Below are 43,640 nucleotides of genomic sequence, written 5' to 3'. Positions count from 1 at the left end.
GGCTTCGTCCATGTCGACGTCAAGTACCTGCCCCAGATGCCCGATGAAGACCGCCGAAAATACCTCTTCGCGGCGATCGACCGTGTCACCCGCTGGGTCTATGTCGAGATCCTTGATGACAAGTCGGCGGCCTCGGCCAGTGGCTTTCTCGAGCGCCTGATCGCCAAGGCGCCATTCACCCTCACCAAGATCCTCACCGACAACGGCAAGGAGTTCACCGACCGTTTCTGCGCCACGGGCGAGCGCTCGCCAACGGGACAGCATCGCTTCGATCAGGTCTGCGCCCAGCACTTCATCGAGCATCGCCTGACCAAACCCAGAACCCCACAGACCAATGGCATGGTCGAGCGTTTCAATGGGCGCATCGCCGAGGTGCTGGCCACGACACGCTTCGATTCGTCCCAGAGTCTGGAGCAGACCATCACCCGCTACGTCCAGGTCTACAACCAGCACATTCCGCAAAAAGCACTCGGGCACATCGCCCCGATTCAAGCCCTCAAGGATTGGGCTGAGAAGCGCCCCGAACTATTCAAAAAGCGCGTATATAATCTTAGGGGACTTGACATGTAATGATCAATAATTCTTTGAGAATGCTGGCAGAGGCTTTATCAAGAGACGGCATTGCAACATTGAGGTATGACAAAAGAGGAATCGGGAGAAGTCAGGAAGCCGGTAAAAAGGAAGAGGAATTACGATTCGAGCATTGCATTTCAGATGCGAAAGCTTGGGTTGAATTACTTAATAATGATGGCAGGTTTGATGAGGTGATAATAATCGGGCACAGCGAAGGGTCATTGATTGGGATGGTTGCAGCTCAAGAGGGTGGCATTGATAAATTCATTTCAATTGCAGGTCCTGGGCGTTCGGTAGATAAAGTCTTGATGGAGCAGCTCAAGTCCCAGCCACCTGAGATATTGGATATCGCATTGCCAATTATTGATAAGCTCAGGCAAGGGGAAGTCGTTGATGATGTTGATCCGCTATTGTTTTCTTTGTTCAGGCCCAGTGTTCAGCCATACTTGATCTCTTGGTTTAAATATGACCCAGCCAAAGAGGTGGCCAAGATAAGAGTTCCTGTATTAATTATCCAAGGGACTACTGATCTTCAGGTAAGCGAAGAAGATGCCAAGATACTTTCTGAAGCTAATCCGAAAGCGGAAATCAAGATTATCAGGGGAATGAACCATATCTTCAAAGAAGCTGGTTTGAATCGGATAAATAATTTCGAAACTTATAATCAACCAGGGTTGCAGATAAAGCAGGAGCTGGTCGAAGTAATCACTGGTTTTGTCAAGAAAGAGAAAGTCAATTATAATAAATAAATTTGACTCTGATGCAAATTTCGCTGCGCTCCATTTTGCCGGTTGTTTGCAGTGTTATGTAGTAATTGGCTTTTCAGTCTTAAGCCTCTTGCGTGTCATTTGATAACAGCTCGATCTAAGGAGTGCTCGTGAATCGCAGTGCTGAACTTGATATAGATATTGGGAATGAACATATAGTGATTCAGCGTCGCTATGAGGCTTTAGGTGCATTTAATGATTTTTTGATAGCTGTCTGGTTTTTGATTGGTAGTTTTTTCTTTTTGAGCAATTCGCTTGTTGAGAGTGGTACTTGGCTTTTTATAGCGGGAAGTGCGCAGTTAATCATTAGGCCGGTAATCAAATTGACGAGCCTGATTCATGTTGGAAGGGTGCTCGAAAAACAACATAAAAAACGCATCAATTAGTCGGGCGACTCTTCGCCGTAGCCGAGAAAGGCTATGGTGAACTCGCCGTCCGGATAGTCTTTCTGGCGCAGGAGATTTATGCCGAGCACCTGGGTGTAGACATCGATCGAATGCTGCAGGTTGCCGACGCGCAGCATGGTGCGTAGGCGTCTCATGTGAAATCACTGCCTGTGGTGGTTGGAAGACGGGTCGGTGGGTAGAGCCGTCTGTCTGCTGCTCCACGACCGAGGGCATGGCCGTGCGGATGGCTGGCTGGAGGTCAGGAACGAGGAGCCTTATCGCCTCACGATGCCTTCGGCGAGGATGAAAGGCTGGACTCTAGAGTGCCGACGCCGAGAGTGAAATCCAGTCAGCTTGACGAACCAAGCTGACCCTATTTCTCCGGGTCCGAATTCGGGGGGGGCGCCGCTTCGAGCGGTCGTGTTGGTCGTAGCGGAGAAGGGACGTCGATGAGATTGGATAGAGGGCTTCGAGCGGCCTTTTGTCGAGCTCAGGACTGGAGGCTTCGTTTCAATTCAATGGGACTTCAGCCGCATGTCGCGGATTCGACCGCGGCCGATGCGGCTGAAGTTGCGCCTAGACAAGCGCGTGCTCGAACTGGGCGCGGTAGCTCAGGTCGCGGGCGCAGTTGTCGAGGCAGGCGCGTTGCAGTCTCTGCTTGCTGCCGGCGTCCAGACAATGCAGATCGGCCGCGCCGATGCGTCCTTCTTCGATCAGTTGCTGGACCAGATCGAGCGTGATCTCGACACGCAAGGACTCTGGGCTGGATGCTTGGGCAGTGCCTTGTGGGCCGATCGGGGCAGGCCAGTCGCTGGGGTCTATGTACATTGTTCGATCCTCTCCGGGGCATTCTGAAATTCCTGACTAAAATGGTAGTATTTTTCTCGCCGATTGCAAGACTCTTTTCAAACCAGGGTTTTCGCATGCACCATTCGTTCGGCAACCTGTTCACCGGCCTGGATTTTCCTGCGGAAGGCGAGGTTTTCGAGGATCTACTGCGCCATGGCCGGCTGCAGATCGAGCGCATCCTCAGCAGCGAGGATCCCGGCGGCGAGCTCTACGATCAGCCGCAGGACGAGTGGGTCTGTCTGCTGCAGGGTGAGGCGCGTCTCTGGATCGACGGCGAGACGGTGAGGCTCCAGGCCGGCGATTATCGCTTCATTCCGGCCCATACGCCGCACCGGGTGCTCGAAACCTCGGGTGAGCCGCCCTGTCTCTGGCTGGCGGTGCATCTGCATCCGGATGGGGGCGCGGCACCGGTCGATACACCTGGGGCCTGATCGTCCGTGAGTTGCGCATTCATTCGCACTGCAAGCTGCGCGTGTCTGAGATGCGAATGAATTCGCACCTACACCGGGTCGCGCTGCCAGATCAGGGTGAGGTTGTTGGCCGGCATGGGGTGCTCGGCGACGAGGCTCAATCCCGCGTTCCGTGCCATGGTCTGGAGATCCGCCAGGTCGCGTACGCCCATTCGCGGGTTCTGGGTCTTCAGCCAGCCATCGAAGCGGCGGTTGCTGTCGCTGGTGAAGGTGCCGTTGCGATTGAATGGACCGTAGAGCGCGAATGGGCCGCCGGGCGTCAGTACGCGGCCTACGCCTTGAAACATGGCCTCGACCGCCTCGATCGGCATGATGTGCGAGGTGTTGGCGCTGAAGACGGCATCGAAGGGGCCGTCCGGCCAGTTCCGGGTGACGTCGAGCGCGATGGGTGCGATCAGATTGGGCAGATTCGCCTCGTCGAGCCAGGCATGAATGCCGGGCAGGTTCTCGGTGACCTCGCTGGTCTGCCAGGTCAGATGCGGCATGGCTGCGGCGAAGCAAACCGCGTGCTGGCCGGTGCCGCTGCCGATTTCGAGCAGATGGCGTGCCGTCTCGAACAGGGGGCGGATGACGTCGAGGATGGGCGCCTTGTTTTCGTCGCAGGAAGGGGCGTAGGGCTTTTCTCGTGCTTGCATGTCGGGATCCTGGGGGCGGGCGGATGGTCTGATGGGCGATTTCGACACACCCGGACCGCTGGAGTTCGGTTGCGTTCGACCTCGCGGGCCGGTCTGTCGCTTTCTGGGTTGCACTGTGTTTCACCCAGGCTACGGATCTCCGGTCCTGGTGTGTGCTGTTTCACTCTCGAAGGGTAGTCATCGATGGGTAAGGATCAAAATCGCTCGAAATCCGGTTCTGTGCGAGGGCGTCGTCTGCGCGGTTGGGCCATCAACATTCTGATTCTGGTGGTGGTCTTTTCGGCCGTTCAATGGTGGAAGTCCAGGCCGTTGGCGACTGGCGAGGCGCCGCAACTGGTGGGGCTCGCGCTCGATGGCAGCCGCTTCGATCTGCGCGATCTGCGCGGCGAGCCAGTGCTGGTGCATTTCTGGGGGACCTGGTGTCCGGTGTGTCGGGCGATGGACGGGGCCATCGATGCTGTCGCCAAAGATCATCGGGTCATTAGCGTTGCACTCCAGTCGGGCGATTGGATGGAGGTGCAGCAGTACATGAACAAGGCCGATATCGCCTTTCCGACCATCACCGATCCCGAGGGCGAGATCGGTGTCCGCTGGGGTGTCTCTGGCGTACCGGCGACCTTCATCGTCAATGCCGATGGCAAAATCGCCGACACGACCATGGGGCTGAGCAGCTCCTGGGGGCTGCGTTTGCGGCTCTGGCTGTTCGGTCGCAGCAGCTGATGTGCGATGCGGACACCGAGGCGTCCGCATCGTCTCCGTCAGTGCTGTCTTGGGCCGGAGGTCGTAGCTGGGGTGCCTTCGCCGAGCTGATGACCGTCGAGCGCGCTCGGCGTGCCGTAGAGGTCGTAGTGCCCGCCGTGATAGCGCTGCGCGGTTTCGGCCAGATCGCCGGTGAAGCGCGGATCCTGCGGACGTTCATGGCTGTTGATGAAGGCTGAGAGATCCCAGGCATCCTGATCGGTTAGCTTGATGCTTCCGCCCAGCGGCATGTTGTGGCGGATGAAGGCGGCCGCCGTGTCGAGGGCGTGCATCCCGGCGCCCCAGTTGTAGGATTTGGGTCCCCAGAGCGGCGGGAAGACCGAGACGTCATCCTTTTTTGCGCCAGCGCCCTGTTCTCCATGACAGATGGCGCAGTTCTGCCGATAGAGCGCTTCACCGCGTTTGGCGTCATAGCCGTCGGCGGGTTCTTGGATATCCGCGAAGCCGCGTCCCGGAATGCTTCGATCGCCGGTCGGTGCGCCGGTCGCGAGCCAGTAGACGTAGCTGAGCAGGGCGACGATCGTTTTGGAGTCGGCGTCTGGCGGTGTGCCGCTGACCGAATCCTGGGCGTTCATCGAATAGCTGAAGCAGCCCTGGAGGCGGCTGGTGAGCGTATCGACGCGGTTGCTCTTGGCACGATAGGCGGGGTAGGAGACCCAGGCCGCCCACATGGGAGCGGAACTGGCCAGGCGTCCGGTGTCCAGGTGGCAGTTGCGGCAGGTTAGCCCATTGCCGACGTGCGGCGCGGATTGCGGGTGTGTGTCGGTCTGGGTGAAGATCGCCTCGCCGAGCGCGACCATCTCACCGAACGGACCTTCGGGTCGATCGTGACGCGACGGCGGTTTGAAATAGCCCTGGGTGTCGGGTGTGCGGCCGGCCGGAATGTCGTCCTGATTCGGGATACGCTCGGACTGGAGGCCGGCTGAGGTTGGGCTCGGGGCGGGCAATGATTCGTGCGTTGCGCCGGGCGATGCTCCGTCAGGCACGTCCAAGGCGATTCCCTCTGGGGTGGATGCCACAGGTTGCGCGGCGAAATAGGCCGCGACGGAGCGCATCTCATCCTCGCTCAACCGAGAGGCAACGTGCTTCATCATGCCGAGCGGGTCGCCCGAGCGTGTGCCCTGTGTCCAGGCCGTCAACTGATTGAGCAGATAGCTGTATGGCTGACCGGCCAGTGCGGGAAAGGTTGCTCCAACACCCTGTCCACCCGGGCCGTGGCACTGGACGCAGCCAGGCAGCATACGGTTGGGCCAGTCGCCGAACAGGGCGAGGTCGGCTCCGATGGCGGGATTGGGGACGGGGTGGGGTGTCGTCTGGCCGACGGGCGAGAGCGCGGCGTAGTAGTCGCTTACCGCGACCCGTTCGGTCGGGGTGAGCTGTTTCGCCCAGGGGCCCATCAGGGGGTTGTCGCGTCGCCCGTCGCGAAAGTTCTCGATCTGGCGTTGCAGATAGAGGGTGCTCTGACCCGCGAGCCGGGCCGCGCCGATGGCCTCGTTGCCGTTACCCTTCGGTCCGTGGCACGAAGCGCATGCCGGGATGCCGCGGTTCGGATCGCCTTGCGTGGCAAGCCGTTGTCCAAGCGGGAGTTCGGCCTGTGCCGGTATGGAGCAACAGACAACGACGGGCAGCATGAGACGTTTCAGTTGATTCATTGGGGCATTGTATCCGGTGATCGATGGAACTATATGGGGTCGGTGATTCCATCCATGGATCTTCGATCCCCGACGTCGAGGGGCGTGGTGTTGGGATGCGAGAGCGGTAGCGTTCTCCAGGGTCGATGATGGATCATCCGCATCTCAGATGCCTCCGCCGTCGCTGGCGATCCAGAATCCTCAGCGTGCGTGTCAGACGGCATCGGTTGTAGCGTTGAATCAGGATGAAGGGGATGTTGACGATCGCTCCGTAGATGATCATCACCACCCCGATCGGCCAGGGGTTCCAGGCGAAAAAGGTCAGAGACAGGCCCCAGGTCAGCCAGTGCGAGCATTCGGCGCGGGACGTCTCCAGGGCGAATTGCTCCAGATAGGCCGCATCGCGGCCCTGCAATCGTCGTTTCGAGAAGCCCTCGGGATAGAAGGCACCCGCCTCCGGCAGCTTGTCCTTCCAGGATCGTACACCGATCCATTCGTAGGTCTTTCCATCATGCTCCCAGGCGTAGCTGTCGTTGACCAACGGCAATGCGGTGAGCGTGCGCTGTGGGAGACGATGGGCCAGATAACCGGATCCGAAATGGAAGCCGATCCAGATGGCCGCATAGAGTGCGGCGTACTCCAACACGATGTGGGGTTGCTCCGGCTGATCGGTGAAGTGGGCGAATGCTATTGCATCGACCGGGATCCCGCAGCATCAGGTGTCGATGAAGCGGCGAGACTTCTGTCACGGATCCGATCGGCGGCGTGGAGTCGGCGTCGTTGCTGTGTCACCGTTTCGCCGCTGGTTCGGTTGCGTTGGTTTTCAAAGGACGATTTTTTGACAAGGACTCAAAGGGAGTTCGTGTGTCCGGTCTATCAGGCAATGAGGCGTCTGATTGGATCTGAGTCGTGATGTGTTACAACGAGGAATGTCGTATGAAGTTCTTGAGGACGCTTTCGATCAATCTACGCCTGTGGATCCTATTGGGTCTGGTCGTTTCCGGGCTGCTGATCATATTGACGCTCGCGCTCTTTCAGATTCGCTCCACGCTCATGCTGGAAAAGGTCACGCAGGTTCGGACCTTGATCGAAACGGCCCAGGGGGTCGAGGAACACTTTAAGAAACTGGTCGATCAGGGGAAACTTCCCCTCGCCGAGGCGCAGAAGAGCGCCCTGGCCGTGTTGAGCGATCTGCGCTTCGACGGCGATAACTATTTCTGGGTGGTGGGGCTCGACGACAGCCGCATGTTGATGCATCCGGTCAAGCCTGCGCTCATCGGCACCGATGCCAGGCAAATGAAGGACTTTACTGGCAACCTGTTTGTTGCCGATATGCTGAAGCGCGCGGGTTCCGAGGGCGAAGGGTTCGAGCACTACCTCTGGCCCAAGCCGGGGGCCAAGGATCCTGTGCCCAAGATTACCTATTTTCACCTGTTTCCGGATTGGAATTGGGTCATCGTCACCGGCATCTATGTCGACGACGTGGACGCCGAGTTTTGGGGAGGCGCGGCTCGCTTTGGCGGACTCGCGGGCGTCTTGCTGTTCGTTGTCGTGTTTGGGGTTGTCCTGACCGGGCGCTCCGTCGTGACGCCGATTCGGATGGCCGCGCGTGCCATGCACAATATCGCTGAGGGCGATGGGGATCTGACCCAGCGTCTCGAGACCAGCGGGCACGATGAGATCACAGACATGGCAGTCGGCTTCAATGCCTTCGTCGGCAAGACCGAGAGCACGATCGTCTGCGTCGGTCAGGCCACGCGCCAGATCGCCGCTGCGGCCGAGCAACTCTCTGCGATCACGAGCTCCAGCGACGAGGGGATGGAGCGCCAGCGTGGCGAGATCCAGCAGGTCGCGACCGCCGTCACCGAGATGACCGCGACCATTCAGGATATCGCCAAGAGCGCGGAAGAGGCCGCCGCTGGGGCAGCGGACGCCGACAAGAATGCGCGTGCAGGAGGCGAGACCGTCAGTGGTGTGGTTTCCGCGAATCAGCGCCTGGCCCAGGAGGTCGAGCACATTGCCGACACCATCCGTCGTTTCTCGAACGAGAGCGAGGCGATCGGGACCGTGCTGGACGTGATCCGCAGCATCGCCGAGCAGACCAACCTGTTGGCGCTCAACGCCGCGATCGAGGCGGCCAGGGCGGGAGAGCAGGGTCGCGGATTCGCCGTGGTCGCCGACGAGGTTCGCTCGCTCGCCGGTCGCACCCAGCAGTCCACCACCGAGATCCAGAGCATGATCGAGAAACTGCGCGCCGGGGCCCAGGAAGCGGTGGACGCGATCCTTGTCGGCGAGAGTACGACCCAGGAGACGCTTGAACAGGCCGGCAAGGCTGGCGAGGCACTGACTCAGATCGTGCAGTCGATCACTCGCATCCGCGACATGAACACCATGGTCGCCAGCGCTGCGGAGGAGCAGGCCATGGTCGCGGGCGAGATCGATCGCAGTGTGGTGCGCATCTCGGATCTGGCCGATGAGTCGGCCGGCAATTCGCACCAGACGGCTCAGGCCAGCCAGGAGCTCTCCAGCCTCGGCGAGGAGCTGCACCAGCTCGTCGGTCAGTTCAAGGTCGACAGCGCCAAGCCTTGCAAATAGGGCGTCGGGGATCGGGAGCATGTTTCCCGATCTCCCTAACGCTGGGTTAATGGTGGATCGCCTTGACTGAGGACAACGGCGCTGGATCAGACGTCCAGATAATCGTTGATCGCGTCCCGGGCCTCTTCAGGAAGCCCTAGGAAGTTGAGCCCAACGCTGAAGCCATCGCTGTAGCCATCTTCGCTGCCGATCAGGATGCTGAAGGCGACTCGGACCTTGAGTTCCACAGGGAGACTTCCCGATGGTTTCAGTGGAAGGCGAACGCTCAGGATGAAGTTGGTGCCTGTCCGTGGATTGATCGGTGCGATGACTCGGATGCCACTCGGGCTGATATCGGCGATGTTAACGGAGAAGGAGCGCGAGTCCATGGTCGTGAGTCGTGCGTTGCCATGCATGACCCTGCGTTCATGGGATCTGCGGTCGGTGATGAAATCGGATTGCGACATCGGAATGGTTGTTGGGTGTGACCTGGAATGTCGTCCGCTGGGGGCGACGCGTGTCGGGAGCGCAAGGATAACTGCTTGCTGGCGTTAGGCCATTGAGATCTCGTCATCCGGCGGGTTGGGCTGTTTCCGCGATCCGGTCGACGCGCCTGTGGAATCCTTTGAGCGTTGCGTCCGGATCGGGTTTCGTGGCTGGGGTCTTAAGGTGATTTACGTCAATGTTCATGCCACCTGACGTGTTTCGTAACTCGCCTTTGGTCTTTCCGGCAGTCGTCTAATCCTCTTCGGGCAGATCGGGCAACTCGAATGTGGTGGAGCACAGGCTGGCGTGCATGAACATGAGTCCGCCATGCGGTCGGTTGATCTCGGCGACCTCGTAGATGTGCGCGAAGAGGGTATCCGCCTCATCGGCGGGGACGGCGACCGTGAGGATCTCGCGCTCGGACGTCTCGCCGATGCCTCGATGGCGCAGCGGGGTAATGCGCCCGACGCCGCGCGCGTAGTGGACGTCGACGGTGGTCAGGCCGTGCTCGCATGCCAGGTGCTTGGCTAGGGGGCTGGCACGGCCCTTGGGGAGGATACAGGTGATGACCTTTTGGCGTTGGCTGTTGCGCACGCTGTTTGACTCCTCGATCAGGTTCGCCGTTTCGGGCTCGGGGGCGCGAGCCGCTCGACGATCTCGGGCGGGACGAACGTGGCCGCCTTCTCCAGCGGCGTGACCCACATGAAGCCCATGCCGGGGGTGTCCATCTTGCCGGCGACGTACATCGTTTCGAAGATGCGGTCGACCTGATCGCTGGAGACGACGATGTTGATCACCTCCTTCTCGGCCTCGATCGCGAGTCCCCAGATCCCGAGTCGTTCGCGCACGCCGCGCCCGTGGGCGTAATGGATGCTGGCGCCCTGGGCGCCGGCCTCCTGTGCCGCCTTGACGATCTCGTCGGCCATGCCGCGTTGGACGCTGGCGGTGATGAGTGTGACGTCGGTCAATACGACGATTTCTTGCTTGCTCATGTGGAGGCCTCCTGGGCATCGGTCGTATTCATGGATTCGTCGTAGCGACGATGCTTGCGGCGCACCTTCCACTGGATCCAGAGTCCGGTGACGAGCACCGAGAGGATCGGGCAGATCGAGGCCATGGAGAGGATGCCGAAGCCCTCGATCGCCTGCATGGCATCCCCGAATCCGAGACCCATCGCCAGCACCAGTGGGACGGTGACGGGGCCGGTGGTGACGCCGGCGCTGTCCCAGGCGATGTTGACGAATTCCTCGGTCGAGAAAAAGGTCAGGACGACCGCAAGCAGATAGCCCGGAATCAGCAGCCAGGCGATGGAAAAGCCGAAGACGATCTTGGCAACGCCGAGTGCGAGACCGAAGGCGACCCCGAGCGAGACCGCGTACATGAGCAGCTGTTTGCGGAAGGCACCGTTGGTGAGGTTCTCGACGGTCAATCCCAGCGCATTGAGGGCCGGCTCGGCCAGTGTCGCACCGAATCCGAGCAGCCAGGCGAAGAGGAAGGCGACGGCCAGCCCGACGCCGAAGCTGTAGAGCGGATCGCCCGTGACACTAGCGATGTCGGTGAAGGAAGCCGGGACCAGTCCGCCCGATTGTGCGCCGAGCTTCGAGAGTCCATAGGTCAGGCCCAGATTGAAGATGATCATGCCGAGCACGGCCAGGGTGATGCCGTAGGCAATGTTCCCTGGATGCGGAATGCGCTCGCGCAGTACCAGGCGCATCACCAGAAACAGGAAAAGAACCAGCGGCAGGATGGCGCGCAGCCCGCCGAAGATCTCCAGCCACGGGGTTCGGGCGGTCCAGTCCGGCTGCGCCGCCAGCGCGCTGGCCTCGGCCGCAGCGGTGATGATCTGTTCGGGGCTGGTGACGAGCGAGACATAGATCGCCAGCAACTCCACGCCCAGGATGGGAAAGAGCGAGGCGAGGGTGACGATGCCGAAGCCCGAGAGCGATGTCTGGCCCTTGCCCGCCGAGGCGGCGATGCCGATCCCGAGCGAGAGCACCAGCGGCACCGTGACCGGTCCGGTGGTTACCGCGCCGCAGTCCCAGGCCAGTCCGAGCGTCTTGGCGAGTTCGGGGTCGGTCAGGATATAGAGCGTCAATCCCAGCGTGGGAACGAGTGTGAGATAGATGAGTGGCTTGAGGCTCCAGCCATAGAGGAAGCGCAGGGTGCCGAGCACGGCGGCGATGCCGACCCCGAGCCCGACCCCGAGGACCAGGATATCGGACCAGTCGTTGAGCAGGGCGTAGAGATAGGGGGCCGACTCGACATGGACGATCTGCCCGGCCGCCTTGAGCGCGCCGATCGCCGGTTCGGCGAAGGTGACGCCGATGCCGAGTAGAAAGGCGATGAGCAGCACCAGATGGAGATGCGCCTTGGCCGGCAAGGTGCTGCCGAGGGTCTCGCCGAACGGCATGAGCCCGACCTTGAGTCCTTCCATGAAGCACATGAGCCCGAGGATGACGGCGACCAGTCCGCCTGCGATGATCCCCGCATCGAGGATGTCCTGGTGCAGGATGAAGAGCTGAAAGAGCACCAGATAGAGCGCCAGCGGCACCACGGCCCGGATCTGCTCGATGAAGCGGGTGCTGACGTAGGGCCGGATCAGGCGGTAGGCATCGATCGGTCGCAGTCGAATCCGTGGTGCATGATAGGGGCTCTCGCTGCCCTCGGCATCGAGCTTTGGTGTGAGGTTGTTATAGGAGATGCGGTTCTGCTGGACCGTGATCTCGCGGACGAAGGCGCCGAAGCGGATCTCGGTCGGCGGCTGTCTCGGTTCTGGCCGATCTCCGCTATCGGTTTCCGTTCTTGGCAAGGGTGTCTCCTTGTGTATCGCGCTCTCGAGCGCCAGTGCCCGAGGGCTGGTGCGTCTTGGGTCTCGGCGGGTGACGATCTCGGCGTCTGTTTCGGTCTGGTTGCGACCGGCATGATGCGCCGATACTGAATGTGGGGTGCGATCTTAAGTTCTCTGGCGCCTCGACTCCAGGATCGCGGGGTTTCGGTGCCGTGACCGAGGTCTTCGGTCGTTCGAGTCAGAGGGGGCTGTCCGGCGAGCTGCGGCCAGGGCGGTGAGTCGGATCACGCTTTATTCCATGTCGTTTTCATGGTTGTATCTTTACGGTTAGGCTGCACTGCAGTTCTGTGGTCGCGGTCGGAATTAGGCGGACCCTTTCGCTAGGGTCTCTGTCGATGGGGCGTGCTGGAAACGCATCTGTGCGAGCGAGGTCGAACACCGGGAACCGCGAGTGCGCGGTTCGTCCACCGAACGAGTCAGGAGGCAGTGTATGCAGATTGCAATGGTCGGTTTGGGGCGCATGGGTGGAAATATGGCCCGGCGTTTGATGCACGACGGACACGAATGCGTGGTCTTCGACCGTGATTCAGCGGCTGTGGATTCGTTGGTCGCCGAGGGGGCGATCGGGGTCGAGAGCTTGGCCGCCTTGGCTGAGCGACTGACGCCTCCGCGCGCCGCTTGGGTGATGTTGCCTTCCGGGGCCATCACCGATCAGGTGGTGTTCGAACTGGCCGGGCTGTTCGACGCGGGAGATAGCATTGTCGACGGCGGTAACAGCTATTACAAGGATGACGTTCGGCGCGCCAAGGCGCTCGGTGAGCGCGGCATCCAGTATCTGGATGCGGGCACCAGCGGTGGGGTTTGGGGACTGGAGCGCGGCTATTGTCTGATGGTCGGCGGACCGGTCGAGGCGGTGAAACGCCTGGAGCCCATCTTCGCAACGCTCGCCCCGGGGGACGCCGGAATTCCGCCCTCTCCGGGGCGAACCGGAAACGGTAGCGCCGAGCGCGGTTATCTCCACTGTGGCCCCTCGGGTGCGGGACACTTCGTCAAGATGGTCCACAACGGTATCGAATACGGCCTCATGCAGGCCTATGCCGAGGGTTTCGACATCCTGCGCAACGCCAACGCCGAGGCATTGCCCGACGACGAGCGTTACGACCTGGATCTGGCCGATATCGCCGAGCTGTGGCGGCGCGGGAGCGTCGTGACCTCCTGGCTTCTAGATCTTTCGGCCTCGGCCTTGGCCGAAGATGCGGCCCTTGCGGATTACAGCGGTTTCGTACAGGACTCGGGCGAGGGTCGCTGGACGGTCCAGGCGGCGATCGACGAGGCGGTGCCTGCCGAGGTGCTGACGGCCGCGCTCTATGCACGTTTTCGCTCGCGTCAGGAGCATACCTTCGCCGAAAAGATGCTCTCGGCCATGCGGCACGGTTTCGGCGGGCATCGCGAGCCGTCTGGGGGATGATGGTGACCTGGCCGCATCAGCATCCGCATTTTCGGGCGTTCGCGAGACGGGATGATTTCGAGCGGGCGACCCTGGCGGTCATTCAAGGCGTCGCGAAACAGTCGATCGAATCGAATGGACGCTTTGTCCTGGTGCTTGCTGGCGGCCGGACGCCGCGATCCATCTACCAGGCGCTGTGCTCGATCGAGACGGACTGGTCGGCATGGTGGATCTATTTCGGTGACGAGCGCTGTCTGCCACCGACCGATCCCGAGCGCAACAGTCGCATGGCGGCGGATGCCTGGTTGGACGTGGTGCCTATCCCCTCGGAGCAGATCCACGTCATCCCGGCCGAGCTCGGGCCGGAGCGTGCGGCGGAACTCTATTCCCAGCGGCTCGCCGAGGTCGGCTCCTTCGATCTGGTGCTTCTGGGGCTCGGCGAGGATGGACACACCGCGAGTCTCTTTCCTGGGGGAGATTGGGAGCATGAGACGCATTGGCCGGACGCCATTCCGGTGCATGGCGCACCCAAGCCGCCCCAGGAGCGTGTCTCGCTGAGTCCGGCGCGTCTGAGCTACACCCGTCGCTGTCTCTATCTGGTCGCCGGATCCGACAAACAGGATGCGGTTTTTCTCTGGTGCGCCGGGGGCGATCTGCCCGCGAGCCGGATTGCGGCGATCGAAAGGGTCGATGTCTTCACGCTCATCGGTTCCGACAGCACGCGGTCTCTCCAATCTTCAGCCGCATAGGGGCGGGATATGTCTTCGAATATCGATTTTACGCGTCCTGCCGAGCCACCGCCGTCGCCCTTGCCCAGGGCCGAACCCTGCGTTTTGGTGATCTTCGGTGCAACCGGTGATCTGACTCAGCGCAAGCTCATTCCGGCGCTCTTCAGTTTGGCCAACAACCAGTGTTTGGCGAGTGACTTCCAGATCATCGGCATCGGGCGGAGGGAGATGGACGACGCGCGTTTTCGCGAGCAATTGCGCGAGGGCGTGGCCCAATCCTCCGAGATCCGGGCGTTCAAGGAGGCGGCCTGGAACGACTTCGCTTCGCGGATCTCCTATCTTTCCGGCAATTTTCTGGAACCGGATACTTATCAGTCCTTGGCCGAGCGGTTGGCTGAGTTCTCCACTGCGAACCGTCTTTTCTATCTGGCGACCGCGCCGAGCGCCACGCCCGTCATCATCCAGCGTCTCGCCGACGTGGGGCTCGAACGCGAGGATCGGGGGTTTTCGCGCCTCGTCGTCGAAAAACCCTTCGGTCACGACCTTGAGTCGGCACGGGAACTCAACCGGCTGATCGCCGAGGTCTTCGAGGAGCGACAGGTCTACCGCATCGATCACTATCTGGGCAAAGAGACGGTTCAGAACGTGCTCTTCTTTCGCTTCGGCAATGCGCTCTTCGAGTCGGTGTGGAATCGCAATCACGTCGAGTATGTCGAGATCACGGCTGCCGAGTCGCTCGGTGTCGGGTCGCGTGCCGGTTACTACCAGGAGTCCGGCGCGCTGCGCGACATGGTGGCCAACCATCTGCTGCAACTGCTGGCGCTGACCGCCATGGATGCGCCGGTCGAACTGGACGCGGATTCGGTGAACGACAAGAAGGCCGAGGTCTGGCGTAGCATTCGGCCTATGACCTCCGATGAGGTGGCGAGTCGGACGGTGCGAGCCCAGTATGTTGCCAGCACCATCGACGGCGCCTCGGTCCCAGGTTGGCACGAGGAGCCGAACGTGCCGTCGGACTCGCGCACCGAGACCTATGTCGCACTCGATCTGCGCATCGACAACTGGCGTTGGGCCGGCGTGCCTTTCTATCTGCGCACCGGTAAGCGCTTGGCCCGGCAGGTCACCGAGATCGCGGTGCACTTTCGTCAGCCGCCGCTCAGCTTCTTCCCCTGCCAGGATTGCCTCCAGTCCAACGTCATCATTCTGCGCATCCAGCCGGACGAGGGGATCAGCCTGACCTTCGGCGCCAAGGAGCCCGGAACCTCGCGCAGGGCAGTGCCGGTGAGCATGGACTTTTGTTATCACTCGGCCTTTGCCGAAGCGCCTCCGTCGGCCTATGCGGTGCTTCTTCTCGATGCGCTGCGCGGTGATCTGACCCAGTTCACCCGGTGTGACGGGGTGGAGGCCCAGTGGCGGATCATGACGCCAATCGAAACCGCCTGGGCCGCTTGCGACGGCGTGTCCCTACCGACCTATGCGGCGGGTAGCGAGGGTCCGCACGAGGCCGATGGTTTGCTGGAGTGGAACGGCCACGCCTGGCGCTCCATCGGCGATGCTCAGTGGGCCTGCCAGATCTAACCCGCCCAGGTGGCGCTGCGTTCCAATCGGGCTAAACCACCCTGGTCCCCAGGGGCGCACCTGGAATTCGATGACCGCCATCTGGGCTGCGGGTGTCGGATGCTCGAATGGATCGCCCTGAAAGGCATCGTATCCCGATGGCGCGTTTATGCGAGCGAGATCTGATCGATCCGCCGTTTCTGAGTCCATCCTTCATGCCTTGGTCGAAGACGCGCTGACGCGGGCGGGCAGCGTTCGGTCATGGCTTCTCCATTAGGCGGCGATCGCTGGAACCCAGATGCAGGCTGTCGGTCGTAGTAGCCTGCCGCGCGTCTCCCAGCGCTTGTGTCTACTCGTGCAAGCGGTGTAAAGACGCGTCTCCCGAGCCGATCGACAGGTGCATGCGTCGCTATGTCGAGGCCCTATTGCCGTTGAAAACAGACTGAACGAGATTGTGAAATCCATGAGCGTGACCAGCACGACCAACCCCGGCGCTAGTGAATGGCCCGATGTCCAGTCAGGACCCGATGATGTGAGCGGATGCAGTCGGCGTGGGGGTTCGGTATGACGAACAAGCCACGTCATCCGCGTATCGCGCGCTTCGTCGGACGCGCCCTGACCTATGTCGAGCTGTTCGGGCTCTGCGCGATCACCGTCGCGGCGGTGATCGCGGGCGGTCAGGCGATCTTCGAGATGGTCGAGCTGCGCACGGTCACCCTGGCCGATCTGTTGCTGCTCTTCATCTATCTGGAGGTGTTGAGCATGGTGGCCGTCTATCTGGAGTCCGGGGCCTTGCCCGTGCGAATGCCGCTCTACATCGCCATGGTGGCGCTCGCCCGCCATTTGATTCTGGACATGAAGGGACTCACCGAATGGCAGCTCATCGCTTCCTCGGTCGCGGTGCTGATCCTGGCGGCGGCCGTCCTGCTGATCCGTTTCGGGCATGTGCGCTATCCCTATGAGGTGTCGCGCGAGTCGGGGAAGCTTGAGGAATAGCCGCGTTTTGGCGCTGGGTGTCGGCCACCGGGCGTGATCGCCGTCGTGACGCGTGCCGGCCGAAAAAAATTCCTGTGTCAGGACCCGAACGGATGAATCGGGCGGCTGTGCGTTCGGCTTGTCGATACGGTCGTGCTCAAAGCGTGGCCGGTCGGCGGGATGGTGTCGTGCAACCTCATCCGTTCGCGACTTGATCGGTAAAAATCGTTACAATGCCTCGCTTTGCGGCGCCGGAGGGGCGAACAGATGTTTAACAAGACCATGCAGATCAGCGATTATGACCCGGAGCTCTGGGCCGCGATTCAAGATGAAGAGCGCCGTCAGGAGGAGCACGTCGAGCTCATCGCCTCCGAGAACTATACCAGCCCCCGCGTCATGCAGGCTCAAGGCGGCGTTCTGACCAACAAGTACGCCGAGGGTTATCCGAGCAAGCGTTACTACGGCGGTTGCGAGTATGTCGATGTCGCCGAGCAGCTCGCCATCGATCGTGCCAAGCAGCTCTTTGGCGCCGATTACGCCAACGTCCAGCCGCATTCGGGTTCTCAGGCCAATACGGCCGTCTACATGGCGCTCTGTCAGCCGGGCGATACCGTGCTCGGCATGAGCCTGGCCCATGGCGGTCACCTGACCCACGGCGCCAAGCCGAACTTCTCCGGCAAGCTCTACAACGCGGTCCAGTACGGTCTGAACCCCGAGACCGGCGAGATCGACTACGACGAAGTCGAGCGTCTGGCCAAGGAGCACAAGCCGCGCATGATCGTCGCCGGCTTCTCCGCCTATTCGCGCGTGGTCGACTGGCAGCGCTTCCGCGACATCGCGGACGCCGTCGGTGCCTATCTGATGGTCGACATGGCCCATGTCGCGGGTCTGATCGCGGCCGGCGTCTATCCGAGCCCGGTCCAGATCGCGGACGTCACCACTACCACCACGCACAAGACCCTGCGCGGTCCGCGCGGTGGCCTGATCCTCGCCAAGTCCAACCCCGAGATCGAAAAGAAGCTCAACTCGGTGGTCTTCCCCGGCATCCAGGGCGGTCCGCTGATGCACGTGATCGCGGCCAAGGCCGTCGCCTTCAAGGAAGCGCTGGAGCCCGAGTTCAAAACCTATCAGGAGCAGGTGGTGCGCAACGCCAAGGCCATGGCCGAGGTCTTCATCGCGCGCGGTTTCGATGTGGTCTCCGGTGGGACCGACGATCATCTCTTCCTGGTGAGCTTCATCAGTCAGGGTCTGACCGGCAAGGACGTGGACGCCTGGCTGGGGGACTCTAACATCACGGTCAACAAGAACGCCGTGCCCAACGATCCCCAGTCGCCCTTTGTCACCAGCGGTATTCGTGTCGGCACGCCCGCCATCACCACCCGTGGCTTCGGCTCCGATGAGGCGACCGCGCTGGCTGGCTGGATGTGCGACGTCATTGATGGGCGCGGCGACGTTTCCGTCATCGCGGACGTGAAGGCCAAGGTGCTGGATCTCTGCAAGCGCTTCCCCGTCTACGGTCGCTGAAGCCGGATCTGGCGGTTGCGGCGCATGACCTCGAATCCATCGCCCCATCGGTTTTTGGCCGCCAGTGTTGCTGGTGGTTGGATGCTGGCGGCTGGAGGCTGACTCATGCGCTGTCCCTTCTGCGGTGCCCAGGATACCAAGGTGGTCGATTCGCGCCTCTCGGGCGAGGGCGATCAGGTCCGGCGTCGTCGCAAGTGCTCGGTCTGCAATGAGCGCTTCACAACCTATGAGTCGGCTGAGCTGAATCTGCCTCGGATCGTCAAGCGCGACGGTAGCCGGGTTCCCTTCGATGGACGTAAGCTGCGCTCCGGGATGATGCGTGCGCTGGAGAAGCGCCCGGTCAGCACTGAGCAGATCGATACCGCCATGGCGCGCATCCAGCGTCGGCTCATGTCGAGCGGAGAGCGCGAGATCCCCTCGCTGGGCGTGGGTGAGATGGTCATGGATGAATTGCGTCAGCTCGATCAGGTCGCCTACGTGCGGTTCGCCTCTGTCTACCGCCATTTCGAGGACGTTGCCGCCTTCCGCGAGGAGATCGAGCGGCTCGAACGCCATCCCAGCCCCGATCTCCAGAATCACCAGATGGATCTGCTCGAAGATCTGGAGTCGAAAACGCGATGACCGCCGATCATCCGGGGCAGGGCACGGACCAGGAATACATGGCCCGAGCCATTCGCCTGGCTCGGCTTGGGCGCTTCACCACCGATCCCAATCCCCGCGTCGGCTGTGTGCTCGTGCGCGAAGGTCGTATCGTCGGTGAGGGCTGGCATCGTTGGGCCGGGGAGGCGCATGCCGAGCGTCATGCACTGGCGCAGGCGGGTGCCGAGGCATGCGGTGCGACGGTCTATGTGACGCTGGAACCTTGTTGCCACCACGGCCGAACCCCACCTTGCGCCGATGCGCTCGTGGAGGCCGGCGTCGCTCGTGTGGTGTGCGCCATGGTCGATCCCAATCCGCTGGTTTCCGGCAAGGGACTCGCCCGGCTGAAGGATGCCGGGATCGAGACGCTGAACGGGGTGCTGGAGGCCGAGGCCCGAGCACTGAATCCCGGTTTCATCAAGCGATTGGAGCGGGGCCGGCCCTATGTGCGCTGCAAGATGGCCGCGAGTCTGGACGGTCGCACCGCCATGGCCGATGGCGAGAGCCAATGGATCAGCTCGCCCGAGTCGCGTCGCGACGTTCAGTTACTGCGTGCCGGAAGCTCGGCGATCCTGACCGGGATCGGAACGGTCCTCTCCGACGACCCAAGCTTGAACGTGCGCCTATCGGCGAGCGATGTGCCTGGCATGGATTCGCACGAGCCGGTGCGCCAGCCGCTACGCGTCCTGGTGGACAGTCAGTGGCGCATGCCCGCAGATGCGCGAATGCTTGGGCTCGCGGGCGAGACGCTGGTGGTCGGAACCGCGCATGCGCCCGAGCGTATGGCAGCCCTGGAGGCGGTCGGTGCTGGTGTCTGGCGCGCGCCCGAACTGGACGGTTGCGTGGATCTCGCAGCGCTGATGGATGAGCTGGCGCGGCGCGGCATCAACGAGGTGCTGCTGGAGTCTGGCGCGCGTTTGGCCGGGGCCATGCTGACGGCGGGCCTGGTCGACGAGATACAGCTCTATCTCGCGCCTCATCTGATGGGCGATGCCGCGCGCGGACTCTTCCATTTGCCCGGAATCTCGGCGATGGCCGACCGGCTGGCGCTGGAGATCCAGGACGTGCGACGGATCGGGCCGGACCTGCGCATCCGGCTGTCGGTCGGTCGTTCCAACATTTGAATTCGCTAACCACGCTCTCGGTCACTGGAATCCACTCATGTTCACTGGAATCATCCAATCCGTCGGTCGGGTTCTTCGCTTGGAGCCGCGCGGCGGCGATGTGCGGCTGACGATCGAGACCGGCAAGCTCTCGCTCGACGCTGTGGCGCTCGGCGATAGCATTGCCGTCAATGGGGTCTGTCTCACCGCGGTCGAGCTGAGTCCTCAGGGGTTCGCCGCCGACGTCTCGCGCGAGACGCTGTCGCTCACGACCCTGGGGGCACTGGTGCCTGGTGGCCGGGTCAATCTCGAAAAGGCCCTAACGCTCTCGACCCCCTTGGGTGGGCATCTGGTGAGCGGTCACGTCGACGGGATGGGGACGCTTTTGGAGCGGCACGAGGACGCGCGTTCCTGGCGTTTGCGCATCCAGGCACCCGACGAGTTGGCGCGCTATATCGCGCACAAGGGTTCGATCTGCATCGATGGGACCAGTTTGACCGTCAATCGGATCGAAGGGGCCGTGTTCGAACTCAACATCGTTCCGCATACCGTCCAGGAGACCATTATCGGCGATTATCGTCCCGGATCGCGGGTCAACCTGGAGGTAGATTTGGTCGCGCGCTATTTGGAGCGTTTGCTGCTTGGCGAGCGCGCGGCCGATCCCAAGGCATCGGGTCTGACCCTCGATTTTCTCGCCGAGCACGGCTTCGCTCGATAGAGGATGCGCATCGCGTCGTATCCGTTTCGTTTAGATTCCACTCGTTTCCCAGCATGATCGACGCACTGACACCTATGACCAGCCCAGGCCTGAACAGCACCGAAGAGATCATCGAAGACCTGCGTCAAGGCAAGATGGTGATCATCATGGACGACGAGGATCGCGAGAATGAAGGCGATCTTCTGATGGTCGCGGACTGCGTGACCCCGGAGTCGATCAACTTCATGGCCAAACATGGACGCGGCCTGATCTGCCTAACCCTGACCAAGGAGCGCTGCACGCGTTTGCGCCTGCCCCTAATGGTCAATGACAACCAGGCTGCCCATTCCACCGCCTTTACGGTCTCGATCGAGGCCGCGCGCGGCGTGACCACCGGGATCTCGGCGGCGGATCGTGCCACCACCGTCAAGGCAGCGGTCGCCTCGGACGCCGGTCCCAAGGATCTGGTGATGCCGGGCCATATCTTCCCCGTCATGGCGCAGCCGGGCGGCGTGCTGGTGCGCGCCGGCCATACCGAGGCCGGTTGCGATCTGGCGCGTCTGGCTGGTTTCACCCCCGCCGCCGTGATCGTCGAGATCATGAACGAGGACGGCACTATGGCGCGCCGCCCGGATCTGGAGGCTTTTGCCAAGACGCACGATCTCAAGATCGGCACCATCGCCGATTTGATTCATTACCGGGTCCGCAACGAAAAGGCCGTGCGGCGCGAATGCGAGTGCGAACTGCCGACCGCCTATGCAAACTTCCGCCTGGTGGCCTATCGCGACACCATCGACAACGAGATTCATCTGGCCCTGACATTGGGTGAGATCCGCGCCGATCGCCCGACGCTGGTTCGTGTGCATCTGCAGAACACGCTCTGCGACCTCTTCGGGACGACTCACAATGCCTGCGGTTGGCCGTTGCAGGATGTGATGCGTCAAGTGGCCTCGGAGGGGGAGGGGGTCGTCGTGGTTCTGCGCAATCGTGACGGCTCCGAAGACCTGTTGGCTCGACTCAAGGACTTCCAGTTGCACGATAGCGACGATCAGGTCCCGTCCCGCCGTCAGGACCGCAACGAACTGCGTACCTACGGGATCGGCGCCCAGATTTTGGCCGACCTGGGTGTGGGCAAGATGCGGGTCATGAGTGCGCCCAAGGCGATGCACGGTATCTCCGGGTTCGATCTGGAGGTCGTGGAATATACCGGTGGACGGCCGAGCTAAGGCCCATTCCGTCTGGCTGGAGACCGATCGGCGACCGCCACGCGATCAGGGCGAATGCACCCGGTGTCCAAGATAGATAGAGATAGACGCTGATTCATCTAGAGGTTCTATGACGATCAAGACCATTGAAGGCGCCATGCGCGCCGACCGTGCCCGTTTCTGCCTGGTGGTGTCCCGCTGGAACAGTTTCGTGGTGGAAAGTCTGGAAAAGGGTGCGATCGACGCGCTCAAGCGGCACGGTGCGACCGACGAGGACCTGACCATCGTACGCGTCCCCGGTGCCTTCGAGATGCCGGTGACGATCGAGCGGATCGCGGCCAAGGGCGGCTATGACGCCATCGTCGCCTTGGGCGCCGTGATTCGTGGCGGCACCCCGCACTTCGAGTACGTTGCCGGTGAGTGCGTCAAGGGTATGGCCCAGGTCAGCCTCAAGTATGGCTTGCCGGTGGCCTTCGGCGTGCTGACCGTCGACAGCATCGAGCAGGCGATCGAGCGTGCCGGCACCAAGGCCGGCAACAAGGGCGCCGAAGCCGCCATGTCCGCCCTGGAAATGGTGGACCTTCTGAGGCAGATCGACTGACATGGTGAGTCCCCGTACTCAATCGCGGCGCTATGCTGCGCTCGCGCTCTATCAATGGCGTCTGACCGGCGACGACCCCATGTCCATCAAGCGTCATCTGCTCGACGACCCGGAATGGCTGGATGCCGTTGCCGCCTCGCTGAGCGGTGTCGGCGATGACGAGGCCCTGGAGAACGGGCAGCGTTTCAACTTCAATCTGGAGTTGCTCGAACAGTTGCTGACCGGGGTGCCCGAGCATATCGAGGAGATCGATACCCAGCTGGATTCCTTTCTCGACCGTCCCATCAGTCAGGTCGATCCGGTCGAGCTGGCCATTCTGCGCCTTGGCGCCTTCGAGATCCTTTTCGCGGACAATATTCCAGATCGGGTCGCCATCAACGAGGCGGTCGAGCTCACCAAACTGCTCGGCGCTCATGAGGGGCACCGATACGTGAATGGCGTCCTCGACAAGATCGCCCGACGCCGTGCCGGGGACATGAACCGCAAGGTGTGAGTCCGTGAGCCTGTCCGAGTTCGATCTGATTCGCGCCTGTTTCACCGATGTCGGCCCCTGCCGTTCCGACGTGGGGCTCGGCGTTGGCGACGACTGCGCGCTGCTGGAGGTCCCGGCGGGCCAGTCGCTCGCCGTCAGCATGGACACGCTGGTCGCGGGCACCCATTTCTTTTCCGACTGCGATCCGTCGGCTGTGGGATACAAATCGCTCGCTGTCGGACTCAGCGACCTCGCTGCCATGGGTGCCGATCCGGCTTGGTCGACCTTGGCGCTGACCTTGCCTCGGGTCGATTCGGATTGGGTGCGCGAATTCGCCACGGGCTATTCCCGTCTCTCGAAGCCCTATGGCATGCGTCTGGTCGGCGGTGATACCACGTGTGGTCCATTGAGCGTGACCGTTCAGGTCCACGGCTTCGTGCCCCCGAGCGCGGCGGTGCGTCGTGGCGGCGCGCGCGTGGGCGATCTGGTCTGCGTCAGTGGAACCCTTGGCGATGCGGGCCTTGCCTTGCGCCACCTGCTTGCGGGCGAGGCGGTCGATCCCAGCCTACGGCGTCGGCTCGAATATCCGACCCCAAGGGTTGAGCTCGGTCGGCGTCTGCGTGGTCTCGCGACCGCCATGATCGATATCTCGGATGGCTTGGCAGCGGATCTGGGGCACATCCTCGACGCCTCCAGGGTTGCGGCCGAGATCGATCTGATGAAGCTGCCGCTATCGCCTCCGGTTGCCGATGCGGTGTCTGAATCATCGGATTGGGGGTTGCCCCTGGCGTCCGGCGACGACTACGAGCTCTGTTTCTGTCTGCCTGCCGAGCGGCTCATGCAGGTCAAGGATTTTGCCGCTTCCTTGGGCTGTTCCGTTGCCCAGATCGGGGTGATTCGTGCTGGTTCCGGCCTGACCTGCCGTCTCCCAGGCGGGGATATCTGGCCCCTTGCTCAGGTCGGTTACGATCATTTTCTCCAATAGTGTGAGCGACGGATTTCGCCCTCCAGTCTTCACGATGTCTTCCCGATTTGTCCTTTACGCTCGCTTCGGTTTCCCAATGTCCGATTCCTGAATCCTGTCCTCTCCGTGCTTTGATCGTTCAGACGGAGCCTGATCCTCAATGGTTTCGGGTCTCGCTTTCGTTTCCGTTTTCCGATCCTTGCGATCTTTTTGATGCGTTTCTGGCTCACCGTTCGCGGTGACCGCGCCAATACCGACCGACTCCCATGCCATCGACCGATGAACGTTTCGACGACGGGGCTACGCTCCTCGTTTTCGCCCATCAGGACGACGACCTGCTCTGGATGCAGCCCTTTCAGGATTCCGCCGCCACGCTGCTGCTTGCGGCGGCTCCGCCGGCGCCGGCCCATGCCTGCGTTGTGGCCCAGCATTCGAAATCCTATCAAGACCGATGGCGTAGCCTGTTTGCCGGCACGGCGACGGATCAGGAGTGGCTGGACAGCTTTGGTCTGCTTGATCGTTGCGAGCGCGAGAAGGACTGGAACTATGAGCGGATCCTCTCGGCGGTCGAGCCTTGGGTCGCCAAGCCCGAATTCGCTCGGATCGTGACCCACAACAACTGGGGCGAGTACGGACATGTCCATCATCGCTGGGTGAACCGAGCGGTCAGGGAGGCGGCCGCGCGACATGGAAAGGACGTTTGGGCGCTCAACACGGTGGTTATCTTTCACGAAGATGAGGCGGTGTACCTCGATCTCGGCGACTGGCATCTGCCGGCATTTCGTACCAGGTTTTCCTCGGACGCCTTCTACGCGATTCGCGGTATCTACCAGCGCACCGAGTTCGATGCCAATCCGGCCGGGCTGGATACCTGGTCCTGGTTCGATGGTGAGGATCAATATCCGCACGGTGAGCGAACCTTCGTCAAAATCGTCGACCGAGGCGTCGATCAGACGCAGTCTAACGCCTTGGTTCAAAAAGCTGTTTCCGCACTCGAACGGGTGGTCCCCGTCCGCGAAGCCTGCACCTATTGATCACTGGAATCCACATGGCCCGCAAACTGTTCCTCTATGGCTGTCTCGTCCTCTTTCTGCTGGGGACGATCGAACTCATGAGCTTCGGCGTCTTCCGCGCTTTTCAGGATCGCTTCACCTTCCTGGATACGGAGCTCTATCGCCTGCCCAAGACCGATCTTCCGCTGGCCGAGAAACATTTCGACGCGCGTCTGGGGTGGAGCGAGCACTATTCGACGCCGCAGGGCGAGCGTCCACGCGTGCGTTCTTACGGTCAGGCGCTGATGTCGGCCTATGGGGACTCCTATACCCATTGCGACGAGGTGGAGGACGACCAGACCTGGGAGACCTTCCTGGCCGATGAAACAGGCTCGGATGTCTTCAATTACGGCGTTGGGGGTTTTGGGACCGGGCAGGCCTATCTTCGTTTCCGAGACGAATTTTCGAGCCATCGGACGCCGGTGGTCACGCTCGGTCTGATCACGGAGAACATCAACCGCACGGTCAATGTCTATCGACCCTACTACTATCCCGGTACCCAGCTCCACTTCACCAAGCCGAGATTCATCCAGCGCGACGGCGAGCTAACCCTATTGGAAAATCCCGTCCAGGATAAGGCGGATCTGCCCAATCTGATGGACGACGCCTTTTTGCGCTCCGTTGGCAAGCATGACTGGTGGTTCAATCGCGACGAGTATCCGGTTCTGGGTTTTCCATATAGCGCCATCCTGTTGAATCAGCGTATCTGGAAGGAGGCCATCTCCGGCAAGATGGAACGGCCGGTGACCGATATGAATCCTCGGCCCTGGGCGGAGCTTTGGGAGCAGGAGGAGCCGCGCTCGCTCATGTTCGCGATCTTCGACCGCTTTTTTGCCGATGCGCGCAAACAGGAGGCGCGTCCATTGTTGTTGGTTCTACCGCAGCGGGAAGAGGTCCAGGAAATGCTGCGTACCGGTCGTCTGCCCAACGCGGTCCAGCACATCATCGATCATTGCGAGGCCCGTTCGCTCGACTGTATCGAGATGGTCTCGCTCTTCGTCAAGCACGTGCAGACCCATGGGCCGGAAGCGCTCGGCGGACTCTTTCTGCGCGCACATGTCTCGCCAGAGGGCAATCGACTGATCGCCCAGCGCATCGCCGCTTGGTTGCGCGATCAGGATCTGCTCGATCCGTAAGCCGAGGCAGCGCTCGATCGATCATGCGCGTCCGCGCGTGCTTGATTCCCGAATTTCGCGTTCGTTCTATCCAGGCAAGGCGTCGGTCGGTTCGTTGATGAGTCGACCGACGGCCGCCAGCATCTGCTCTAGCGCGGATTCGGCGATGGGTGTGAGCTGGTAGCTGGCGTAATCGAGCGAGGCGACGCCGGCGGAGATGAGATAGCTTTCTGGGGTATGGTCGTAGAGGCTCTGGCACCAGGCGAGCAACTCGCGCGGGTCGAGGAAATGGGCCATGGTCGAGACGGCGGTGGCATCCGGTTCGAGTCGTCGGCAGCTGACCACCCCTGGTTTCACGTCCACGGCGGCATCGAGGAAGATCACGCGATCCGCCTCCATGAGGTCGGCGACCAGTTCCGCGGTCAGGATATGGCGCGAGATCACCGCCACATGGTCGGGCAGTTCGGCATTCTCCAGCCGATCTGCGGCCAGTGGCCCCAACGCGTCGTCGCCCCGGATCGGGCTGCCGTAGCCGATGATGAGTGTCTTCACGAGGCGCTCAGTCTCGGTTGAGCGTGTCGATCAGCCGCCCGGCTGGATCGAGCAGTTCGATGCGCAGCGGCATCTGGCCGACGGCATGCGAGGCGCAGGACAGACAGGGGTCGAAACAGCGGATGACCGCCTCGACGCGATTCAGCATGCCCTCCCGCAGGTCGTTGCCGTCGACATAGGCGTCGGCGACCTGGCGGATGGCCTGGTTCATGGCCAGGTTGTTGTGTCCGGTGGCGATGACGAGGTTGACCCAGGTGATGAGCCCGTCGTCGTCGATCCGGTAATGATGGAGGAGTGTCCCGCGCGGTGCCTCGGAGACGCCGATGCCTTCCGAGCGGTTGCTGCGCGCGCGCGCCCGGACCCGGCTATCCAAGATGGCTGGATCCTTGAGGAGGCGCTCCATCATCTCCAGTCCGAAGATGATCTCGACCAGTCGCGCATAGTGATAGTGGAAGCTGCTGGCGATGGGGCCGGATTCCTGGAGCATGTGGAATTCGGCCAGTGCGACGTCGGCATAGGGCGTGCCGCAGGTGTTGGCGTTGTTGAGTCGGGCAAGGGGTCCGACCCGATAGATGCCCTGGGGATAGCCGTGCGGTTTGTAATAAGGGAACTTCATGTAGCTGAAGTCCTCGACCGCCTCGCCGATCAGACGTTCGTAATCCTCTGGGGGAACCATGTCTTCCAGGATGCGCCCCTGGGCATCCTTGAGCCGAAACAGCCCGTCATAGTGCTCCAGATCGCCCTTCGGCGTGACCAGGCTCAGGAACATGGTCGGCTGGTTGCCGAAGTGGTTCGCCTCGTCCAGGAATTTGGGGACCAGCGTCTTGAAGAAGGCATAGGTGCGCTTGGCGATCTCCAGCCCTTCCGGTAGGAGCTTGAGCATGGCGTCGCGCTTTTCTTGCGACAGAGGTTCGTTCACGCCGCCGGGAACGACCCAGGTGGGGTGGATCTTCTTGCCGCCGAGCATCTCGATGATGGTCTGGCCAATCTGGCGCAGACGGATGCCGTCCTTCGCTAGGGCCGGCTCCTGGCGCATCACGCCAAAGATGTTGCGCGAGGCCGGATCCGCATCCCAGCCCAGCAGCAGGTCGGGCGATGAAAGGTGGAAGAAGGAGAGGGCGTGCGACTGGACCAGTTGGGCGAGGTTCATGATGCGCCGCAGCTTCTCGCCGGTCGGTGGGATACTGACCGAGAGCAGGTGGTCGCAGGCCTTGTTCGAGGCGAGCAGATGACTGACCGGACAGATGCCGCAGGTGCGCGCGGTCAGGGCCGGCATCTCGCGGTAGGGGCGACCCTCGCAGAACTTCTCGAATCCGCGAAACTGGGTGAGGTGGAACTTGGCGTCCTCTACCTCGCCGCCGTCACCGAGTTGAAGGGTGATGCGGGCGTGCCCCTCGATACGGGTCACTGGTTCGATCGTGAGGGTTCGGCTCATAGATTCGGCCCCTTGTGCATGACGATGAAGTCGATTGCTGCGGCGTTGAAGGGTGTCAGCCGTCGCTTGCCTTTTCTTCGTTTTCCAGCGCCTTGGTCGTGATCTCGTGATAGAGATGAACGAGTCTGGCGATGATATTTTGCAGTTCGGGATGGTTCTCCCATGTGTGCTGCTGGCTCTGGGTGAATTCGAACACATCCTGCAGGAACTGGATATCGAAGCTATCGAGGCGTTCGCCTTGGTCCACCTTCTCCTTGAGGTCGAGCGCCCGTGGCAGGCGTTGGGTGCTCATTCGATCCAATATGGCGACGATGACGCCTGCCTCTAATTGTGAGTCGCTCAACGTGGTTGTCTCCGGTTGTCTTCTTGTGATGGTGGTCTTGTGTGTCAAGCTCCGAACCGGGTGACCTGGCTGGGATCGGGGGTCCGGCCCTCGATCAGTTCGCTCAAGACATACCAGATGGCGTCGGCGTGTGGCGGGCACCCCGGCACGAAGAGATCGACTGCGACCACCCCATGGATGGGTTTGACGGTGCCAAGCAGGTTCGGAACCCCGTGCACCGGGATCTGGGGCTGCAGGGTCACGTTCTCGCGGTAGGCTCGATCCATGACATCGGCGAGCTTGAAATGGTTCCGCATGGAGGGGACGTTGCCGTTGACCGCACAGTCGCCGAGACTGATGAGCAGCTTGCAGTGTTGGCGAAACTCCTTCGCCTTTTCCAGGTCGTCGTCCGAACTGATCGAGCCCTCCAAGATACCCACGTCCACCTGTTCGGGGAGTTCCTTGGTGTCGACCAGCGGGCTGTAGACGATGTCGATTTGATCGGCGAGTGCGATCAGACGCTCGTCCATGTCGAGAAAGGACATATGGCAGCCCGAGCAGCCGTCGAGCCAGGTGGTGGCGACCGTGATCTTGTGCCCAGTGCTTGTCGGGTCATTGCTCATCGTGCATGTCTCCGGCGCGCGAGGATTGGCAGGAAGTGCTGGTCCTTGACCATCTCTCCGACCGAGGTCCCCTGTTTGACGAGCGCCCCGGTGGGACAGACCTGGACGCACTTGCCGCAGCCGGTACAGGTCTCGCTCTCGCCCCAGGGCAGGGCTAGGTCGGTGATGACGCGACAGTCGCTGCCGCGCCCCATGACGTCCCAGGTATGGGCACCCTCGATCTCGTCGCAGACGCGTACGCAACGGGTGCAGAGGACGCAGCGGTTGTGGTCGAGTCGGAACATCTCGTGCGAGCTGTCCACGGGGTAGGCCGCTTGGCGGTAGGGAACGCGTACATGGTCGACGCCGCAGCGCTGCGCGAGCGACTGGAGTTCGCAATGCCCGTTGGAGACGCACACCGAGCAGATATGGCTTCGCTCGGCGAACAGTAGCTCGATGATGGTGCGTCGATAACGCTGCAGCCGCTCGGTGTTGGTATGGATTTGCATGCCCTCGGCAACCCGGGTCGAGCAGGCGGCGGTCAACCGGTTCTGACCCTCCAGTTCCACGACGCACAGACGGCAGGCGCCCCAGGTCGAGAGCCCATCGAGATAGCAGAGGCTGGGGATGGGGATCTTGTTTTCGCGGCAGACCTCAATGATGGTCTCGTCCTCACGTGCGGACAGATCCAGATCGTCGATCTTGAGTGTGACGACACGGACGTTCGGCTGGTTAGCTGGTCGCGGCATGGTGGCTCCGTGAAGGGTCGTCGGTTCGGGTTCGGGATCGCTGGCGCCTGGGTGGTGGGCGGTGTCAGCTCGTCGGCAGCTGCAGCTTCTCCTCATACTCGTCGCGGAAGTAACGCAGTGTGCTGAGGACGGGGTTCGGCGCCGTCTGCCCCAGGCCGCAGAGACTGGTGGCCTGGACCACCTCGCAAAGTTCCTCCAGCAAGGCAAGGTCGGCCTGAGTGCCCTGAGACTTGGCGATCCTGTCCAGGAGGCTGTGCATCTGCCAGGTGCCGGTGCGGCAGGGAATGCATTTGCCGCAGGACTCGGTCATGCAGAACTCCATGAAATAGCGGGCCACGTCCACCATGCAGGAGGTCTCGTCCATGACGATCATGCCGCCCGATCCCATCATGGTGCCGAGCGTCTTGAGGCTGTCGTAGTCGACCGGGATGTCGAGATGTCGATCGGGGATGCAGCCGCCGGAGGGGCCGCCGGTCTGTACCGCCTTGAACGACTTGTCGTCGGGGATGCCGCCCCCGATGATCTCGATGATGTCGCGTAGCTTGGTGCCCATCGGCACCTCGATCAGACCCGTGTTATGGATCTTTCCGGCCAGGGCGAAGACCTTGGTGCCCTTGGATCGCTCGGTTCCGATCGAGGCGAACCAGTCGCCGCCCTCGCGAACGATGGGGGCGATGTTGGCAAAGGTCTCGACGTTGTTGATGAGGGTCGGACAGCCCCAGAGACCCGATTCGGCCGGGTAGGGCGGGCGCGGGCGCGGCTGGCCGCGCAGACCCTCGATCGAGGCCATGAGCGCGGTCTCCTCGCCGCAGACGAAGGCGCCAGCGCCGAGCCGGATCTCGATCTCGAAGTTGAACTGGGTGTCGGCGATCTTGTTGCCGAGGAAGCCGGCGCGCTTGGCCTTGCGCAGCGCCGTTTGCAGCCGCTCCACCGCGAGGGGGTATTCGGCCCGGACATAGATGTAGCCCTTATTGGCCCCGATGGCATAGGCGGCGATCGCCATGCCCTCAAGGACGCGATGGGGGTCGGACTCCAGCACGGCGCGGTCCATGAAGGCGCCCGGATCGCCCTCGTCGGCGTTGCAGATGACGTATTTCTGTCCGGCCGGCATCTTGGCGACGGTCGACCACTTGAGCCCGGTCGGATAGCCGCCACCACCACGACCGCGCAGTCCGCTGGTCGTTACCTCGCGCAGCACGTCCGCCGGCGTCATTTCGCTCAGCGCGCGGACCATCCCCGCGTAGCCGCCCGCAGCGACATAATTCTTGAAGCTGTCCGGATCGATGATCCCCGAGTTCTCCAGCACGATCTTGTGTTGGCGGGCGAAGAAGGGCTGGTCGGTCGGGCAGCGCAGGCGCTCCACCGGTGCCCCGCAGACGCTGCCCATGATGTCCGGGGCGTCATTCGGGGTCACGTCGCGATAGAGCAGGGATGCATCGAGACCGCAGTCCTTGTCGGCGACCGCGACCAGCGGGCCGGCCGAGCAGAGTCCCATGCAGCCCACGCCCTTTACGTGGCAGGTTCCGTTGCCGTCACCGCAGGCATCCTTGAGCGCGTCCATGACGGCGAGCGAGCCCGAGGACTGACAGCTGGCCGCCATGCAGACGCGAACCTCGCGCTGGATGGCGGCCTCTTCGGCGCGGAATTCGGCGGCCTTTTCGGCGAGATCTTCCAGATGCATATCAGTCCAACTCCTCAAGCTTGGCGGTGAGCGTGTCGGAGGTCTGCTTGCCCAGGACGTCGCCGTCCAGGACGGCCGCCGGGGCCAGTCCGCAGGCGCCGACGCAGCGTGCCGTGAGCACCGAGAGTCGATCGTCCTCGGAGGTTTCTCCGGGTGCGATGGCGAAGTGCGCTTGGATGCCGTCCAACAGCTCTCCAGCCCCTTTGATATAGCAGGCCGTGCCGGTGCAGACGACACAGGTGTGACGTCCTTTCGGCTTGAGCATGAATATGTGATAGAAGGTGGCGACGCCGAAGACCTTGCTCAATGGTAAATCCAGCGAGGCGGCGACGAAGCGCAGTGAGGTTTCGTCGAGATAGCCGAAGGCGTCCTGAACGCTGTGCAGCGTTTCGATCAGGGCGTGGCCGGCATAGCCGTTGCGGCGCATGGTGGCGTTGATGAGCTTCCAGCGCGTGTCGGCGCTGGGCAACGGCGGTTTGGCTTGCTGCAGCGTCATGTCACCTCCCGAGCGGATGGGTACAGTGCCTTGTCGAGTCTTCGCGGGGAGTGATGAGTCGAGCCCCACGTCGGCGGAAATGCTGGATCTTGGGGTCCGGTGAGCGGACACTATGGCGCAAGTGTATGACAGATTCGTGTTCGCGATAGGGTCCGATCGAGGCCGTTATCGCAAGCCCGTTTTCCGCCGCCGTCCTTCCGGCGGCCGAGCAGCGACCGCTATACTGCCCAGGTCATCAGGCCCCTTTCTCAACCGACTATCGATACTATGGACGAAACGCTTCCTCCCCGCAAAAGACCGCGTGGCATCTATCTCCTGCCAAATCTCTTCACCACAGCCGCCTTGTTCGCGGGTTTTTACGCCGTCTTGTCCGCGACCCAAAATCGCTTCGAGGCCGCCGCGCTGGCGATCTTCGCCGCGATGGTTTTGGATGGCTTCGATGGGCGTATCGCTCGTATTACCCATACCCAGACCGATTTCGGCGCCGAGTACGACAGCCTGTCGGATATGGTCGCCTTCGGCGTGGCGCCGGCCCTTGTTGCCTATCATTGGGCGCTCGGCGAACTGGGTAAGATCGGCTGGTTGGCCGCCTTCGTCTATACGGCCGCCGCCGCGCTGCGTCTGGCACGCTTCAATACACAGGTCGGTATCGCCGATAAGCGCTATTTCCAAGGGCTCGCAAGTCCCTCCGCAGCGGCCATCATTGCGAGCGGAATCTGGACCGCCAGCGATCTGGGCGTCGAGGGGTCCGATGTGTCCTGGTTTGCCGCCTTCCTGACGGCGGGTGCCGGTCTGCTGATGGTCAGCAATTTCCGTTACCAGAGCTTCAAACAGCTCAACCTACAGGGACGGGTGCCCTTTCTGCTGGCGGTGGGGGTGATGCTGGGGTTTGCGGTAGTCTTCGTGTATCCGCCGCTGGTACTCTTCCTGCTCGCGCTCACCTATGCCATCTCGGGACCGGCCTGGACCCTGATGGTGATCCGACAGAATCGGGCGAAGCGCCGCCGCGAAATGCTTTGATGACCGTTCTCGCGAGTCCAGGCGCGCCTTGGGTTCGCGGGTCTGGTCGCGCGTTGGTTGTGAGTCGCTGGCTCGGGAAGCGAAGTTCCAGTAGGCTGGGCCGCGCTTCTTTATGTAGGAACGTCGAGCGGGGTGTTTTGATGCGCCGGAACGCAAAAAGGCGCTGCATATGCAGCGCCTTTAGGGCAGGAGCCCTTTGATTGGACATCCTAAGAATTTGGTGCCGAGAAGAGGACTCGAACCTCCACGAGCTTTCGCTCACATGGACCTGAACCATGCGCGTCTACCAATTCCGCCACCTCGGCAAAGGGGCCGGGAACCATCGTTTTCGGTGTGTCCCCGTGGTGAGCCGCGAATATTAGAGAGACATGTCGGTCGTGTCAAGGGTACACTAACATTTTTCTGGAGATACTGAATTCACGTGGCAAGACGTCGATCATCCACTACCGCGAGAGACGCGGACCCTCATCGCCAGCGCGAGGCGAAAAAGTACGCTAACCCTATCCCTAGCCGGGAATTTATCCTCGAAACGATCACCGGCAACGGTGCCCTTCTGTCCTTCGATGAACTGGCCACTATCCTGGAGCTGCAGGACGAGCAGGATCTAGTCGCGCTGGATCGCCGTCTCGGCGCCATGGTGCGCGACGGTCAGCTGGTTCGAAATCGCAATCAGGCCTTTTGTCCGGTCAATAAGCGCGACCTGATCGCCGGGCGCGTGATCGGGCATCCGGATGGCTTCGGGTTCGTCCGCCCGGACGAGGGCGGCGACGACCTCTATCTCTATCCCAAGGAGATGCGCGCGCTCTTTCACGGTGACCGGGTCGTGGTGCGGGTGAGTGGACGCGATCGTCGCGGTCGGCTTGAGGGCGCCGTGGTCGAGATCCTGGAGCGCAACACGCGCTCGGTCGTCGGTCGTCTCAATAAAGAGAGTGGCGTCGGCTTCGTGGTGCCGGACAACAAGCGTCTGACGCACGACATCATCATCCCAAGCGATCGCATCAATGGGGCTGAGCAGGGTCAGATCGTCGTTGCGGAGATCATCGATCAGCCGACGCGTCGGACCCAGCCGATCGGCCGCGTGGCCGAGGTCTTGGGTAACCACATGGCGCCGGGCATGGAAACGGATATCTCGATCCGCGCCCATGATCTGCCGATCGAGTGGCCCGAGACGGTCGAGGCCGAGATCGCTGCCCTGGGTTCCGAGGTTCCAGAGTCCGCGAAGGAAGGTCGCACCGATCTGCGTGCGCTCCCGCTGGTGACCATCGACGGGGCGGATGCGCGCGATTTCGACGACGCCGTCTATTGCGAGCGCAAGCCCAAGGGCTGGAAGCTCCTGGTCTGTATCGCCGATGTGTCGAGCTACGTGCGCCCCGGGACCGCCTTGGATGCCGAGGCCTATGCGCGCGGCAACTCGGTCTATTTCCCCGATCGGGTCATTCCCATGTTGCCCGAGGTCCTCTCCAACGGTCTCTGCTCGCTGAACCCCCATGTGGATCGGCTGTGCATGACGGCGGAGCTGTACGTGAACGCCGAGGGTAAGGTCACGCGCACGCGCTTCTTCGAGGCCGTGATGCGCTCCCATGCTCGACTGACCTACGATCAGGTCGCGGCCATGGTGGTCGATGGGGACGGGGAGCTTTGCAGCAAATACGCGGAGCTGCTCCCGCATTTGCATGAGCTCTATCAGCTCTATCACGTGCTGCACCAAGCGCGGGTCCAGCGCGGAGCGATCGACTTTGACACCACCGAAACCAAGTTCGCCTTCAACGACCAGGGGCGTATCGAGGCGGTCGTGCCGCAGGTGCGCAACGATGCGCACAAGCTCATCGAGGAGTGCATGCTGGCGGCCAACGTTGCCGCCGCGCGTCTGTTCCAGCGTAAGCGCATTCCGGCCATCTATCGCATCCACGATACGCCGAGCGAGGAGAAGCTCAGCGATCTGCGCGAGTTCCTGGATCGATTGGCGCTCAAGTTGCCTGGCGGACCCAAACCGACCGCGCACGACTATGCCGAGCTGCTCCAACAGGTCAAGGGTCGTCCGGACTGGCGTCTGATTCAGACGGTGCTGTTGCGCTCCATGCAGCAGGCCATGTACAGCTCCGACAATGCCGGTCATTTCGGTCTGGCTTACGATGCCTACACCCATTTCACTTCGCCGATCCGGCGTTATCCGGATTTGGTGGTGCACCGGCTCATCAAGCATCTGCTGGCGGGCGGCACGACGGCCGACATGGACTACTCGGGCACCGAGTTGCAGCAGATCGGAGAGCATAGCTCGGGCACCGAGCGTCGCGCCGACGAGGCGACCCGCGATGCCGAGGATTGGCTCAAGTGCGAGTTCATGCAGGACAAGCTGGGCGAAAAGTTCGACGGCACCATCACCAGCGTCAACTCATTCGGCATCTTCGTCGAACTCGATACCTTCTTCGTCGACGGCTTGGTGCATATCACCGCGCTGGACAACGACTTCTATCACTTCGATCCCATCGGTCACCGTCTGCACGGCGAGCGCACGGGAACCGTCTATCGGTTGGGAGACCGTCTGCGCGTTCAGGTCGCGGCGGTGAACCTGGACGATCGCAAGATCGATTTCGTGCTCGCCGAGCCGTCTGGCTCGCAGACCGATGGTTCGTCGCGGCGCAAGTCGGCCGGGCGTGCGAAGGACAAGTCCGCCGCGCCATCCGGTTCTAAGGCGCCGTCCGGTTCCGCGGCACCATCGGGTGCCAAGGCGCCAGCTGGTTCCAAAAAGCCGCGTCAACGCAATCGGCGCAAGCGCAAGCCCAGCGGCCAGGCGTCCTCCGATTGAAATGAAGGACCATTCTTCCGTTGCTGGCATTCACAGCGTTCGCAGCGCACTCAAGTTCGGATCCGAAGGTGTGGGTGAGCTCTGGTTGGAGCGTACGCGTCGCGACCGTCGCTTGGGTGAGCTGGCGGATCTGGCGCGCGAGGGCGGTGTCAGGGTTCGTCTCATGGATCGAGATGACCTGGATAAGGCCGTCTCCGGCGCCAAGCATCAGGGCGCGGTCGCCTGGGTGCGGGTGCCTGTGTCGCTCACCGAGCAGGATCTGAGCGCGCATCTGGATCGGATCGAGGGGCCGCCCTTCCTGCTGCTGCTCGACGAGGTCCAGGATCCGCACAACCTCGGTGCCTGTCTGCGTACCGCCGAGGCGGTGGGGCTCCATGCCGTCATTGCGCCCAAGGACAACGCGGTCGGTTTGACGCCTGTGGTGTGCAAGGTCGCGAGCGGTGCCGCCGAGACCATGCCCTACTATCAGGTGACCAATCTGGCGCGTACCATGGACGCGCTCAAGTCGCGTGGTATCTGGCTCACCGGCACCGCCGGCGAGGCGTCCACCGATCTCTATGCCGCCGATCTGGTCGGGCCGTTGGGGCTGGTGATGGGCAGCGAAGGGACCGGGATGCGCCGTCTGACCCGCGAGCGTTGCGACACACTGGTCCGACTCCCCATGCATGGCTGCGTCGAGAGTCTCAATGTCTCGGTCGCGACCGGCGTTTGTCTCTACGAGGCGCTGAGACAGCGCCGACACCCCTAGACGCCTTCCGAGGTGTTCGTCCCCCACGCCCCGTCGAGTGAATCCCGTTTCGTTCGGTGTTTTGGGCGTGTGGGCTGCCTTCGGGAGCTTTCCCTAAACCTCAACTCGGGGCGATTCCGGGCACCGCCGCAGGGCGGGTTCGTCACCCCCGCTGAGTCACGTTATGATGTCCGACAACTCCAAGCACTTAGAGCAATCGCCGATGCTGGTTCTCCGTGGCGCCCCAGCCATCTCCGAGTTCCGTCTGCGCAAGCTTGCCGATCGTCTCGGCGAGCAAATCGGAACGCCGATTCAACTCTATGCCGAGCTCGTGCATTTCGCCCAACTGTCGGGCGATCTGGACGCGAGCGGCCGGTCCGTCTTGGAGCGTCTTCTGCGTTATGGGCCGAGCCTTCCGGCGCATGCGCCGGAGGGTGCGCTGGTGCTGATCGTGCCCAGGCCCGGTACCATCTCGCCCTGGTCGTCCAAGGCCACGGACATCGCTCATAACTGCGGTCTGACCCAGATCCAACGTCTGGAGCGCGGAACCGCCTATTACCTCGTATCCGAGACGGGTGAGATTGCCGAGGACGTGCTGCTCCAAGCAGCGGCGATCCTCCACGACCGCATGACCCAGGTCGCCCTGTTCGATCTGGAGCAGGCTCATCGTCTGTTCGAGGGCGCCGATCCGCGCCCGGCACAGCGCGTCGAACTGCTGGAGCGCGGTCGTCCGGCCCTGGTCGCCGCCAACGCCGAGCTGGGCTTGGCGCTGTCCGACGACGAAATCGACTATCTGAGCGAGAGCTTCCAGGCGCTTGGACGCAATCCGACCGACGTCGAGCTAATGATGTTCGCTCAGGCCAACTCCGAGCATTGCCGGCACAAGATCTTCAACGCCGACTGGATCATCGACGGCGAGCCTCAGTCGCGCTCACTGTTCAAGATGATCCGTCATACAACGGATACCTCTCCCGAGGGCGTGCTCTCGGCCTACAAGGACAATGCGGCGGTGATCGAGGGCTGGGACGGTCGGCGCTTCATGCCCTGTCCTCAGACCGGCATCTACTGCGAGTCCGAGGAGGAGATCCATCTCCTCATGAAGGTCGAGACCCACAACCATCCGACCGCCATCGCCCCGGATCCGGGTGCGGCGACCGGATCGGGCGGCGAGATTCGCGACGAGGGCGCGACCGGGCGAGGCGCCAAGCCCAAGGCCGGTCTGTGCGGTTTCTCGGTCTCCAATCTGCGCATCCCCGGCTTCGAGCAGCCTTGGGAGCGTGATTTCGGCAAGCCGGGGCGCATCGTCTCGGCGCTCGACATCATGCTCGAGGGACCGATCGGCGCGGCGGCCTTCAACAACGAGTTCGGGCGTCCCAATCTGACGGGCTATTTCCGTACCTACGAGCAGGAGATCCCCGCCTCGGACGGTGCGACCGAACTGCGCGGCTATCACAAGCCGATCATGCTCGCCGGCGGCATGGGCAACATCCGCGCCGAGCACGTCGCCAAGGACACCTTCCCGCCGGGTACGCCCCTGATCGTGCTGGGTGGTCCGGCGATGCTGATCGGTCTGGGCGGCGGCGCGGCCTCCAGCATGGCCTCGGGCGCCTCGGCCGAGGATCTGGATTTCGCCTCGGTGCAGCGCGCCAATCCCGAGATGCAGCGCCGCTGTCAGGAGGTCATCGACCGTTGCTGGGCGCGCGGGGAGGAGAATCCTATCCTCTTCATCCACGATGTCGGCGCCGGCGGTCTGTCCAACGCGCTGCCCGAACTGGTCCACGACGGTGAGCGCGGCGGACGCTTCGAGCTGCGTGAGATTCCGAACGACGATCCCGGCATGTCGCCGATGGAGATCTGGTGCAACGAGTCCCAGGAGCGTTATGTCCTGGCGATTGCCGCCGAGCGTTTGGATACCTTCAAGGCGATCTGCGAACGCGAGCGCTGTCCCTATGCCGTGGTCGGCGAGGCAACCGAGGAAGAGCGTCTGACGCTCGGTGATCGGGTGCTGGAGGATCAGCCGATCGACATGCCGCTGCCGCTGCTGTTCGGCAAGCCGCCCAAGATGCAGCGCGACGTGGCGCGCGTTGCCCCTCCGGCGGCATCCTTCGCGACCAAGGACATCGATCTGGGCGAGGCCCTGTTTCGGGTGCTGCGTCTGCCGACGGTGGCGGACAAGAGCTTCCTCATCACCATCGGTGACCGCAGCATCACCGGCCAGGTTGCGCGTGACCAGATGGTCGGCCCCTGGCAGATTCCGGTGGCCGACTGCGCCGTGACCCTCAGCGACTATCGCGGCTACCGTGGCGAGGCCATGGCGATGGGCGAGCGCACCCCGCTGGCGCTGCTCGATGCCTCGGCGTCCGGGCGCATGGCGGTCGGCGAGGCGCTGACCAACATCGCTGCGGCCTCGATCGAGGCGCTGGGCGACATCAAGCTTTCGGCCAACTGGATGGCGGCCGCCGGTCACGCCGGCGAGGACGCCCGTCTTTACGACACGGTGCGCGCGGTCGGCATGGAGCTGTGTGCCGAGCTGGGAATCGCGATCCCGGTCGGCAAGGATTCCATGAGCATGAAGACGGTCTGGGAGGATGCCGAAGCTGGGCGTCGCGAGATGACCTCTCCGCTCTCGCTGATCGTCTCCGCCTTTGCGCCCGTCGATGACGTGCGTCGCACCCTGACGCCGCAGCTGCGCACCGATCAGGGCGATACCGACCTCATCCTGATCGATCTGGGTCAGGGGCGGAACCGCTTGGGAGCCTCCTGTCTCGCCCAGGTCTACGGCGCGCTGGGCGAGGAGGGGCCGAATCTCGACGATGCGGATCTGCTCAAGCGTTTCTTCGCGGCGATCCGCGAGCTGCGCAGCGAGGATTTGATCCTGGCCTATCACGACCGTTCCGACGGCGGTCTCATCGTGACTCTGTGCGAGATGGGCTTCGCCGGGCATTGCGGTATCGACGTGGACTTGGCGGCGGTCGGTTGCGACGACGTTGCGGCGCTGTTCAGCGAGGAGCTGGGCGCGGTCATCCAGGTCCGTCATACCGAGACCGACGATGTACTGCAGATTCTGGAGTATTACGGGCTCGCCGAGTTCAGTCCGGTCGTCGGCATGATCGACGACAGCGACACCATTCGCGTCTGTCGCCGCTGTAGCGTCCTCTTCGAGGCCGATCGCACCGATCTGCAGCAGGCCTGGTCCGAGACCAGCTACCGGATGCAGTCGCTGCGCGACAATCCCGAGTGCGCCGACGAGGCCTTCACCCGCATCGTTCAGCCCGATCCGGGGCTGAATGCCAGCCTCACCTTCGATTCGGATCACGACATCGCTGCGCCCTTCATCGAGCGTGGTGCGCGACCGCCGGTCGCCATCCTGCGCGAGCAAGGCGTCAACGGTCAGATCGAAATGGCCGCCGCCTTCCATGCGGCGGGCTTCGAATGCGTCGACGTCCATCTCTCGGACATCATCGCCGGTCGCATCGATCTGGAGCGCTTCCGGGGGCTCGTGGCCTGCGGCGGCTTCTCCTACGGTGACGTGCTGGGGGCCGGCGAGGGCTGGGCCAAGACCATCCTCTTCAACCCGCGTGCGCGCGATCAGTTCCAGTCTTTCTTCGAGCGTTCCGATACCTTCGGGCTCGGCATCTGCAACGGCTGTCAGATGCTCTCGAATCTGAGCGAGCTGATACCGGGCGCCGATCACTGGCCGCGTTTCGTGCGCAACCGCTCGGAACAGTTCGAGGCTCGGACCCTGATGGTGGAGGTGGCCGAGACCCCGTCGGTGCTGCTCGCCGGCATGGCCGGATCGCGCATGCCGATCGCGGTGGCGCACGGCGAGGGTCGGGCCGAGTTCCGCGATGCGACGCATCTGGCCGAGGCTCGCGCCGGTGTCGCCGTGCGCTATGTGGAAAATGCTGGGGGTATCGCCGAGCGCTATCCGGCCAATCCGAACGGCTCCCCAGAGGGAATCGCTGGATTCACGACGCTAGACGGTCGGGTCACCATCATGATGCCGCATCCGGAGCGTGTGTTCCGGGCCGTCCAGAATTCCTGGTACCCGGATGAGTGGGGCCAGGATGGTCCCTGGATGCGTCTGTTCCGCAACGCCCGAGTCTGGGTGGGCTGAGAGGGGAGGGAGGGCGTCGCCGCCCTCTGGTAACCCGAGCCTTAGAACATGTCTCCGGGCATCCAGCACCCAGCACCCAGCTGGATGCTGGTGGCTGGCCGCTGGGAGCTTCCCCTCAATAGATCCATGGAATGAACTTGCTCACGCGCTGGGCATAGTCCTGGTAGTCCGGGTGGCGCTCGGTCAGCCAGCCTTCCTCCTTGCCTGCCTTGTAGTCGAAGAAGAGGAAGCCGATCGCGAGCAGCGCCAAATGGGGAAGGCTGAGGGTGAAGAGCGTCCATCCCAGCGCGGCGAAGAGCTGACTGGCATAGAGCGGGTGCCGCACCCAGGCGTAGACGCCATGCTGTACCAGCTGATTGTGATCGACCGGGTAGGGTAGGGGCGTGAGATACTCTTTGATATGCATCGAGCCCAGCCCGCCGAGCACGAGCCCCACTGAACCGAATAGGGCGAGCGCCGTCCAACGTGCCGGCGCCAGGGTTTCGAGTAGCCCTGGAGTCGCGAGCGGATTCCAGGTCGGCGTCAGGATGAATACGAAAAAGAGAACGAACTGGAGCGCGACGAGGTACTCGCCGCGTTGACCCTTGAAAAAGGACAGAAATGACATTGATGTTTCCTTGGTGCTTGATATTTCAGGCTGCGTTCACCCGAAGTGGTGAGACGTCCCGATCTGTTGAGCGTCCAGCCGTTATGACAGGATGCCGAGGCTCTGGGTTTCCGATACACTCATCGGCTTTTTAGGCGGGGCCTCTTACCCGACGGATATCATGGCGAATGCGAGCGAACTTTCCGGCGTGACCTTCGACTGGCCGGTGCGTGTCTATTACGAGGATACGGATGCGGCTGGGGTGGTCTTCTATGCGAATTATCTGCGATTCATGGAGCGAGGGCGAACCGAGTGGTTGCGCTCGATCGGTTATGAGCAGGACGTCTTGCGTGATGCCAAGGGTATCCTCTTCGCCGTGCGGCGAGTCAATTTGGAGTATCAGAACTCGGCGCTCTTCAACGAGCTTCTGCTGGTTCGATCCGCAGTCACGCACCTCGGTGGGGCCAGTATGGAGTTCGAGCAGAGCGTCCTGCGACCCGCTGACGGCAAGATCTGCTGCCGTGGCGAGGTGAACGTGGTCTGTTTGGATGCAACGACCAAGCGGCCACGTCGTCTGCCGTCTGAACTGGCGGCGGCGATTCAGTCGAGCATCGGCTGTGCCGTGCCCGCCTCCTCGGAGTAATTGCGATGGCTTCCGATCTGTCCTTGCTGGATCTGGTGCTTCATGCCAGCTTCGTCGTCCAGGTGGTGCTGCTGGTGCTCTTGGTCGCGTCCGTGATGTCCTGGACCATGATCCTCGATCGCGCTCGGGTGCTCGCCAAGGCGCGCAAGACGGCCAACGCCTTCGAGGACCGCTTCTGGTCCGGCGGCGATCTGACCGCGCTCTACAAGGAGTTGAGCCAAGACGAGAAGGGCAATCAGGGTCTGGCCGCCATCTTCAGGGCCGGATTCAAGGAATACGTGCGTCTGCGCAAGATCGAGGGCAACGACATGATGGCGGTGCTCCAGGGCGCCGATCGCTCCATGCGTGTCGTGTTGAGCCGCGACATGGACCGCCTGGAGACCAATCTCGCCTTCCTCGCCACCGTGGGATCCACCAGCCCTTATGTGGGGCTCTTTGGGACCGTCTGGGGGATCATGCAGTCGTTCCATGCGCTGGGTAACGTCGAGCAGGCGACTCTGGCCCTGGTCGCGCCCGGAATCTCCGAGGCGCTGATCGCGACCGCGATCGGTCTCTTCGCCGCCATTCCCGCCGTCATCGCCTACAACCGCTTCGCCAACCAAGTCGAGCGGCTCAACAACCGCTACGAGGAGTTCATGGAGGAATTCTCGACCCTGCTCCAACGCCAGGGCCGCGACTGAACGCCGGGGACGCGACGCCATGATCAAGCACACGCGCAGCCGCAACCGCCGTCGGCTCATGGCCGAGATCAACGTGGTGCCCTACATCGACGTGATGCTGGTGCTGTTGATCATCTTCATGGTGACGGCGCCGCTCATCACCACCGGGGTCAAGGTCAGCCTGCCGCAAGAGAAGGCGGGCGGCATCGAAAGTCCGACGCTTGATTCGGTGGTCATCACCGTGGACGAGTTCGGGGACTATTACATCGACGTCGGCAAGGACAAGCACCAGCCGGCGAGCGAGCAGATTCTCTACGACCGTATTCGCGTCGTCCTCGGCTACAAGCCCGAGACGCCCATCCTGGTGCGTGCCGACAATCGCGTCGATTACGGCAAGGTGGTGCGCGCCATGGTCATCGCACAGTCTGCCGGCGCGGCCGAGGTCGGTCTGATCACGGCCCCGCCGGAGCGTCGCGAGCCCTAACATGTGGCAGATCCTGCGGCGCAACCCCCAGGCCCTCTATTGGTCGTTGGGGCTGCATCTCTTCTTCGCGCTCCTGATGCTGTTGGGGGCGCATTTGGATCGCCCGACATTGGATGCCGCCAGCAAGGCCCGAGTCGTGAAGGCGACGATCGTCTCCGAGCGTGCGATCGAGTCCATGGCCGATGCGCTCGATGCCGGTCAGGCTGCGTCCGGAAAGGATGCGGCGGCAGTCGATTCGGGTGCGGCAGAACAGGAACGCCAGGCGGCGGAAGCCGAGCAACAGCGGCGTGCCGATGAGGCTCAAGCCAAGGCCAAGGCCAAGGCCGAGGCCGAGCGTTTGGCCGCAGAAGAGTCACGCCGTCAGGCCGAATTGGAGGCGCAACGTCAGGCCGAGCAGCAGCGTCTCGCCGAGGAGGCCAAAGCCAAGGCGGACGCGGAACGCCGTCGCGCCGAGCAAGAGGCTCGACGTCAAGCCGAGCTGGAGGCGCAACGTCAGGCGGAAGCCGAGCGTTTGGCTGCAGAGTCACGCCGCCAGGCCGAATTGGAAGCGCAACGCAAGGCCGAGCAGCAACGTCTCGCCGAAGAGGCCAAAGCCAAGGCGGACGCGGAACGCCGTCGCGCCGAGCAAGAGGCTCGACGTCAGGCCGAGCTGGAGGCCCAGCGCCAAGCCGAGGCCGCGCGATTGGCGAGGGAGGCCGAGGCGCGTCGACAGGCCCAGGAGGCCGCTCGGCGACAGGAGGAGCAGCGTCTTGCCGAAGAGGCGC

The 43,640-nt window shown here is 62.4% G+C and carries 45 protein-coding genes and 1 tRNA gene; 28 read left to right on the top strand and 18 right to left on the bottom strand.

What is annotated here, in order from left to right:
* The 3 genes from THIDRDRAFT_RS19555 to THIDRDRAFT_RS24880 all read left to right on the top strand — a co-directional run.
* The coding region (locus tag THIDRDRAFT_RS19555; RefSeq protein ID WP_007042642.1) for a DDE-type integrase/transposase/recombinase at window positions 1–570 on the top strand (570 nt) is incomplete at its 5' end.
* Window positions 570–1,322 (top strand): alpha/beta hydrolase, encoded by a 753-nt coding sequence (locus tag THIDRDRAFT_RS19550; protein ID WP_007042641.1) that lies wholly within the window; start codon window positions 570–572, stop codon window positions 1,320–1,322. The genes THIDRDRAFT_RS19555 and THIDRDRAFT_RS19550, both read left to right, overlap by 1 nt.
* A 128-nt stretch (window positions 1,323–1,450) precedes the next feature.
* Window positions 1,451–1,726 (top strand): YrhK family protein, encoded by a 276-nt coding sequence (locus tag THIDRDRAFT_RS24880; RefSeq protein WP_083827532.1) that lies wholly within the window; start codon window positions 1,451–1,453, stop codon window positions 1,724–1,726.
* Here the strand turns inward: THIDRDRAFT_RS24880 and THIDRDRAFT_RS19545 are convergent.
* Window positions 1,723–1,881: a VOC family protein gene (locus THIDRDRAFT_RS19545; protein ID WP_007042640.1), complete on the bottom strand. Its 159-nt coding sequence runs from the start codon at window positions 1,879–1,881 to the stop codon at window positions 1,723–1,725. The two genes, THIDRDRAFT_RS24880 and THIDRDRAFT_RS19545, sit on opposite strands and share 4 nt — an antisense overlap.
* A gap of 421 nt (window positions 1,882–2,302) precedes the next feature.
* Entirely contained in the window at window positions 2,303–2,554 is a 252-nt protein-coding gene (locus tag THIDRDRAFT_RS19540) for a hypothetical protein (protein ID WP_007042639.1), read from the bottom strand.
* A 95-nt stretch (window positions 2,555–2,649) separates the two neighbouring features.
* Between THIDRDRAFT_RS19540 and THIDRDRAFT_RS19535 the strand changes: the two genes are divergently transcribed.
* Complete coding sequence (locus THIDRDRAFT_RS19535) at window positions 2,650–3,006, top strand: cupin domain-containing protein (protein WP_007042638.1); 357 nt, start codon at window positions 2,650–2,652, stop codon at window positions 3,004–3,006.
* A gap of 68 nt (window positions 3,007–3,074) precedes the next feature.
* Here THIDRDRAFT_RS19535 and THIDRDRAFT_RS19530 read toward each other — a convergent pair whose 3' ends face one another.
* Entirely contained in the window at window positions 3,075–3,680 is a 606-nt protein-coding gene (locus tag THIDRDRAFT_RS19530; protein WP_007042637.1) for a DUF938 domain-containing protein, read from the bottom strand.
* A gap of 183 nt (window positions 3,681–3,863) precedes the next feature.
* On the opposite strand from THIDRDRAFT_RS19530, the gene THIDRDRAFT_RS19525 reads away from it, so the two are divergent.
* The gene (locus tag THIDRDRAFT_RS19525) at window positions 3,864–4,400 is read left to right on the top strand and encodes a protein disulfide oxidoreductase (RefSeq protein WP_007042636.1); all 537 of its coding nucleotides are present in this window, start codon (window positions 3,864–3,866) and stop codon (window positions 4,398–4,400) included.
* Window positions 4,401–4,438: 38 nt separating this feature from the next.
* Here the strand turns inward: THIDRDRAFT_RS19525 and THIDRDRAFT_RS19520 are convergent, their stop codons facing one another.
* Together THIDRDRAFT_RS19520 and THIDRDRAFT_RS19515 are read right to left on the bottom strand one after the other, a co-directional pair.
* On the bottom strand, window positions 4,439–6,091 hold the full coding sequence (locus THIDRDRAFT_RS19520; RefSeq protein ID WP_007042635.1) for a c-type cytochrome: 1,653 nt from the start codon (window positions 6,089–6,091) through the stop codon (window positions 4,439–4,441).
* A 133-nt stretch (window positions 6,092–6,224) separates the two neighbouring features.
* Window positions 6,225–6,716, bottom strand: coding sequence for a glycosyl-4,4'-diaponeurosporenoate acyltransferase CrtO family protein (locus THIDRDRAFT_RS19515; RefSeq protein WP_007042634.1), 492 nt, complete (start codon window positions 6,714–6,716; stop codon window positions 6,225–6,227).
* Between the two features lie 290 nt (window positions 6,717–7,006).
* Between THIDRDRAFT_RS19515 and THIDRDRAFT_RS19510 the strand changes: the two genes are divergently transcribed.
* A complete protein-coding gene (locus THIDRDRAFT_RS19510) occupies window positions 7,007–8,665 on the top strand; it encodes a methyl-accepting chemotaxis protein (protein ID WP_040845512.1) in 1,659 nt (552 codons plus the stop codon).
* An 86-nt stretch (window positions 8,666–8,751) separates the two neighbouring features.
* On the opposite strand, the gene THIDRDRAFT_RS19505 is transcribed toward THIDRDRAFT_RS19510, so the two are convergent.
* The 4 genes from THIDRDRAFT_RS19505 to THIDRDRAFT_RS19490 all read right to left on the bottom strand — a co-directional run bounded on the left by THIDRDRAFT_RS19505 (window position 8,752) and on the right by THIDRDRAFT_RS19490 (window position 11,939).
* Complete coding sequence (locus THIDRDRAFT_RS19505; RefSeq protein ID WP_007042632.1) at window positions 8,752–9,111, bottom strand: PilZ domain-containing protein; 360 nt, start codon at window positions 9,109–9,111, stop codon at window positions 8,752–8,754.
* 271 nt (window positions 9,112–9,382) lie between these two features.
* Window positions 9,383–9,724, bottom strand: coding sequence for a hypothetical protein (locus tag THIDRDRAFT_RS19500; protein WP_007042631.1), 342 nt, complete (start codon window positions 9,722–9,724; stop codon window positions 9,383–9,385).
* Between the two features lie 17 nt (window positions 9,725–9,741).
* Window positions 9,742–10,122 (bottom strand): P-II family nitrogen regulator, encoded by a 381-nt coding sequence (locus THIDRDRAFT_RS19495; RefSeq protein ID WP_007042630.1) that lies wholly within the window; start codon window positions 10,120–10,122, stop codon window positions 9,742–9,744.
* Window positions 10,119–11,939 carry a DUF1538 domain-containing protein gene (locus THIDRDRAFT_RS19490; RefSeq protein WP_007042629.1) on the bottom strand — a complete coding sequence of 607 codons (1,821 nt, stop codon included), beginning with the start codon at window positions 11,937–11,939 and terminating at the stop codon, window positions 10,119–10,121. Before THIDRDRAFT_RS19490 ends, THIDRDRAFT_RS19495 begins: the two co-directional genes overlap by 4 nt.
* Before the next feature lie 469 nt (window positions 11,940–12,408).
* Between THIDRDRAFT_RS19490 and gnd the strand changes: the two genes are divergently transcribed.
* The 14 genes from gnd (at window position 12,409) to THIDRDRAFT_RS24095 (ending at window position 26,018) form a co-directional block, all read left to right on the top strand.
* Window positions 12,409–13,386 carry a phosphogluconate dehydrogenase (NAD(+)-dependent, decarboxylating) gene (gnd, locus tag THIDRDRAFT_RS19485; RefSeq protein ID WP_007042628.1) on the top strand — a complete coding sequence of 326 codons (978 nt, stop codon included), beginning with the start codon at window positions 12,409–12,411 and terminating at the stop codon, window positions 13,384–13,386.
* Window positions 13,383–14,114: a 6-phosphogluconolactonase gene (pgl, locus tag THIDRDRAFT_RS19480; RefSeq protein ID WP_007042627.1), complete on the top strand. Its 732-nt coding sequence runs from the start codon at window positions 13,383–13,385 to the stop codon at window positions 14,112–14,114. Before gnd ends, pgl begins: the two co-directional genes overlap by 4 nt.
* A gap of 9 nt (window positions 14,115–14,123) precedes the next feature.
* A complete protein-coding gene (gene zwf, locus THIDRDRAFT_RS19475) occupies window positions 14,124–15,671 on the top strand; it encodes a glucose-6-phosphate dehydrogenase (RefSeq protein ID WP_007042626.1) in 1,548 nt (515 codons plus the stop codon).
* 543 nt (window positions 15,672–16,214) lie between these two features.
* Window positions 16,215–16,646 (top strand): phosphate-starvation-inducible protein PsiE, encoded by a 432-nt coding sequence (locus tag THIDRDRAFT_RS19470; RefSeq protein WP_007042625.1) that lies wholly within the window; start codon window positions 16,215–16,217, stop codon window positions 16,644–16,646.
* Window positions 16,647–16,892: 246 nt separating this feature from the next.
* On the top strand, window positions 16,893–18,149 hold the full coding sequence (gene glyA, locus THIDRDRAFT_RS19465; RefSeq protein ID WP_007042624.1) for a serine hydroxymethyltransferase: 1,257 nt from the start codon (window positions 16,893–16,895) through the stop codon (window positions 18,147–18,149).
* 105 nt (window positions 18,150–18,254) lie between these two features.
* On the top strand, window positions 18,255–18,770 hold the full coding sequence (nrdR, locus tag THIDRDRAFT_RS19460) for a transcriptional regulator NrdR (protein WP_007042623.1): 516 nt from the start codon (window positions 18,255–18,257) through the stop codon (window positions 18,768–18,770).
* Window positions 18,767–19,912 (top strand): bifunctional diaminohydroxyphosphoribosylaminopyrimidine deaminase/5-amino-6-(5-phosphoribosylamino)uracil reductase RibD, encoded by a 1,146-nt coding sequence (ribD, locus tag THIDRDRAFT_RS19455; protein ID WP_007042622.1) that lies wholly within the window; start codon window positions 18,767–18,769, stop codon window positions 19,910–19,912. Before nrdR ends, ribD begins: the two co-directional genes overlap by 4 nt.
* A 37-nt stretch (window positions 19,913–19,949) precedes the next feature.
* Window positions 19,950–20,609 carry a riboflavin synthase gene (locus THIDRDRAFT_RS19450; RefSeq protein ID WP_007042621.1) on the top strand — a complete coding sequence of 220 codons (660 nt, stop codon included), beginning with the start codon at window positions 19,950–19,952 and terminating at the stop codon, window positions 20,607–20,609.
* 74 nt (window positions 20,610–20,683) lie between these two features.
* Complete coding sequence (gene ribBA / locus THIDRDRAFT_RS19445; RefSeq protein ID WP_040845510.1) at window positions 20,684–21,814, top strand: bifunctional 3,4-dihydroxy-2-butanone-4-phosphate synthase/GTP cyclohydrolase II; 1,131 nt, start codon at window positions 20,684–20,686, stop codon at window positions 21,812–21,814.
* Between the two features lie 109 nt (window positions 21,815–21,923).
* On the top strand, window positions 21,924–22,394 hold the full coding sequence (ribH, locus tag THIDRDRAFT_RS19440) for a 6,7-dimethyl-8-ribityllumazine synthase (RefSeq protein ID WP_007042619.1): 471 nt from the start codon (window positions 21,924–21,926) through the stop codon (window positions 22,392–22,394).
* Between the two features lies 1 nt (window position 22,395).
* Window positions 22,396–22,887 (top strand): transcription antitermination factor NusB, encoded by a 492-nt coding sequence (gene nusB, locus THIDRDRAFT_RS19435; protein ID WP_007042618.1) that lies wholly within the window; start codon window positions 22,396–22,398, stop codon window positions 22,885–22,887.
* Window positions 22,888–22,897: 10 nt separating this feature from the next.
* Window positions 22,898–23,851, top strand: coding sequence for a thiamine-phosphate kinase (thiL, locus tag THIDRDRAFT_RS19430; RefSeq protein WP_040845518.1), 954 nt, complete (start codon window positions 22,898–22,900; stop codon window positions 23,849–23,851).
* A gap of 245 nt (window positions 23,852–24,096) precedes the next feature.
* The gene (locus tag THIDRDRAFT_RS19420; RefSeq protein WP_007042616.1) at window positions 24,097–24,864 is read left to right on the top strand and encodes a hypothetical protein; all 768 of its coding nucleotides are present in this window, start codon (window positions 24,097–24,099) and stop codon (window positions 24,862–24,864) included.
* 14 nt (window positions 24,865–24,878) lie between these two features.
* Window positions 24,879–26,018 (top strand): SGNH/GDSL hydrolase family protein, encoded by a 1,140-nt coding sequence (locus THIDRDRAFT_RS24095; RefSeq protein ID WP_007042615.1) that lies wholly within the window; start codon window positions 24,879–24,881, stop codon window positions 26,016–26,018.
* A gap of 66 nt (window positions 26,019–26,084) precedes the next feature.
* Here THIDRDRAFT_RS24095 and THIDRDRAFT_RS19410 read toward each other — a convergent pair whose 3' ends face one another.
* The 7 genes from THIDRDRAFT_RS19410 to hoxE all read right to left on the bottom strand — a co-directional run bounded on the left by THIDRDRAFT_RS19410 (window position 26,085) and on the right by hoxE (window position 31,834).
* The gene (locus THIDRDRAFT_RS19410) at window positions 26,085–26,549 is read right to left on the bottom strand and encodes a hydrogenase maturation protease (protein ID WP_007042614.1); all 465 of its coding nucleotides are present in this window, start codon (window positions 26,547–26,549) and stop codon (window positions 26,085–26,087) included.
* A 7-nt stretch (window positions 26,550–26,556) separates the two neighbouring features.
* A complete protein-coding gene (locus tag THIDRDRAFT_RS19405; protein WP_007042613.1) occupies window positions 26,557–27,984 on the bottom strand; it encodes a Ni/Fe hydrogenase subunit alpha in 1,428 nt (475 codons plus the stop codon).
* 55 nt (window positions 27,985–28,039) lie between these two features.
* On the bottom strand, window positions 28,040–28,327 hold the full coding sequence (locus THIDRDRAFT_RS19400) for a hypothetical protein (protein WP_007042612.1): 288 nt from the start codon (window positions 28,325–28,327) through the stop codon (window positions 28,040–28,042).
* Between the two features lie 44 nt (window positions 28,328–28,371).
* Window positions 28,372–28,929 carry an NADH-quinone oxidoreductase subunit B family protein gene (locus THIDRDRAFT_RS19395; protein WP_007042611.1) on the bottom strand — a complete coding sequence of 186 codons (558 nt, stop codon included), beginning with the start codon at window positions 28,927–28,929 and terminating at the stop codon, window positions 28,372–28,374.
* Window positions 28,926–29,657 carry a bidirectional hydrogenase complex protein HoxU gene (hoxU, locus tag THIDRDRAFT_RS19390; protein ID WP_007042610.1) on the bottom strand — a complete coding sequence of 244 codons (732 nt, stop codon included), beginning with the start codon at window positions 29,655–29,657 and terminating at the stop codon, window positions 28,926–28,928. Before hoxU ends, THIDRDRAFT_RS19395 begins: the two co-directional genes overlap by 4 nt.
* 64 nt (window positions 29,658–29,721) lie before the next feature.
* A complete protein-coding gene (locus THIDRDRAFT_RS19385; RefSeq protein WP_007042609.1) occupies window positions 29,722–31,338 on the bottom strand; it encodes a NuoF family protein in 1,617 nt (538 codons plus the stop codon).
* Between the two features lies 1 nt (window position 31,339).
* On the bottom strand, window positions 31,340–31,834 hold the full coding sequence (gene hoxE, locus THIDRDRAFT_RS19380) for a bidirectional hydrogenase complex protein HoxE (RefSeq protein WP_007042608.1): 495 nt from the start codon (window positions 31,832–31,834) through the stop codon (window positions 31,340–31,342).
* A 267-nt stretch (window positions 31,835–32,101) separates the two neighbouring features.
* On the opposite strand from hoxE, the gene pssA reads away from it, so the two are divergent.
* Complete coding sequence (pssA, locus tag THIDRDRAFT_RS19375; protein ID WP_007042607.1) at window positions 32,102–32,854, top strand: CDP-diacylglycerol--serine O-phosphatidyltransferase; 753 nt, start codon at window positions 32,102–32,104, stop codon at window positions 32,852–32,854.
* 218 nt (window positions 32,855–33,072) lie between these two features.
* On the opposite strand, the gene THIDRDRAFT_RS19370 is transcribed toward pssA, so the two are convergent.
* Window positions 33,073–33,159: transfer RNA gene (locus THIDRDRAFT_RS19370), tRNA-Leu, on the bottom strand.
* A 116-nt stretch (window positions 33,160–33,275) separates the two neighbouring features.
* On the opposite strand from THIDRDRAFT_RS19370, the gene rnr reads away from it, so the two are divergent.
* The 3 genes from rnr to purL all read left to right on the top strand — a co-directional run bounded on the left by rnr (window position 33,276) and on the right by purL (window position 40,504).
* The gene (gene rnr / locus THIDRDRAFT_RS19365; protein ID WP_007042606.1) at window positions 33,276–35,660 is read left to right on the top strand and encodes a ribonuclease R; all 2,385 of its coding nucleotides are present in this window, start codon (window positions 33,276–33,278) and stop codon (window positions 35,658–35,660) included.
* Between the two features lies 1 nt (window position 35,661).
* Window positions 35,662–36,408: a 23S rRNA (guanosine(2251)-2'-O)-methyltransferase RlmB gene (rlmB, locus tag THIDRDRAFT_RS19360; protein WP_007042605.1), complete on the top strand. Its 747-nt coding sequence runs from the start codon at window positions 35,662–35,664 to the stop codon at window positions 36,406–36,408.
* Window positions 36,409–36,610: 202 nt separating this feature from the next.
* Window positions 36,611–40,504, top strand: a complete 3,894-nt coding sequence (gene purL / locus THIDRDRAFT_RS19355; RefSeq protein WP_040845514.1) for a phosphoribosylformylglycinamidine synthase — start codon at window positions 36,611–36,613, stop codon at window positions 40,502–40,504.
* Between the two features lie 115 nt (window positions 40,505–40,619).
* On the opposite strand, the gene THIDRDRAFT_RS19350 is transcribed toward purL, so the two are convergent.
* Complete coding sequence (locus tag THIDRDRAFT_RS19350; RefSeq protein WP_007042603.1) at window positions 40,620–41,111, bottom strand: methyltransferase family protein; 492 nt, start codon at window positions 41,109–41,111, stop codon at window positions 40,620–40,622.
* 160 nt (window positions 41,112–41,271) lie between these two features.
* Here THIDRDRAFT_RS19350 and ybgC point away from each other — a divergent pair, with 160 nt between their 5' ends.
* From ybgC to tolA, 4 genes are all read left to right on the top strand, one after another.
* A complete protein-coding gene (gene ybgC / locus THIDRDRAFT_RS19345; RefSeq protein WP_040845506.1) occupies window positions 41,272–41,733 on the top strand; it encodes a tol-pal system-associated acyl-CoA thioesterase in 462 nt (153 codons plus the stop codon).
* 5 nt (window positions 41,734–41,738) lie between these two features.
* Complete coding sequence (gene tolQ / locus THIDRDRAFT_RS19340) at window positions 41,739–42,413, top strand: protein TolQ (protein WP_007042601.1); 675 nt, start codon at window positions 41,739–41,741, stop codon at window positions 42,411–42,413.
* A 19-nt stretch (window positions 42,414–42,432) separates the two neighbouring features.
* Complete coding sequence (gene tolR, locus THIDRDRAFT_RS19335; protein ID WP_007042600.1) at window positions 42,433–42,876, top strand: protein TolR; 444 nt, start codon at window positions 42,433–42,435, stop codon at window positions 42,874–42,876.
* Between the two features lies 1 nt (window position 42,877).
* Window positions 42,878–43,640 (top strand): cell envelope integrity protein TolA (gene tolA, locus THIDRDRAFT_RS19330; protein ID WP_007042599.1); only part of this gene is annotated, 763 nt, incomplete at its 3' end.

The organism is Thiorhodococcus drewsii AZ1 (assembly GCF_000224065.1).
Taxonomy (GTDB): domain Bacteria; phylum Pseudomonadota; class Gammaproteobacteria; order Chromatiales; family Chromatiaceae; genus Imhoffiella; species Imhoffiella drewsii.
The sequence above is the reverse complement of the archived record's forward strand: the minus strand, read 5'-3'. Positions and strand labels throughout refer to the sequence as shown.

Excerpts from the sequence above, each read along its gene's own strand:
- THIDRDRAFT_RS19550 (WP_007042641.1), top strand. The coding sequence starts at position 570 with ATGATCAATAATTCTTTGAGAATGCTGGCAGAGGCTTTATCAAGAGAC.
- THIDRDRAFT_RS19545 (WP_007042640.1), bottom strand. The coding sequence starts at position 1,881 with ATGAGACGCCTACGCACCATGCTGCGCGTCGGCAACCTGCAGCATTCG.
- THIDRDRAFT_RS19540 (WP_007042639.1), bottom strand. The coding sequence starts at position 2,554 with ATGTACATAGACCCCAGCGACTGGCCTGCCCCGATCGGCCCACAAGGC.
- THIDRDRAFT_RS19535 (WP_007042638.1), top strand. The coding sequence starts at position 2,650 with ATGCACCATTCGTTCGGCAACCTGTTCACCGGCCTGGATTTTCCTGCG.
- THIDRDRAFT_RS19530 (WP_007042637.1), bottom strand. The coding sequence starts at position 3,680 with ATGCAAGCACGAGAAAAGCCCTACGCCCCTTCCTGCGACGAAAACAAG.
- THIDRDRAFT_RS19525 (WP_007042636.1), top strand. The coding sequence starts at position 3,864 with ATGGGTAAGGATCAAAATCGCTCGAAATCCGGTTCTGTGCGAGGGCGT.
- THIDRDRAFT_RS19520 (WP_007042635.1), bottom strand. The coding sequence starts at position 6,091 with ATGAATCAACTGAAACGTCTCATGCTGCCCGTCGTTGTCTGTTGCTCC.
- THIDRDRAFT_RS19510 (WP_040845512.1), top strand. The coding sequence starts at position 7,007 with ATGAAGTTCTTGAGGACGCTTTCGATCAATCTACGCCTGTGGATCCTA.
- THIDRDRAFT_RS19505 (WP_007042632.1), bottom strand. The coding sequence starts at position 9,111 with ATGTCGCAATCCGATTTCATCACCGACCGCAGATCCCATGAACGCAGG.
- THIDRDRAFT_RS19495 (WP_007042630.1), bottom strand. The coding sequence starts at position 10,122 with ATGAGCAAGCAAGAAATCGTCGTATTGACCGACGTCACACTCATCACC.
- gnd (WP_007042628.1), top strand. The coding sequence starts at position 12,409 with ATGCAGATTGCAATGGTCGGTTTGGGGCGCATGGGTGGAAATATGGCC.
- pgl (WP_007042627.1), top strand. The coding sequence starts at position 13,383 with ATGATGGTGACCTGGCCGCATCAGCATCCGCATTTTCGGGCGTTCGCG.
- zwf (WP_007042626.1), top strand. The coding sequence starts at position 14,124 with ATGTCTTCGAATATCGATTTTACGCGTCCTGCCGAGCCACCGCCGTCG.
- THIDRDRAFT_RS19470 (WP_007042625.1), top strand. The coding sequence starts at position 16,215 with ATGACGAACAAGCCACGTCATCCGCGTATCGCGCGCTTCGTCGGACGC.
- glyA (WP_007042624.1), top strand. The coding sequence starts at position 16,893 with ATGTTTAACAAGACCATGCAGATCAGCGATTATGACCCGGAGCTCTGG.
- nrdR (WP_007042623.1), top strand. The coding sequence starts at position 18,255 with ATGCGCTGTCCCTTCTGCGGTGCCCAGGATACCAAGGTGGTCGATTCG.
- ribD (WP_007042622.1), top strand. The coding sequence starts at position 18,767 with ATGACCGCCGATCATCCGGGGCAGGGCACGGACCAGGAATACATGGCC.
- THIDRDRAFT_RS19450 (WP_007042621.1), top strand. The coding sequence starts at position 19,950 with ATGTTCACTGGAATCATCCAATCCGTCGGTCGGGTTCTTCGCTTGGAG.
- ribBA (WP_040845510.1), top strand. The coding sequence starts at position 20,684 with ATGACCAGCCCAGGCCTGAACAGCACCGAAGAGATCATCGAAGACCTG.
- ribH (WP_007042619.1), top strand. The coding sequence starts at position 21,924 with ATGACGATCAAGACCATTGAAGGCGCCATGCGCGCCGACCGTGCCCGT.
- nusB (WP_007042618.1), top strand. The coding sequence starts at position 22,396 with ATGGTGAGTCCCCGTACTCAATCGCGGCGCTATGCTGCGCTCGCGCTC.
- THIDRDRAFT_RS19420 (WP_007042616.1), top strand. The coding sequence starts at position 24,097 with ATGCCATCGACCGATGAACGTTTCGACGACGGGGCTACGCTCCTCGTT.
- THIDRDRAFT_RS24095 (WP_007042615.1), top strand. The coding sequence starts at position 24,879 with ATGGCCCGCAAACTGTTCCTCTATGGCTGTCTCGTCCTCTTTCTGCTG.
- THIDRDRAFT_RS19405 (WP_007042613.1), bottom strand. The coding sequence starts at position 27,984 with ATGAGCCGAACCCTCACGATCGAACCAGTGACCCGTATCGAGGGGCAC.
- THIDRDRAFT_RS19395 (WP_007042611.1), bottom strand. The coding sequence starts at position 28,929 with ATGAGCAATGACCCGACAAGCACTGGGCACAAGATCACGGTCGCCACC.
- hoxU (WP_007042610.1), bottom strand. The coding sequence starts at position 29,657 with ATGCCGCGACCAGCTAACCAGCCGAACGTCCGTGTCGTCACACTCAAG.
- THIDRDRAFT_RS19385 (WP_007042609.1), bottom strand. The coding sequence starts at position 31,338 with ATGCATCTGGAAGATCTCGCCGAAAAGGCCGCCGAATTCCGCGCCGAA.
- hoxE (WP_007042608.1), bottom strand. The coding sequence starts at position 31,834 with ATGACGCTGCAGCAAGCCAAACCGCCGTTGCCCAGCGCCGACACGCGC.
- pssA (WP_007042607.1), top strand. The coding sequence starts at position 32,102 with ATGGACGAAACGCTTCCTCCCCGCAAAAGACCGCGTGGCATCTATCTC.
- rlmB (WP_007042605.1), top strand. The coding sequence starts at position 35,662 with ATGAAGGACCATTCTTCCGTTGCTGGCATTCACAGCGTTCGCAGCGCA.
- purL (WP_040845514.1), top strand. The coding sequence starts at position 36,611 with ATGCTGGTTCTCCGTGGCGCCCCAGCCATCTCCGAGTTCCGTCTGCGC.
- THIDRDRAFT_RS19350 (WP_007042603.1), bottom strand. The coding sequence starts at position 41,111 with ATGTCATTTCTGTCCTTTTTCAAGGGTCAACGCGGCGAGTACCTCGTC.
- ybgC (WP_040845506.1), top strand. The coding sequence starts at position 41,272 with ATGGCGAATGCGAGCGAACTTTCCGGCGTGACCTTCGACTGGCCGGTG.
- tolQ (WP_007042601.1), top strand. The coding sequence starts at position 41,739 with ATGGCTTCCGATCTGTCCTTGCTGGATCTGGTGCTTCATGCCAGCTTC.
- tolR (WP_007042600.1), top strand. The coding sequence starts at position 42,433 with ATGATCAAGCACACGCGCAGCCGCAACCGCCGTCGGCTCATGGCCGAG.